49 protein-coding genes (1 of these 49 running past the window's edge) are annotated in these 57,671 nt (G+C 72.5%); 30 read left to right on the top strand and 19 right to left on the bottom strand.

What is annotated here, in order from left to right; translation table 11 throughout:
• The 7 genes in view from D7044_RS18645 to D7044_RS18615 are tightly spaced (at most 56 nt apart) and all read left to right on the top strand, a layout consistent with a single transcriptional unit that may run on beyond the window.
• Positions 1 to 360: the 3' end of a sugar ABC transporter substrate-binding protein gene (locus D7044_RS18645; RefSeq protein ID WP_120674823.1), read on the top strand. Its footprint begins 690 nt before the window's first position; 360 of the gene's 1,050 nt are visible here — the last part of the coding sequence; its start codon lies off the left edge, out of view; it ends in the stop codon at positions 358 to 360.
• A complete protein-coding gene (locus D7044_RS18640; protein ID WP_120689676.1) occupies positions 360 to 1,889 on the top strand; it encodes a sugar ABC transporter ATP-binding protein in 1,530 nt (509 codons plus the stop codon). Before D7044_RS18645 ends, D7044_RS18640 begins: the two co-directional genes overlap by 1 nt.
• Positions 1,886 to 2,911: an ABC transporter permease gene (locus D7044_RS18635; RefSeq protein WP_187398628.1), complete on the top strand. Its 1,026-nt coding sequence runs from the start codon at positions 1,886 to 1,888 to the stop codon at positions 2,909 to 2,911. The genes D7044_RS18640 and D7044_RS18635 overlap by 4 nt, the downstream gene beginning before the upstream one ends.
• 56 nt (positions 2,912 to 2,967) lie before the next feature.
• A complete protein-coding gene (locus tag D7044_RS18630; RefSeq protein WP_120689675.1) occupies positions 2,968 to 3,303 on the top strand; it encodes an L-rhamnose mutarotase in 336 nt (111 codons plus the stop codon).
• On the top strand, positions 3,300 to 4,310 hold the full coding sequence (locus D7044_RS18625) for an aldo/keto reductase (RefSeq protein ID WP_120674817.1): 1,011 nt from the start codon (positions 3,300 to 3,302) through the stop codon (positions 4,308 to 4,310). The genes D7044_RS18630 and D7044_RS18625 overlap by 4 nt, the downstream gene beginning before the upstream one ends.
• Complete coding sequence (locus D7044_RS18620) at positions 4,307 to 5,158, top strand: amidohydrolase family protein (protein WP_120674815.1); 852 nt, start codon at positions 4,307 to 4,309, stop codon at positions 5,156 to 5,158. The genes D7044_RS18625 and D7044_RS18620 overlap by 4 nt, the downstream gene beginning before the upstream one ends.
• A 41-nt stretch (positions 5,159 to 5,199) precedes the next feature.
• Positions 5,200 to 5,871: a FadR/GntR family transcriptional regulator gene (locus D7044_RS18615; RefSeq protein WP_120689674.1), complete on the top strand. Its 672-nt coding sequence runs from the start codon at positions 5,200 to 5,202 to the stop codon at positions 5,869 to 5,871.
• 23 nt (positions 5,872 to 5,894) lie between these two features.
• Here the strand turns inward: D7044_RS18615 and D7044_RS18610 are convergent, their stop codons facing one another.
• The 9 genes from D7044_RS18610 to D7044_RS18570 all read right to left on the bottom strand — a co-directional run bounded on the left by D7044_RS18610 (position 5,895) and on the right by D7044_RS18570 (position 16,142).
• Positions 5,895 to 7,322 (bottom strand): rhamnulokinase, encoded by a 1,428-nt coding sequence (locus tag D7044_RS18610; protein WP_233565033.1) that lies wholly within the window; start codon positions 7,320 to 7,322, stop codon positions 5,895 to 5,897.
• The gene (locus tag D7044_RS18605) at positions 7,319 to 7,534 is read right to left on the bottom strand and encodes a helix-turn-helix domain-containing protein (protein ID WP_120674811.1); all 216 of its coding nucleotides are present in this window, start codon (positions 7,532 to 7,534) and stop codon (positions 7,319 to 7,321) included. Before D7044_RS18605 ends, D7044_RS18610 begins: the two co-directional genes overlap by 4 nt.
• Positions 7,535 to 7,550: 16 nt before the next feature.
• Positions 7,551 to 9,602 carry a bifunctional aldolase/short-chain dehydrogenase gene (locus D7044_RS18600; protein WP_120689673.1) on the bottom strand — a complete coding sequence of 684 codons (2,052 nt, stop codon included), beginning with the start codon at positions 9,600 to 9,602 and terminating at the stop codon, positions 7,551 to 7,553.
• 31 nt (positions 9,603 to 9,633) lie between these two features.
• The gene (gene rhaI / locus D7044_RS18595; RefSeq protein WP_120689672.1) at positions 9,634 to 10,815 is read right to left on the bottom strand and encodes an L-rhamnose isomerase; all 1,182 of its coding nucleotides are present in this window, start codon (positions 10,813 to 10,815) and stop codon (positions 9,634 to 9,636) included.
• Entirely contained in the window at positions 10,812 to 11,165 is a 354-nt protein-coding gene (locus D7044_RS18590) for an L-rhamnose mutarotase (protein WP_120689838.1), read from the bottom strand. The genes rhaI and D7044_RS18590 overlap by 4 nt, the downstream gene beginning before the upstream one ends.
• Before the next feature lie 64 nt (positions 11,166 to 11,229).
• The gene (gene rhaS / locus D7044_RS18585) at positions 11,230 to 12,315 is read right to left on the bottom strand and encodes a rhamnose ABC transporter substrate-binding protein (protein WP_120689671.1); all 1,086 of its coding nucleotides are present in this window, start codon (positions 12,313 to 12,315) and stop codon (positions 11,230 to 11,232) included.
• A gap of 31 nt (positions 12,316 to 12,346) precedes the next feature.
• A complete protein-coding gene (locus tag D7044_RS18580) occupies positions 12,347 to 13,411 on the bottom strand; it encodes an ABC transporter permease (RefSeq protein ID WP_233565032.1) in 1,065 nt (354 codons plus the stop codon).
• A complete protein-coding gene (locus D7044_RS18575) occupies positions 13,401 to 14,462 on the bottom strand; it encodes an ABC transporter permease (RefSeq protein ID WP_120689670.1) in 1,062 nt (353 codons plus the stop codon). Before D7044_RS18575 ends, D7044_RS18580 begins: the two co-directional genes overlap by 11 nt.
• A gap of 156 nt (positions 14,463 to 14,618) precedes the next feature.
• Positions 14,619 to 16,142, bottom strand: a complete 1,524-nt coding sequence (locus D7044_RS18570) for a sugar ABC transporter ATP-binding protein (protein WP_120689669.1) — start codon at positions 16,140 to 16,142, stop codon at positions 14,619 to 14,621.
• Between the two features lie 317 nt (positions 16,143 to 16,459).
• On the opposite strand from D7044_RS18570, the gene D7044_RS18565 reads away from it, so the two are divergent.
• A complete protein-coding gene (locus D7044_RS18565; RefSeq protein WP_120674797.1) occupies positions 16,460 to 17,491 on the top strand; it encodes a LacI family DNA-binding transcriptional regulator in 1,032 nt (343 codons plus the stop codon).
• A gap of 158 nt (positions 17,492 to 17,649) precedes the next feature.
• Here D7044_RS18565 and D7044_RS18560 read toward each other — a convergent pair whose 3' ends face one another.
• From D7044_RS18560 to D7044_RS18550, 3 genes are all read right to left on the bottom strand, one after another.
• Positions 17,650 to 20,877: an alpha-L-rhamnosidase gene (locus D7044_RS18560; RefSeq protein ID WP_233565031.1), complete on the bottom strand. Its 3,228-nt coding sequence runs from the start codon at positions 20,875 to 20,877 to the stop codon at positions 17,650 to 17,652.
• Positions 20,878 to 21,021: 144 nt separating this feature from the next.
• Entirely contained in the window at positions 21,022 to 24,870 is a 3,849-nt protein-coding gene (locus tag D7044_RS18555; RefSeq protein WP_199716681.1) for a family 78 glycoside hydrolase catalytic domain, read from the bottom strand.
• Between the two features lie 113 nt (positions 24,871 to 24,983).
• On the bottom strand, positions 24,984 to 27,785 hold the full coding sequence (locus D7044_RS18550; RefSeq protein WP_199716680.1) for a family 78 glycoside hydrolase catalytic domain: 2,802 nt from the start codon (positions 27,783 to 27,785) through the stop codon (positions 24,984 to 24,986).
• A 196-nt stretch (positions 27,786 to 27,981) separates the two neighbouring features.
• On the opposite strand from D7044_RS18550, the gene D7044_RS18545 reads away from it, so the two are divergent.
• Positions 27,982 to 29,574, top strand: a complete 1,593-nt coding sequence (locus D7044_RS18545) for a GMC family oxidoreductase (protein WP_120689667.1) — start codon at positions 27,982 to 27,984, stop codon at positions 29,572 to 29,574.
• A 58-nt stretch (positions 29,575 to 29,632) separates the two neighbouring features.
• Here the strand turns inward: D7044_RS18545 and D7044_RS18540 are convergent, their stop codons facing one another.
• Together D7044_RS18540 and D7044_RS18535 are read right to left on the bottom strand one after the other, a co-directional pair.
• Positions 29,633 to 30,730 (bottom strand): SRPBCC family protein, encoded by a 1,098-nt coding sequence (locus D7044_RS18540; protein ID WP_120689666.1) that lies wholly within the window; start codon positions 30,728 to 30,730, stop codon positions 29,633 to 29,635.
• A 78-nt stretch (positions 30,731 to 30,808) separates the two neighbouring features.
• The gene (locus tag D7044_RS18535; RefSeq protein WP_120689665.1) at positions 30,809 to 32,080 is read right to left on the bottom strand and encodes an MFS transporter; all 1,272 of its coding nucleotides are present in this window, start codon (positions 32,078 to 32,080) and stop codon (positions 30,809 to 30,811) included.
• 251 nt (positions 32,081 to 32,331) lie between these two features.
• Between D7044_RS18535 and D7044_RS18530 the strand changes: the two genes are divergently transcribed.
• Genes D7044_RS18530 through D7044_RS18520 form a run of 3 tightly spaced genes read left to right on the top strand, consistent with a single transcriptional unit; the run spans position 32,332 to position 35,572 of the window.
• On the top strand, positions 32,332 to 33,294 hold the full coding sequence (locus D7044_RS18530) for a carbohydrate ABC transporter permease (RefSeq protein ID WP_199716679.1): 963 nt from the start codon (positions 32,332 to 32,334) through the stop codon (positions 33,292 to 33,294).
• Complete coding sequence (locus tag D7044_RS18525; RefSeq protein WP_120674785.1) at positions 33,291 to 34,136, top strand: carbohydrate ABC transporter permease; 846 nt, start codon at positions 33,291 to 33,293, stop codon at positions 34,134 to 34,136. Before D7044_RS18530 ends, D7044_RS18525 begins: the two co-directional genes overlap by 4 nt.
• 29 nt (positions 34,137 to 34,165) lie before the next feature.
• Positions 34,166 to 35,572 carry an ABC transporter substrate-binding protein gene (locus tag D7044_RS18520; RefSeq protein WP_199716678.1) on the top strand — a complete coding sequence of 469 codons (1,407 nt, stop codon included), beginning with the start codon at positions 34,166 to 34,168 and terminating at the stop codon, positions 35,570 to 35,572.
• Between the two features lie 105 nt (positions 35,573 to 35,677).
• Here D7044_RS18520 and D7044_RS18515 read toward each other — a convergent pair whose 3' ends face one another.
• Genes D7044_RS18515 through D7044_RS18505 form a run of 3 tightly spaced genes read right to left on the bottom strand, consistent with a single transcriptional unit; the run spans position 35,678 to position 38,264 of the window.
• Positions 35,678 to 36,241, bottom strand: a complete 564-nt coding sequence (locus D7044_RS18515) for a GerMN domain-containing protein (RefSeq protein ID WP_120674783.1) — start codon at positions 36,239 to 36,241, stop codon at positions 35,678 to 35,680.
• A complete protein-coding gene (locus D7044_RS18510) occupies positions 36,238 to 37,593 on the bottom strand; it encodes a sensor histidine kinase (RefSeq protein ID WP_120689664.1) in 1,356 nt (451 codons plus the stop codon). The genes D7044_RS18515 and D7044_RS18510 overlap by 4 nt, the downstream gene beginning before the upstream one ends.
• Positions 37,590 to 38,264, bottom strand: coding sequence for a response regulator transcription factor (locus D7044_RS18505; RefSeq protein WP_120674779.1), 675 nt, complete (start codon positions 38,262 to 38,264; stop codon positions 37,590 to 37,592). The genes D7044_RS18510 and D7044_RS18505 overlap by 4 nt, the downstream gene beginning before the upstream one ends.
• A gap of 170 nt (positions 38,265 to 38,434) precedes the next feature.
• Here D7044_RS18505 and D7044_RS18500 point away from each other — a divergent pair, with 170 nt between their 5' ends.
• The 10 genes from D7044_RS18500 (at position 38,435) to bla (ending at position 47,461) form a co-directional block, all read left to right on the top strand.
• Positions 38,435 to 38,821, top strand: coding sequence for a hypothetical protein (locus D7044_RS18500; protein WP_120689663.1), 387 nt, complete (start codon positions 38,435 to 38,437; stop codon positions 38,819 to 38,821).
• Positions 38,818 to 39,381, top strand: a complete 564-nt coding sequence (locus D7044_RS18495) for an STAS domain-containing protein (protein WP_120689662.1) — start codon at positions 38,818 to 38,820, stop codon at positions 39,379 to 39,381. Before D7044_RS18500 ends, D7044_RS18495 begins: the two co-directional genes overlap by 4 nt.
• Before the next feature lie 57 nt (positions 39,382 to 39,438).
• Positions 39,439 to 39,729, top strand: coding sequence for a BON domain-containing protein (locus D7044_RS18490; RefSeq protein ID WP_407663320.1), 291 nt, complete (start codon positions 39,439 to 39,441; stop codon positions 39,727 to 39,729).
• Positions 39,730 to 39,734: 5 nt separating this feature from the next.
• A complete protein-coding gene (locus tag D7044_RS18485; protein ID WP_147434687.1) occupies positions 39,735 to 40,037 on the top strand; it encodes an STAS domain-containing protein in 303 nt (100 codons plus the stop codon).
• Between the two features lie 50 nt (positions 40,038 to 40,087).
• Positions 40,088 to 40,468 (top strand): YccF domain-containing protein, encoded by a 381-nt coding sequence (locus D7044_RS18480; protein ID WP_120675296.1) that lies wholly within the window; start codon positions 40,088 to 40,090, stop codon positions 40,466 to 40,468.
• Between the two features lie 433 nt (positions 40,469 to 40,901).
• A complete protein-coding gene (gene mmsA, locus D7044_RS18475; protein WP_120674769.1) occupies positions 40,902 to 42,449 on the top strand; it encodes a multiple monosaccharide ABC transporter ATP-binding protein in 1,548 nt (515 codons plus the stop codon).
• Positions 42,446 to 43,744, top strand: coding sequence for a multiple monosaccharide ABC transporter permease (gene mmsB / locus D7044_RS18470; protein ID WP_120674767.1), 1,299 nt, complete (start codon positions 42,446 to 42,448; stop codon positions 43,742 to 43,744). Before mmsA ends, mmsB begins: the two co-directional genes overlap by 4 nt.
• 53 nt (positions 43,745 to 43,797) lie before the next feature.
• On the top strand, positions 43,798 to 44,901 hold the full coding sequence (locus D7044_RS18465; RefSeq protein ID WP_120674765.1) for a substrate-binding domain-containing protein: 1,104 nt from the start codon (positions 43,798 to 43,800) through the stop codon (positions 44,899 to 44,901).
• Positions 44,902 to 45,010: 109 nt separating this feature from the next.
• Entirely contained in the window at positions 45,011 to 46,237 is a 1,227-nt protein-coding gene (locus D7044_RS18460; protein WP_120689834.1) for an ROK family protein, read from the top strand.
• A 285-nt stretch (positions 46,238 to 46,522) separates the two neighbouring features.
• Positions 46,523 to 47,461: a class A beta-lactamase gene (gene bla, locus D7044_RS18455; RefSeq protein ID WP_120689833.1), complete on the top strand. Its 939-nt coding sequence runs from the start codon at positions 46,523 to 46,525 to the stop codon at positions 47,459 to 47,461.
• Between the two features lie 217 nt (positions 47,462 to 47,678).
• On the opposite strand, the gene D7044_RS18450 is transcribed toward bla, so the two are convergent.
• Positions 47,679 to 49,265, bottom strand: coding sequence for a DHA2 family efflux MFS transporter permease subunit (locus D7044_RS18450; protein ID WP_120674763.1), 1,587 nt, complete (start codon positions 49,263 to 49,265; stop codon positions 47,679 to 47,681).
• A 302-nt stretch (positions 49,266 to 49,567) separates the two neighbouring features.
• On the opposite strand from D7044_RS18450, the gene D7044_RS18445 reads away from it, so the two are divergent.
• Both D7044_RS18445 and D7044_RS18440 read left to right on the top strand, forming a co-directional pair.
• Positions 49,568 to 50,332, top strand: a complete 765-nt coding sequence (locus D7044_RS18445; RefSeq protein ID WP_120689661.1) for a hypothetical protein — start codon at positions 49,568 to 49,570, stop codon at positions 50,330 to 50,332.
• A 78-nt stretch (positions 50,333 to 50,410) separates the two neighbouring features.
• A complete protein-coding gene (locus D7044_RS18440) occupies positions 50,411 to 50,872 on the top strand; it encodes a DUF5709 domain-containing protein (RefSeq protein ID WP_120689660.1) in 462 nt (153 codons plus the stop codon).
• 125 nt (positions 50,873 to 50,997) lie between these two features.
• Here D7044_RS18440 and D7044_RS18435 read toward each other — a convergent pair whose 3' ends face one another.
• Positions 50,998 to 51,816 carry a DUF3152 domain-containing protein gene (locus D7044_RS18435; RefSeq protein WP_120674757.1) on the bottom strand — a complete coding sequence of 273 codons (819 nt, stop codon included), beginning with the start codon at positions 51,814 to 51,816 and terminating at the stop codon, positions 50,998 to 51,000.
• A 143-nt stretch (positions 51,817 to 51,959) separates the two neighbouring features.
• Between D7044_RS18435 and D7044_RS18430 the strand changes: the two genes are divergently transcribed.
• From D7044_RS18430 to D7044_RS18405, 6 genes are all read left to right on the top strand, one after another.
• Complete coding sequence (locus D7044_RS18430) at positions 51,960 to 52,463, top strand: SigE family RNA polymerase sigma factor (RefSeq protein WP_120689659.1); 504 nt, start codon at positions 51,960 to 51,962, stop codon at positions 52,461 to 52,463.
• Positions 52,460 to 53,212, top strand: a complete 753-nt coding sequence (locus tag D7044_RS18425) for a hypothetical protein (protein ID WP_120689658.1) — start codon at positions 52,460 to 52,462, stop codon at positions 53,210 to 53,212. Before D7044_RS18430 ends, D7044_RS18425 begins: the two co-directional genes overlap by 4 nt.
• Before the next feature lie 61 nt (positions 53,213 to 53,273).
• The gene (locus tag D7044_RS18420) at positions 53,274 to 53,696 is read left to right on the top strand and encodes an acyl-CoA thioesterase (RefSeq protein WP_120689657.1); all 423 of its coding nucleotides are present in this window, start codon (positions 53,274 to 53,276) and stop codon (positions 53,694 to 53,696) included.
• Between the two features lie 103 nt (positions 53,697 to 53,799).
• Complete coding sequence (locus D7044_RS18415; protein WP_407663319.1) at positions 53,800 to 54,468, top strand: spermine/spermidine synthase domain-containing protein; 669 nt, start codon at positions 53,800 to 53,802, stop codon at positions 54,466 to 54,468.
• A 139-nt stretch (positions 54,469 to 54,607) separates the two neighbouring features.
• Positions 54,608 to 55,096: a DUF2231 domain-containing protein gene (locus D7044_RS18410; RefSeq protein ID WP_120674749.1), complete on the top strand. Its 489-nt coding sequence runs from the start codon at positions 54,608 to 54,610 to the stop codon at positions 55,094 to 55,096.
• 155 nt (positions 55,097 to 55,251) lie between these two features.
• On the top strand, positions 55,252 to 57,267 hold the full coding sequence (locus D7044_RS18405) for an LVIVD repeat-containing protein (RefSeq protein WP_120674747.1): 2,016 nt from the start codon (positions 55,252 to 55,254) through the stop codon (positions 57,265 to 57,267).
• Positions 57,268 to 57,671: the final 404 nt, after the last annotated feature.

Raw genomic sequence — 57,671 nt, 5'->3', positions numbered from 1 at the left:
GGCGGGGTCTTCCTGGCGCCGACGCTGCAGGTGCTGCGGTCGAAGAACCTGCTGGTCCCGCCGACCGACCCGAAGCACATCTTCATCGTCTCCAACGACGGCATCCCGCAGGAGTTCGAGGCGATCCGCAAGGGCGAGATCGACGCCACGGTCTCCCAGCCCGCCGACCTCTACGCCAAGTGGGCGCTCTACTACGCCAAGGCGGCGGCCGAGGGGAAGACCTTCCAGGCCGGTCCGACCGACCACGACAGCACGATCATCGACATCGGCAACGGCCTGGAGGACCAGCTCGCCGCGCCGCTGGTCACCAAGGAGAACGTCGACGACCCGGCGCTCTGGGGAAACCAGATCGGCAAGTGATGACCAGCCAGGAACAGAACGCGGGCTCCGCGGCCGGGATCCCGGCCGCGGAGGCACGCGACGTGTCGAAGCGGTACGGGGCCACCGTGGCGCTGCACTCCGCCGGCATCGCCGTACGCGCCGGGGAGACCCACGCGCTGGTCGGACGCAACGGCGCCGGGAAGTCCACGCTGGTGTCGATCCTGACCGGGCTCCAGCGGCCGGACGGCGGCGAGATCCGGTTCGACGGCGCACCGGCGCCGGCGCTCGCGGACCGGGACGCCTGGCGGCAGCGGGTCGCCTGCGTCTACCAGAAGTCCACGATCATCCCCACGCTGACCGTCGCGGAGAACCTCTTCCTCAACCGGCAGTCCGGCCGTGGCCTCATCGACTGGCGCGGTCTGCGCCGCCGCGCCGCCGACCTGCTCGCCGGGTACGGCGTCGACGTCGACCCGGCCGCGCTCGCCGGTTCGCTCACCGTGGAGCAGCGGCAGCTCGTCGAGATCGCCCGAGCGCTCTCGTTCGGCGCCCGGTTCATCATCCTCGACGAGCCGACCGCGCAGCTCGACGCCGCCGCCATCGACCGGCTCTTCGACCGGATGCGCGAACTCCAGTCGAGCGGCGTCACCTTCCTGTTCATCTCGCACCACCTCCAGGAGGTGTACGAGGTCTGCCAGCGGGTCACCGTGCTGCGCGACGCGCGGCACATCCTCACCGAACCCGTCGAGGCGCTCTCCCGCGACGAGCTGGTCGCCGCGATGACCGGCGAGACGGGCCGAGCGCTCGCCGAGGGCGTCTCCCGCCCACCGGTCCCGGCCACCGCGCCGGTGGTCCTCGACGTACGCGGCCTGCGCCTCGCCGGCTACTACGACGGGGTGGACCTGACGGTGCGCGCCGGCGAGCTGGTCGGGCTCATCGGCTCGGGCAGCAGCGGCAAGGTGGCCCTCGCCGAGACGATCGCGGGGCTGCGCCGGGCCGACGCCGGAACGGTGACCATCGCCGGCAGCACCCCGAAGCCGGGCCAGGTGCCCGCGGCGATCGCCGCCGGGCTCGGCTACCTGCCGCAGGACCGGCACCGGGAGGGCCTCGTGCCGCTGCTGTCGGTGGCCGAGAACGCCACCATGCCGATCGCCGGCCGGCTCGGCCCCGCCGGGATCATCGCCCCCGCGCGGCAACAGGCCACCGCCGAGCGGATGATCCGGACGTACGACATCAAGACCGACGGGCCGCGCCAGCCGGTCAGCGACCTCTCCGGCGGCAACGCCCAGAAGGTCGTCCTGGCCCGCGCGCTCGCCAACGACCCGAAGGCGCTGGTGATGGTGAGCCCCACCGCCGGCGTGGACGTCCGGTCCAAGGCGTCCCTGCTCGGCGCGGTCAACGAGGCCGCGGCCGGAGGCGCCGGCGTGCTGGTCGTCTCCGACGAACTGGACGACCTGCGCTCGTGCGACCGGGTGCTGGTGATGTTCCACGGAGAGGTTATCCGGGACGTGCCCCGGGGTTGGACGGACGCCGACCTGGTGTCCGCAGTGGAGGGAGTGGAGCAGCAGTGACCGGCACCGAGACGATCGCCAAGCCACCGACGAGCGGCGGCACCCGGCCCGGTGGCGGTCGGTTACCCCTGGCCCGGCTCCGGGACTTCGCGCTCGTCCCCGCGATCCTCCTGCTCGTCGTGGTGGGCGCGCTCATCGATCCGGTGTTCCTCAGCTCCGCCAACATCACCAACGTGCTGCAACAGCAGACCGAGCTGGCGCTGCTCGTACTGGCCGAGGCGATCATCCTGATCGCCGGGAAGTTCGACCTCTCGCTAGAGTCGACGATCGGTCTGGCTCCGGCGCTCGCCGTCGCGCTGGTCATCCCGGCGGCGAGCAACGGGCTGGGCACCGAGCTTCCGGCCGGCCTCGCCATCGTCCTCTGCCTGCTCACCGGGCTGGCGATCGGGGCGTTCAACGGGCTGCTGATCCTGCGGTTCAAGCTCTCCGCGTTCATCGTGACGCTGGGCATGCTGATCGTGCTGCGTGGCCTCCAGATCGGGATCACCGGTGGGCAGAACCTCTTCGACATCCCACCCTCGGTGCTCTACCTGGGCAGCGCGGTGTGGCTCGGCGTACCGGCCTCCATCTGGATCAGCGGCACCCTCTTCGTTGTCGGCATCGTCGCGCTCGGCTACTTCCGGCACGGCCGCTCCGTCTACGCGATCGGCGGGAACACCGACGCGGCCCGGGCCGCCGGCATCCGTACCGACCGGGTGGTCTGGGTGGTCCTGATGATCGGTGGTCTGCTCGCGGCGCTCGCCGGTCTGCTGATGACCGGGCGGCTCGGCTCGGTCGCCGCGGCGCAGGGCGACGGCATGATCTTCACGGTCTTCGCTGCGGCGGTGATCGGCGGGATCAGCCTCGACGGTGGCAAGGGGACGCTCTTCGGCGCGCTCTGCGGTGTCATCGTCCTCGGCCTGATCAACAACATCCTGACCCTCGCCGGGGTCTCCGCCCAGTGGATCCAGGCCATCTACGGCGCCATCATCCTGGTCGCGCTGATCCTGGCCCGGCTCACCTCCGGCAAGGCCCAGGACTGACGCTCATCGCCCCGGCCGCCGTGGGCGGCCCCGACCGGCAGCGGAAAGGAGCGCCGATGCGACGGATCGCCCTGCACACCCGGCTCAAGCCGGGCCGCGAAGACGAGTACGACGACGTCCACGCGACCGTACCGGCGGAGCTGGCCACCGCGATCCGCGCGGCCGGCGTGCACGGCTGGTGGATCTGGCGGGACGGACTCGACCTGTTCCACCTGGTGGAGGTCGAGGACTACCAGCGGATGCGGCACGAGCTGCGGGACCACCCGGCGAACATCGAGTGGCAGGCCCGGATGGCGACGCTGCTCGACGTGGCCGACGACTACTCGGGCACCGACACGGGGCTGCCCCTGGTCTGGGCGCTGCCCGCCGCGCCGGGCGGAGCGACGGCGTGACCGGGGGCCGGGTGGGGCGGTCCCGGGTGACCGTGAGCCGGGTCGGGCTGGGCTGCGCGCAGCTCGGCAACCTCTACACGCCGATCGGCGAGGCGGAGGCGATCGCCACCGTCCGGGCGGCGTGGGACAGCGGCGTCCGCTACTTCGACACCGCACCCCACTACGGTCTCGGCCTCTCCGAGCGCCGGCTCGGCGACGCGCTGCGCACCTTGCCGCGCGAGGAGTACGCGGTCAGCACGAAGGTGGGTCGGCTGCTCGTACCGGACCGGTCCGGCTCCGAGCGGCGCGACCCCGAGGGCTTCCACGTGCCGGCCGACCACCGGCGGGTGTGGGACTTCACGGCGGACGGGATCCACCGGTCCCTGGAGGCGAGCCTCCTGCGGCTCGGCCTCGACCGGATCGACATCGCGCTGATCCACGACCCGGAGGACCACCAGGCGCCCGCCCTGGAAGAGGCCTATCCGGCGCTGCACGAGCTGCGGACCCAGGGTGTCGTCGGCGCCATCGGCGTCGGGTCGAAGCAGTCCCAGGTGCTGCACCGGTTCGTCACCGAGACCGAGATCGACGCGGTCATGGTCGCCGGCCGGTACACGCTGCTGGAGCAGCCCGCCCTCGACACGCTGCTGCCCGAGTGTGCGCGACGCGGAGTCTCGGTGCTCAACTCGGGTGTGTTCAACAGCGGACTGCTCGCCGTGCCCGATCCGCACCCCGGTCTGCCCTACGAGTACGCCGAGGCGCCGGGCGGGGTGCTCACCCGGGCCCGGGCGATCGCCGCGGTCTGTGCCCGGCACGGAACGACGCTGCCGGCCACCGCGCTCGCCTTCGCCGCCGCGCACCCGGCCGTCGCCGCGGTGGTGGTCGGCGCGCACGACCCGGAGCAGGTCCGGCGCAACGTCGCGCTGGCGGCGGCGGAGCCTCCACCCGGCGAGTTCTGGGCGGAGCTGGTCGCCGAGGGGCTGCTGCGTCCGGACGCCGCTCTGCCCACGGCCCCGGTGGTGGCCGCGTGATCGTCGACGCGCACCACCACCTCTGGCGGGTCGAGGACGGCTACCGCTGGCTGGACGCGCCCGAACTCGCCCCGATCCGGCGCTCGTTCGGTCCGGCGGAGCTGGAGCCGGAACTGGCGGCCGCCGGCGTCGACCGGACGGTGCTCGTGGAGGGCGGCCGCTGCGACACCGACGAAGCAGGCCTCCTGCTCGGGTACGCGCGGCGCTGCACCGTGATCGCCGGGGTGGTGGCCTGGGTGGACCCGGCCGACCCCGGGCTCGCCGAGACGATCGCCGGCTACCGGCGGCTGCCCGGCGGCGACCTGCTCGTCGGCGTACGCCCTCAGCTGCAGGCGGAGACGGATCCGGACTACTTGGACCGGCCGCCGGTCCGGCGTGGCCTGCGCGCCATCGCCGACGCGGGGCTCGCCCTCGACGTGGTGTGCCGCGTCGACCAACTCGCCGCCGTGGCCCGGGCCGCCGGGGACGTTCCCGAGCTGCGGTTCGTCCTCGACCACCTGGGCAAGCCGCGGATCCGCGCCGGCGCCGCCGGGCTGGCCGAGTGGGCGGCACCGATCGCGGCGCTGGCCGCCCGGCCGAACGTCACGGCGAAGCTCTCCGGGCTGGTGACCGAGGCGGACCAGGACCGGTGGCGGGTGGCCGACCTGCGGCCGTTCGTGACCGAGGCGGTCGACCGGTTCGGCCCGGACCGGTTGATGTTCGGGTCCGACTGGCCGGTGTGCCGGCTCGCCGCCGACTACCAGGCTGTGCTCACCGCGCTCTCCGAGGCGTTGCCGCCGCTGACCGAGCGGGAGCGGTCGGCGGTGTTCGGTGACACCGCCACGCGGACCTACCGGCTCCGACGCTGAGCGGTCCCATACTCTGCGGTGCGAAGAGGGCGGAGGAGAACGTGGCTGTCACGGACGAGGCGATCGACAAGATCAAACAGATGATCATCGCCGGTGAGTTGCGCCCCGGGGACCGGCTGCCCCGCGAACCCGACCTGGCCGAACGGCTCGGCCTCTCCCGCAACTCGCTGCGCGAGGCCGTCAAGGCCCTGTCGCTCATCCGGGTCCTCGACGTACGCCAGGGCGACGGCACGTACGTGACGAGCCTGGACCCGGCCCTGCTGCTCGACGCGCTGAGCTTCGTCGTCGACTTCCACCGCGACGACACCGTGCTGGAGTTCCTCGAGGTCCGGCGGATCCTCGAACCGGGGGCGACCGCGCTGGCCGCGCAGCGGGCGACCGCTGAGGACATCTCCGCGCTGCGCGCCGTCCTCGACGGGCTCGGCGACGACCCGACCATCGACGAGCTCGTCGCCAACGACCTGGAGTTCCACCGGCTGATCTCCGTCTGCGCGGGCAACAACGTGCTCACGTCGCTGTTGGACAGCCTCTCCGGCCCGACCACCCGCGCCCGGGTGTGGCGGGGCCTCACCCAGGAGGGCGCCGTCGCCAGGACCCGGGAGCAGCACGCCGCCATCCTGGACGCGGTCGCCTCCGGGCAGGCCGACCTGGCCCGCTCCTGGGCCACCGTGCACGTCGCGGGCGTCGAGGAGTGGCTGCGCCGGGTCCTCTGACCGGCCGGCCCGACGCCCGCGCGTCAAACACCCAGCCGCTCCTCGGCGGCCCGCCACGCCGCCTGCGCCCCGCGCGGCTCGTACCGCACCACCTGCTGGGTCTCGCGCAGCAGCGCCCGTAGCGCCGCCAGGTCACCCTCGACGGCCCCGGCGGTCCGCGCCTGCACCAGCACGTTGCCGAACGCGGTCGCCTCCACCGGGCCGGCGAGCACGGGCAGCCCGCAGGCGTCCGCCGTCAGCTGGCAGAGCAGCGCGTTACGAGCGCCGCCCCCGACGACGTGCACGGTCTCCACCTGCCGACCGGAGAGCTGCTGCGCCTGGCGTACCGCGCGGCGGTGCGCCAGCGCCAGGCTGTCGAGGATGCACCGGACGGTGCCGGCCGGTGTGGTGGGCACGGGTTCGCCGGCGCGCCGGCAGGCCTGCGCGAGGCGGGCCGGCATGTCGCCGGGCGGCAGGAACGCCGGGTCGTCGGGGTCCACCACGGACCGGAACGCGGGCTCGTCGGCCGCCCGGCGCAGCAGCTCCGGAAGGTCGGCCGTGCCCCAGGCGCGCATCGACTCCTGCAGCAGCCAGAGACCCATCACGTTACGCAGGTAGCGGATGCTGCCGTCGACGCCGGACTCGTTGGTGAAGTTCGCCCGCCGGCTCGCCTCGGTGAGCACCGGGGCGTCGAGCTCGACCCCCACCAGCGACCAGGTGCCGCAGGAGATGTAGGCGAAGTTCTCCCCCGACGCCGGCACGCCCACCACCGCCGACGCGGTGTCGTGCGAGCCGACCGCCACGACCTCGGGCTCACCCGGCAGCCCCAGCGCGGGTAGCACCGGGGCGATCCGGCTGCCCGGCTCGCGCAGCGGCGGGAAGAGCTCCGGCCGGATCCCGGCGTCGACCATCAGGTCGGTGGCCCAGGCCCGCCGGCGCACGTCGTAGAGCTGGGTCGTCGAGGCGTTGGTGACCTCGGCGCCGACCTCCCCGGTGAGCCAGTACGTCACCAGGTCCGGGATCAGCAGCAGCCACCGGGCGACGTCGAGCTGGGGTGTGCCGCGGGCGGCGGCGAGCTGGTAGATCGTGTTGAACGGCAGCTGCTGCAGCCCGGTCGTCGCGTACAGCCGCTCGGGCCCGAGCCGCGTCGCCAGCCGCTCGGCGACGCCGTCGGTGCGCGAGTCCCGGTAGTGCACCGGATTCCCGAGCAGCGCGCCGGAGGCGTCGAGGAGTCCGTAGTCGACGGCCCAGGAGTCGACACCGACGCTCGTCACCGGGCCGGCGGCGCGCAGTCCGTCGAGGACCCCTCGGGCGAGGGCGAGGATGTCCCAGTGCAGGGTGCCGGCCAGCCGCACCGGCTCGTTGGCGAACCGGTGCACCTCGGTGAGGTCGAGGACGTCGGGGCCGACGCGACCGACCATCACCCGGCCGCTGGACGCGCCGAGGTCCACGGCGGCGACGCGGAGGCTCACAGCAGTCCCCGCCGGGCCGCCCACACCACCGCCTGGATCGGCGCGGCCACGCCGAGCCGGTCACAGACCGCCCGGACCCGGCGGCGTACGGTCCGCTCGGAGAGCCCCATCCGCCGGGCCACGGTCTCCAGCGGCAGCCCGGTCGCCAGCAGGCGCAGCAGCCGCAGGTCCTCCGCGTCGAGCACCGGCTCCACCACCTGTTCCGTCGTCATCCGGCACCGCCCCGGGTCAGCGGAGAAAGGCCGCGGCGACACCGGCGTCGACCGGGACGTGCAATCCGGTCGTGTGCGACAGCTCGCCGGCGGTGAGCACGAAGACCGCGTTGGCGACGTGCTCCGGCAGTACCTCCCGTTTGAGCAGGGTGCGCTGCGCGTAGAACTCGCCGAGCTTCTCCTCCGGCACCCCGTAGACGGCGGCGCGCTTGGCGCCCCACCCGCCGGCGAAGATGCCGGAGCCGCGCACCACCCCGTCGGGGTTGACGCCGTTGACCCGGATGCCGTGCCCGCCGAGCTCGGCCGCGAGCAGGCGTACCTGGTGCGCCTGGTCGGCCTTCGCCGCGCCGTACGCGACGTTGTTCGGGCCGGCGAAGAGCGAGTTCTTGCTGGAGATGTAGACGAGGTCACCGCCCATCCCCTGCTCCGTCATGATCTGCGCGGCCTCCCGCGAGACCAGGAACGAACCCTTGGCCATCACGTCGTGCTGCAGGTCCCAATCCGCCTCGGTCGTCTCCAGCAACGGTTTGGAGATGGAGAGCCCGGCGTTGTTGACGACCAGGTCCACCCCGCCGAAGGCGAGCACCGCCGTGCGCAGCGCGGCGGCCACGGCCGCGCCGTCGGTGACGTCGGCCGTGACGGCGACGGCCGTGTCGGCGTCGCCGATCTCGGCGGCGACGGTGGCCGCCGCCGCGCCGTCGCGGTCAGCGACCACCACGCAGGCGCCCTCGGCGGCGAGCCGCCGAGCGGTCGCCCGGCCGATACCGGAGCCGCCGCCGGTGACGAAGGCGACGCGGGTGGCGAGGGGCTTCGGCTTCGGCAGCCGCTTGAGCTTCGCCTCCTCCAGCGCCCAGTACTCGATGCGGAACTTCTCCGCCTCGTCGATCGGGGCGTACCGCGACACCGACTCCGCGCCGCGCATGACGTTCACGGCGTTGACGTAGAACTCCCCGGCGACCCGGGCGGTCTGCTTGTTCGCGCCGAAGCTGAACATGCCGACCCCCGGCACGAGGACGATCGCCGGGTCGGCGCCGCGCATCGGCGGGCTCTGCGCGGTGGCGTGCCGCTGGTAGTAGGCCCGGTACTCCTCGCGGTAGGCGGCGTGCAGCTCCCGCAGCCGGGCGACCGTCTCGGGCAGCGGCGCGGTGGGCGGCAGGTCGAGCACGAGCGGACGCACCTTGGTACGCAGGAAGTGGTCCGGGCAGGAGGTACCGAGCGCCGCGAGCGCGGGGTGCCGCTCCCGGGCGAGGAAGTCGAGCACGACGTCGCTCTCGGTGAAGTGCCCGACCTGGGGCCGGTCGGTCGAGGCGAGGCCCCGGACGACCGGCGCGAGGGCGGCCGCGCGGGCCCGGCGCTCGTCCGGCGGCAGCGGCGCGTACCCCTCGATCACCGGGCCGAACGGCTCCGCCCGGCCGTGCCCGTCGAGGTACGCCTGCGCGGTTCGGATGATCTCGAAGGAGCGCCGCTCGCACTCCTCGCCGGTCGCCCCCCAGGCGGTGATGCCGTGCCCGCCGAGGATCACGCCGATCGCCTGCGGGTTGGCCCTCGCCACGGCGGCGATGTCGAGCCCGAGCTGGAAGCCGGGTCGGCGCCACGGCACCCAGAGCACCCGGTCGCCGAAGATCTCCTTGGTCAGCTCGGGCCCGTCGGCGGCGGCGGCGATCGCGATGCCGGCGTCCGGATGCAGGTGGTCCACGTGGGCCGCGTCGAGAAGGCCGTGCATCGCCGTGTCGATCGACGGCGCCGCCCCACCGGGTCCGTGCCGGCAGTAATCCAGTAGCGAGACCATCTCGTCCTCCCGCGCGGGATCGACCGGGCCGGCATCGCCCGGGTAGACGTCGGCCAGGGCGCGCAGCCGGTCCAGGCTCAGCACGGCCAGACCGGCCTCGGTGAGCGTCCCGAGGTCGCCGCCGGAGCCCTTGACCCAGAGCAGCTCGACGGGGCCGCCGGTGACCGGGTCGGTGGCCCGGCCCTTGGCCGAGGTGTTGCCCCCGGCGTAGTTCGTCGTGCTCGGGTCGGCGCCGAGCCGGTTGCTCCGCGCGATCAGCGCCTCAACCTCGGAGTGCATCGTCCTCACGTCCCTGTTCGTTCGATGGTGGTCAGGCGCCCCAGCCGGCCTGCTGCCCGCCGGCCCGCTCGGTGCGGATGCGCTCGAAGTAGCCGGAGCGGGCGTACGCGGCGATCGGGTCGGGGTCCAGGCCGGCTTCGGCCCGCAGCTCGGCCAGCAGGGGACGGACGTCGGTGTGGTACGCGTCCATCAGCACCGCGTTCGCGCCGAGCACGTCACCGGCGCGTTGGGCGGCGGCCAGCGCGTCGGCGTCGACCAGCAGCGCCTTGGCGGTGGCCTCCTGCACGTTCAGCACCGAGCGGATGATCGCCGGGATCTTCGGCTCGATGTTGTGGCACTGGTCGAGCATGAACGCGATCCCGGCCTCCGGCCGCAGCGCGTCACCGCCCACGATCTCGCGCATGATCCGGAACAGCTGGAACGGGTCCGCGGCGCCGACCATCAGGTCGTCGTCGGCGTAGAAGCGGGAGTTGAAGTCGAAGCCGCCGAGCTTCCCGGCGCGCAGCAGGAACGCCACGATGAACTCGATGTTGGTGCCGGGCGCGTGGTGGCCGGTGTCGATGACCACCTGCGCCTTCGGCCCGAGCTCCAGGCAGTGCGCGTACGCGGTGCCCCAGTCGGGTACGTCGGTGGCGTAGAAGGCCGGCTCGAAGAGCTTGTACTCCAGCAGCAGGCGCTGGTCGTCACCGAGCCGGTCGTACGCCTCGCGCAGCGCGGCGGCGAGCCGGTCCTGCCGGGCCCGGATGTCGTCCTGCCCCGGATAGTTGGTGCCGTCGGAGAACCAGAGCTTCAGGTCCCGAGAGCCGGTGCGGTCCATGATGTCGACGCACTCGAGCAGGTGGTCGATCGCCTTGCGCCGGACTCCCGGGTCGGGATTGGTGACGCTGCCCAGCCGGTAGTCGTTGTCCTGGAAGACGTTGGCGTTGATCGCGCCCAGCGTCACGCCCTGCTCCGTCGCGTACCGGGCCAGGTCCGCGTAGTCGTCGACGCGGTCCCACGGGATGTGCAGCGCGACGGTGGGAGCCACCCCGGTGAGCCGGTGCACCATCGCCGCGTCGGCGATCTTCTCGTACGGGTCACGCGGCACGCCCTCCTGTGGGAACACCTTGAAACGGGTGCCGGAGTTGGCGTACGCCCAGGACGGGGTCTCGATGCGCTGGGCGCGCAGGGCCTGCGTGACCCGTGCACGGGTCGGCGCGTCGGGGTGGGTCATGGCGTTTCTCCCGTCTGCGCGGCGAGCTGAGCCGCAAGGTTGAAGACCTCGTCCAGCGGCCGCATGGCGCGGTCGGGGGTGTCCTGGTCGAGGTCGAGAAAGAACGACGCCATCTCCGCCTGCCAGCGGGCGTTGACGTCGCGGGCCTGCATGGCGGCCTGGGCCGCCGCGAAGTCGTCGGTCACCAGGAACCCGACGAGCAGGCCGTCCTCGCGGAGGAAGAGCGAGTAGTCGTGCCAGCCGCACTCCGCCAGCGCGGTGAGCATCTCGGGCCAGACCCGTTCGTGGCGGGCGCGGTACTCGGCCAGCCGTTCCGGGTCGACCTGGAGGGTGAAGCAGACGCGCGGCATGGTTCTCCCGTCGGCGCGCGGGTGGTGGTGCCGGCGCCGGGGCACCGGCACCACCACCGGGCGCTCAGAAGTCGAACTGGTCGATGTTGTTCTTGTCGAAGACGGTGGGTGGGCCGAGGACCACCACGCCGTCCGTGCCGACGGTGTACTCGCCGAGCTTGCCGGCGGTGAACTTCTCCCCCTCGGCGCCGGTGATCTGCCCGGAGGCCAGCGCGGCGCCCGCGTACGCCGCGAGGTAGCCCAGGTCGGCGGGGTTCCAGAGGGCGAAGGCGTCGACGGTGCCGTCCTTGACGTACTGGCGCATCTGGTTCGGCGTGCCCAGACCGGTCAGCTTGACCTTGCCCTTGTACTGGGAGCCGCTCAGGTAGCGGGCGGCGGCCGCGACGCCGACGGTGGTCGGCGAGATGATGCCCTTGAGGTTGGGGTACGACTGCAGCAGACCCTGGGTCTCCTGGAACGACTTCTGGTCGTCGTCGTTGCCGTATGCGACGGTGACCAGCTTGATCTTGCTGTACTCGGGCTTCGCCAGCTCCTTCTTCATCAGCTCGATCCAGGCGTTCTGGTTGGTCGCGTTGGCGGTGGCCGAGAGGATGGCGATCTCGCCCGCGCCGCCGATCTGCGTCGAGATGAGCTTGACCTGGTTCTCGGCGATGCCCTCGGCGGTCACCTGGTTGACGAAGATCTGCCGGCACTCGGGCTTGGTGTCCGAGTCGAAGGTCACGATCTTGGCGCCGGCCGCCTTCGCCTGGTTGAGCGCGCCGCAGATCGCGTTCGGGTCGTTCGCCGAGGTGACGATCACGTCCATGCCCTGCTGGGACAGCGTGTTGATGTAGCTGACCTGGGAGGAGGCGCTCGCCTCGGAGGGGCCGACCTCCTTGAACTCGCCCTTGATCTCGGTGACCGCCGTCTTGCCGCCGTTGTCGGAGACGGTGAAGTACGGGTTGTTCACCTGCTTCGGCAGGAAGGCGATCTTGAGGCCCTCCTTGAGCTGCGCGTCGGGATTGGCGGCGCCGTTGGCCTGGTTGCCGGCGCCGGAGTCGTCGCCGGAGTTCTCCCGGGTGGTGCCGCCGCAGGCCGTGGCGCTGAGCAGCAGGGCGGCGAGGGCGAGGCCGGTGGCCCCGAATCGGAAACCTCTGCGGTGCGCGGACATCGATATCCTTCCGGGGTTGGTGGTGGGGGAATCAGGGCGCGACGGGGTTCGCGCGCTGTCGTCGACGGTGCAGCCGCGCACGGAGGTCCGCGACCGCGTTGGGCAGCACGACCGAGGCGATGAGCAGGGCGCCCGTGACGATCGTCAACGCGTTCGCGTCGACGTCGGCGAGCTGCAGCGCGTTGCGCAGGACGCCGAGCAGCAGGACGCCGGCGACCACGCCGAGCAGCGCGCCCCGGCCGCCGAAGATCGAGACGCCGCCGAGCAGCACGGCGGTCACCACGGTGAGTTCGAGCCCGGTCGCGTTGTCACCGCGGGCGCTGGCGTAGCGCAGCGTCCAGAAGACGCCGACCAGGCCGCACACCGCGCCGGAGGCCACGAAGAGCCAGAACTTCGTCCGCGCCACGGAGACCCCGGCGAAGGTGGCCGCCTGGTCGTTGTTGCCCATCGCGTAGAGTGCCCGCCCCGTCGTCGTCGCGTGCAGCACGACGCCGAAGACCAGCGCCAGCAGCAGCACCGGCAGGACGGCGGCGGGGATCGGGGTACCGGGGATGTTCCGCACCGCGGCGGCGGTCCAGCTCGCCGGGAAGTCGGCCACCGCCTGGTCGCCGAGCACGACGAACGACAGCCCTCGGTAGAGGGCGAGGGTGCCGATGGTCACCGCCAGCGAGGGCAGGCCGAAACCGGTGACGAAAAGGCCGTTGACCGCGCCGAGCACGCCGCCGAGCAGCACCACCAGCACACAGATCAGCTCCAGCGACAGCCCGCTGGAGAGCCAGAGCTGCCCCATCAGGGTGCTGCACAGACCCACCGTGCTCGCCACCGACAGGTCGATCTCGCCGGTGACGACGATCAACGTCATGGGCAGGGCCAGCAGGGCGAGCGGCACCAGGTCCAGCAGCAGGAACTGGACGTTGCGGCCGGTCGCGAAGTTCTGCACCGACACACCGGCCACCAGCACGGCGAGCACCAGCGCCGCCACGACGGCCGCGTCCCAGGAACCGAACGCGGCACGCAGCCCGGTCAGGCGGCCCGCCGTCTGCTCGGTGTCGGTGCCGGCCGACGGCGGTGCGGCGTACAGGCTGTCATGCGCCACGTGCGCTTCTCCCTCTGAGCCGGGCCGCCGTCCGCAGGGCCAGGAGCCGGTCCAGGCCGATGGCGGCGAGGATGAGCGCGCCGACCACGGCCTGCTGCCAGAACGGGTCGATGCGCAGGACGGCCAGCGAACTGCCGATCGTGGTGAGCAGGACGGCGCCGAGCGCCGCCCCGTACGCGCTGCCGCTGCCGCCGAAGATGGCCACCCCACCCACCACGGCCGCCGCCACGACCTGAAGCTCCAGGCCCGTTCCGGCGGCCGCGTCGAGGGTGCCGAAGCGGGCCGCGTAGAGCACGCCGGCGAGGCCGGCGAGCGCCCCGCTGGCCACGAAGACGGCGAAGACGCGCCGACCGACGGGGATGCCGGAGAGCCGGGCGGCGGCCGGCTCCGAACCGATGGCGTAGAGCTCCCGTCCGCCGCGGTAGGCGCGCAGGTAGTAGCCCACCACGGCGACGACGACCACCGCGATCAGGAAGAGCACGGGCACACCGAGCACCGTCTGGTTGCCCAGGCGCAGGAACGACCGGGGCATGTCGGCGGCGTTGATCTGCCGGCCGGCGGCCCAGTAGTAGTCGATGCCGCGGAACGCGTAGAGGGTGCCGAGCGTGATGACGAGCGCGGGGACCTTCGCCACCGCGATCAGCCCGCCGTTCACCGCCCCGCAGAGAGCGCCGAGCGCCACCCCGAGCAGCAACGCGACCGGCCACGGCAGGCCCGGAGCGGCGAGGAAGAGGGACCCGGTGCAGAAGGCGACCAGACCCAGGATCGAACCGACGGAGAGGTCGACGTTGCGGGTGACGATCACCAGGGTCTGGCCGACCGCGAGGATGACCAGGATCGCGCAGCCCAGCAGCAGGTCCTTGACGCTCTGCCCACTCAGGAAGCGGTCGTTGCGCAGCGTGGTGACTAGGACCAGCGCACCGAGCGCGAGCAGCAGACTCAGCTCGCGTACGGCGAGCAGCCGCTCGGTGAATCCCGGGCGCCGGCGGTCGTCCCCGGACGAGCGCCTACCGGCGAGGTCGTCCGGCGTACCGGTGTCCGTGAGGCTCATGCCGCCGCCTCGCTCCGCTCGGCACCGCCATGAGGCACCACGACACTGCACCGATGATTCGCTCGCTGCCGCTCGCTCATGCCGCCGCCTCGCTCCGCTCGGCACCGCCATGAGGCACCACGACACTGCACCGATGATTCGCTCGCTGCCGCTCGCTCATGCCGCCGCTCCTTGGCCGGTGGCGGCGAACATCACCGAGGTCTCGTCCGCCTCGGCCCGGGACAACTCGCGGACCATCCGTCCCTCGTGCATGACGAGGACCCGGTCCGCCATGCCGAGCACCTCGGGCAGCTCGCTACTGATCATCAGGATGGCCAGCCCTTCGTTCGCCAGCTGGGAGAGGAGCCGGTGGACCTCGGCCTTCGTGCCGACGTCGATGCCGCGGGTGGGCTCGTCGATGATCAGGATCCGCGGCTCGGTGGCGAGCCACTTGGCGAGCACCACCTTCTGCTGGTTGCCGCCGGAGAGGGTCGCCACCGCCGCGCTGAGCCGGGACGTCTTCACCTGCAACCGGCGGGTCCACCGCTGGGCCTCCACCCGCTCGGCTCCCCCGACGAGCAGGCCCAGCCGGCTCAGCGCCCGGCGGCGGGCCAGGGTGGCGTTGCGCTCGACCGACAGCTCCATCACGAGGCCCTGCTGGCGGCGGTCCTCGGGGACCAGCGCCAGGCCGGCGGCGATCGCCCGCCGCGGGCTGCCGGCCGGCAGGGGTTCACCGGCGACGCGTACCTCGCCGGCGTCGTAGCGGTCGACGCCGAAGACGGCGCGGGCGACCTCGCTGCGGCCGGCGCCGACCAGCCCGGCGAGGGCGACGATCTCACCACCCCGGACGGTGAACGACACGTCGGAGAAGACGCCGGCGCGGCCGAGGCCACGGACCTCCAGCAGGGTGTCCCGCAGCGGGGCGTCCTGCTTCGGGTAGAGCGACGAGACGTCGCGACCCACCATCCGGCGCACCACCGCGTCGACGGTGAGGTCGCTGGTGCGGTCGGTGGAGACCCACGCGCCGTCGCGCAGCACCGTGATCCGCTGGCATAGGTCGAAGACCTCGTCGAAGCGGTGCGAGATGAACAGCACGGCCGCGCCACGCTCGCAGAGCGACCGGGCGACCCCGAAGAGCCGCTCCACCTCGACCCCCGAGAGCGCGGCGGTCGGCTCGTCCATCACCAGGATCCGGGCGTCGAAGGAGAGCGCCTTCGCGATCTCGACGAGTTGCTGGTCCGCGATGGAGAGGCCACGGGCGGGGCGGGTGGGATCGATCCTGACGCCGAGGCGCGCGAAGAGCCGCGCGGCGTCGCGGTTCATCGCGGCGGTGTCGATCCGGCGCAGGCCACGCAGCGGTTGGCGGCCCATGAAGATGTTCTCGGCGACGGAGAGGTCGGGAAAGAGCGTCGGCTCCTGGTAGATGACCGCGATGCCGGCGGCCCGGGCGTCGGCGGGCCCGCGCAGTTCGAGCGGGCGGCCGTCGAGGGCCAGCCGGCCGGCGTCCGGGGCGTGAGCGCCGGCGAGGATCTTCACCAGCGTGGACTTCCCGGCCCCGTTCTCCCCCACCAGGGCGTGCGCCTCGCCGGGGTGCAGCGCCAGGTGCACCCCGCGCAGTGCGGCGACGGCGCCGAAGGACTTCGTCACGCCTTCCAAGACCAGCAGCGGCGCGCGGTCCGCGCCCGGTGAGTCGGGGCTCAATCCGATCCCCTCCTGAATCGTTTCATGCGTCGTGCATGGACGGTAGGGGGAGACATTCGTAAGCGTCAAGACTTCGATGCGATTTCGTTCCCGCCGTCGACCGGCCCCGAGGCCGTCGCCCTGCTCCGTCCGGAGTGAACGGCGAACAGCTCCGCCACCAGCCGGGTCAACTGGATGAAACGTTTTAGCCGCTATAGACTCCCCGACGATCGCCCGGCGGGGCCGCCCCGCGCGGCTGCCGGGGCACGAACCGGGGATCAGCGCGCCGCGGCCCGCACGGTCGCCGGACCCATCACGTACGGATCGTCGAGGTAGCGATGGCAGGGGCAAGCATCAAGGAGGTGGCCCGGCACGCCGGGGTGTCCCTCGGCACGGTGAGCAACGTGCTCAACCGGCCCGACATGGTCTCCCCCACCACCCGGCAGCGGGTTCTCGACGCCATCGCCGAACTCGGCTACGTCCGCAACGACTCCGCCCGCCAGCTCCGCGCGGGCCAGAGCCGCACGATCGCCATCGTCGTGCTGGACGTGGCCAACCCCTTCTTCACCGACATGGTCCGCGGGGCCGAGCAGGTCGTCGAGGAGACCGGCGCCATGCTCATCGTCTGCAACAGCGGTGAGGACAGCGCCCGCGAGCGCCGCCACCTCGAACTGCTGGAGGAGCAACGCGTCCGCGGTGTGCTCATCACCCCCGTCGGCGACGGCCCCCAACCCCACCTGGAGAAGCTCATCGACCGGGACATCCCCGTCGTGCTCGTCGATCGCGGCACCGGCCGGGCCAGCCGCTGCTCGGTGGCGGTCGACGACGTCCTCGGCGGTCGGCTCGCCATGGACCACCTGCTCGACCAGGGGCACCGGCGCATCGCCTACGTCGGCGGACCGCTCTCCATCGCCCAGGTCGCGGAGCGGCACGCCGGCGCGGCCGCCGCGCTGGAGGACCGGGGCGCGGGCGCCGAACTGCGCGTCGCCGCCACCACCAGCCTGACCGTCGCCGCCGGGCGGCGGGCCGCCCAGGACCTGCTCGCCCTGCCCGCCCGGCAACGGCCCACCGCCGTCTTCTGCGCCAACGACCTCCTCGCCCTCGGCGTGCTCCAGGAACTCACCGCGCGCGGTCTGCGGGTGCCCGCCGACATCGCGATCGTCGGCTACGACGACATCGAGTTCGCCGCTGCGGCCGCCGTGCCGCTGTCGTCCGTCCGCCAACCCCGCGAGCAGCTCGGACGCACCGCGGCGGAGCTGCTCCTTGAAGAGGCCGAGCACGGCGTGGCCCACCAGCACCGGCACGTCGTCTTCCAACCCGAGCTCGTCGTCCGCCGCTCCAGCGACCAGGTCCGGCGGGCCCGGCGGTGACGAGCCCGACGCATTCATCGCCGAGGCGGGGACGTGACCCGAGGGAGCGGGCCGGATCTCGTTGATCAGCCGGAGTGGCCCGGACACCGCTTGCGAAGAACGGATCGGATCGGGCCGGGCCCGGCGTCCGGCTGTGGACGCCGCACCCGGCCCGCCGTCTATCGCGTGACGGCCGTGAAGGTGTACGACCCGGACCCGACGCGATAGACGGCATGGTCATCGTCGATCCGTACGAACTCGGCCCGCTCCGGCTTCGCGACCACCTGTCCGCCGTTCAGCGGCACCCGGACCTCCGCCGTGGTGTTGGTGGGCACGGTGACCGCGAGCCGGAACCGGCCGTCGGTCCTGGACCACTCGGAACGGGCCAGTCCGGCCGGCGTCCGGTAGCTGCCCTTGACGAAGCTCAGGTCGCCGACAACCTTCGGCTGGATGACCAGCTCCCGGTAGGCGACGCTACCGTCCGCCGCCCGGATTCCTGCGAGCCCGCTGTGGAACCACTCCTCGATCTGGGCGAGGATCATGTGGTTCTTGGAGTCGCCCCGGTTCCACCGCTCCCCGATGGTGGTCATGCCGCCGGGGTTCGCGGTGGTGGACGCCATGAAGTAGCCGTAGCTGGGCTGCTCGTCCTCCTGCAACAGGTCCCACAGCACGTCGTCGCGGCCACCGGCGGCGAGGGCGCGGACGGTGGGGGCCATGCCGATGGTGCCGCCGCTGAAGTGTGGGCCGTCGCCTTCGGGGTGGAACGCGTAGACCAACTCGACGAGAGCGTCCAGGACGGCGTCGCGTTCCCCGTCGGGAACGAGCCCGCCGTCCAACGCCAGTGCCTGGGCCGTCTGCGTGGCACCCGTGGCGCCACCGTTGCCGTCGGCGGTGTAGCGGCGCAGCTGGGTGTTGTAGAAGTGCGCGTTGAACGCCGTCCTGATGTCGGCGGCCAGGGTGCGGTACTTCTCGGCGTCTGCCTGGTGACCGGTCAGCTCCGCCATCATGGCCAGCTTGCTGATCATCACGTGGTAGCCCCAGGTGCCGGTGATCCGGCCGGAGGTCTGGTCGGCCGACACCCAGTCGGCGAGAGCGGCGTCGACGATGTGCGCGTCGGCGCCGGTGCCGACCTTCTCCCGCTGGATGTAGTCGGCGAAGTCGACCATCCGGTCGTAGTAGCGGGCCATGGTCTGGGTGTCGCCGTAGAGCTCGTAGAGCATCGCCGGCACGAGGATGATCGCGTTACCCCAGTTGATCTCGTCACCGAAGCGGCCGCTGTAGCCCCAGTCGTAGACGGGGGTCTTCAGGGCCACGTTGCCGAACATCGGCGTGCCGGCTACGGACTGCCCCTCCACCAGGTGGTGCATGGTCGTGCGCAGGTACGCCGCAAGCTGCTCGTTGCGGTGGATGGCGCCCATGGGCATGGTGTAGTCCGCCGGGTACGAAAGCTTCTCCCGGCCGGGACAGTCGGTGAAGACCGACATGATGTTGCTCATGAAGGAGTACCGGGACATCGTGTGGATGCGGTTGACCCGCGCGTTGGAAGTGGTCACCTCACCGGCCGTGGGGGTGGCGGCCTGCACGCGCAGGCCACGGATCGTGTCCGTCGTGGGGACGTACCCTTCCGGCAGGCCGGTGACCTGAACCCACTGCATCCCGAAGTAGTTGAAGTCCGGGTGCCAGGTCTCGCCGCCGGGGAGCCCGGCGGTCGTGTAGGTGTTGAACAGGTCCCGGCCGCGGCTGCCACCACCCCCCATCAGCGAGGCCTGGTCGACTGTGCCGTCGGCGGCGAGCGACTCGGCGGGTGACATGCGGACGGTCGCGCCCGCGGGCACCCCGCCGGGCAGGCGCAGCTCCGGCCACCCGACGATGTTCTGCCCGAAGTCGAAGACCCAGGTGCCCGGCGCGGGGTTGGTCACGGAGACCGGGGTGAACGTCTCGACGACCTTGACCGGCTCGGCCGCGCGGGCGACGAGCTTCGTGGCCAGGTTGGGCGGCGGGGCGATGCCGGCGTTGGTCCAACCGGTGGCCGTGCCGTCGCGGCGCTTCGCGGTGGCGGACAGGTCGGCGCCGGGGCTGTCCCAGCCGGGCTGTTCGCGGCGGGCGTCGTAGTCCGCGCCGGAGTACCACGCGTCGGTGACGAGCGGTCCCAGCGCGGTGCGCCAACTGCGGTCGGAGACGATGACGTCGCCGGGTCCGCTCGCGTACGAGATCTCGAGCCGGGCGATCAGACGTGGGGTGACGGCAGCGCCGGCGCTCGCGTCGCTCGCGGCGATGTTGTTACCGGACCCGGTGACCAGCGCCCCGGCGGTGTGCGGTCCGGCCAGTGCCGGCGTGAACGTGATGCCGGTGCCGTCGGCGCCGGCGGTGCCGATCGTGGTGATCGTGCGGGACTCGAGGCGGTCGCCGCCGTCGCCGGTGTCGATGTTGATGCTGCCCCCGACGTGGTAGTTCGTCACGTCGGTGAGCTTGACCGTCGTGGCGCCGGCCGCGGCGTCCGCGCCCAGGGCACCGCTGCCCTTGAGCTGGCTCTGCCACCAGGAGTACGGCGCGGTACGGCCGACGGCCGGGTTGGTGACGCTGCGGCGCACGTACGCCGGGCCGTTGCCGAGCTGCACCCCGAGGGTGTTGCCGCCGGTACGCAACTCCTTCGTGACGTCGTAGGTGCGGTACTCGCTGGAGAGCTGGTAGTTCGAGTTGCCGGGGGCGAGCACCTCGTCGGTGAGGGTCCGGCCGTTGAGGGTCGGCTTGTGCAGCCCGACGCCGGAGAGGTACAGGCGGGCTGAGCTGACCCGCTTGCGGCGATCGATCGAGAACTGGCGGGCGAAGATCGGCATGGCCTGGTTCTCCGTGCGGCCCGGGTACTCGATCCAGCGGGCCGGTGCCCAGTCGCTCTGCAGCAGCAGACCCATTTCCCAGGAGGACGTCCTGCTCCAGTCCGAGGCACGCTTGTCGGCGTCCCAGACGCGTACCCGCCACACGACCCGCTCGCCGGAGGCGAGGGGTGCGCCCGCATAGCGGACGCCCGACTGCACGCCGGATGCGACCCTGCCCGAGTCCCAGATCAGCCGCCCGCGCCTGAGGTCCGACTCGTCGGCCGCCGCCTGGATCTGATAGGCGGTCTGCCGATCGCCCGGGCACGCCTGACGCGCTCGGGGCCGGTGACACGGGTGCGCTGCGGCCTGGTGGGTCTCGCCGATCTGCCAACCGAGCGTCGGAGCCGTGTTGTCGATGCCCAGCGGTTCGTCGTACCTGCCGTCGACCTGCAGATCGACGACCCGGACGTTGGGGGTGCTGCCGCCGCGACCGGCAGCAGCCGGTGCGGCGGTCAATGCCTGCGACGCGAGCACGATGAGGCAGAGGCCCGCCCCCATGAGTGCGCGCTTGCGATGGTTCACTCTCGACACTGGTGCCCTCCTTCCCGTCGGCGCCCAGGCGCCGGCGTTGGCGTCTCGCCCTGGAGGACTCGCGACAGCATCCGGGCTCCGGATGACACGAATCCTCTGATCACCGGGGTTGGCCAGGGCCGGGCGGCCCGGCCGATGCTGCCGTCAGGCGGTCGGCGCCGAGCTGCTGACGAAGCGCCAGCTGCCCGAGCCCACCGTGTGCACCAGGTAGCCGGACTCCATCCGCCGGGCCGCCACCAGCCCACCGGGCGACGCCTCGACGTCGCCGGCCCGCGCGGTGGGCACGTGGACCTCGGCGGTGGCCCCCACCGGCACCTGCACGGTCAACTCGAACCGGCCGCCGTGCCGCCGCCAGGCGGCGCAGGCCCGGCCGCGTACGGTCCGCACCGCGACCGACGCCGAGGAGAGCTCGGCCCGCGCGTCGGGCCGGACGACGAACCGGGCCCAGCCGTCGGCGACCGGCCGCAGACCAGCGACGTGCTCGTAGAGCCACTGCACCACCGTGCCGTGGAAGTAGTGCTGGCGGGAGCGGGTCGACGTCGGCCACATCTCCCACATCGTGTCCGCGCCGTTCTCCACCCAGTAGCCCCAGCTCGGGTACGTGCGCTGCAACGCCACCCGGGCCGCCACGTCGGCGTGGCCGTGCGCGGTCAACACCGGCAACAGGACGCTGGTGCCGAGGCAGCCGGTGTTCAGGTGCCAGCCCCGGTCCCGGACGTCGGCCACCAGGTTCTCCACCACCGCCTGCACCAGGTCGTCCGGCACCAGACCGAACGCCAACGGCACGGCGTTCGACGTCTGCCGGTACCCCGGATCGCGGTCGGTGCGGTACAGCCCACGCGCCCGGTCCAGGAAGGTCTCGTTGAGCCGGTCCCGCAGGCCGGTCGCCGCCGCACGGAACCGGGCGGCCTGCGCGTCCTGCCCGATCAGCTCACCCAGCTCGGCGGTCGCCAGCAGCGCCCGGTGCAGGTACGCCGTGGCGGTCAGCCGGGTGTCCTCGGGCGGGTTGCCGCCGGTGCCCGGTGACAGGTAGTCCCCGAGCGCCGTCACCGCCAGCCCGTCGGCGAGCCGGCCCAGCTCCCACTCCAGGTAGTCGGTCACCGCCGGCCAGTGCTGCCGCGGCAGCCGGTCGTCGCCGTACCAGCGGTGCATCTCGCGCAGCAGGTACGGGTAGACGGTGGTCCACTCCGGGGCCGGCGCCAACTCCTGGTATCCCCAGCCGCCGCTGGGCACGATCACCGGCACCTGACCGGAGGCGACCTGGGCGTCCCGCAGGTCCCCGAGCCACTTCGTGAAGAACCGCGACAGGTCGAGCTGACCGGCCATCGTGGGGGCGGCGACCTGGGCGTCCCCGGTCCAGCCGTTCTTCTCGTACATCGGGGTGTCGGTGGGGATGCCGTGCAGGTTGTTGCGCACCGTACGGCGCATCATCCGCTCGAACTGCTCGAACAGCGGCTCACTGCACCGGAACTCACCCACGTCGCGGACGTCGGAGTGCACCACGCGCATGGTCACCGTGCCGGTGCGGGCGGCCCCCGGCAGCCCGTCGAGCTGGACGAAGCGGAACCCCTTGTACGAGAAGCGCGGCTCCCACACCTCCTCGCCGCCGCCCCGGGCCACGTACTCGTCCACCTGGAACCGGCCGCCCTGCACGTGCCCGGTGGACGCCTCCACCGTTCCGTCGTCGCGCAGCTTCTCGCCGTACTGGAGGCGGACGACGGTGCCCGACGGGGCGGTCACCCGCAGCCGCACCCAGCCGGCGGTCGTTCGGCCGAAGTCCGCCACCCAGACGCCCGCGCGCGGGGAGGTGAGCCGGGCCGGGGCGACGGACTCGACGACCCGGACGGGCTCGTGCTCCTGCGCCCGCAGCGCGCCGGCGGGGGCCTCCAGCACGCTCGCCCGAGCCCAGTCGGCGTCGTCGTACCGCGCCGTCGACCAGCCCGGACGTTCCCGGCGGGCGTCGTAGCTCTCCCCCGCGAAGAGCGAGTTCGAGACGGTGGGGCCGGTGGTGACGCGCCAGCCGTCGTCGCTGACCACCTCGGTACGCGACCCGTCGGGGTGCTCGACGACGAGACGGGCCAGCAGTCGCGGCTCACCGTGCCACGGCGGCTGGTGCCAGCGCCACACGTTGCGCGTGGTCATGCCGTAGAAGCCGCGGCCCAGCTCCACGCCGAGCGCGTTGTGCCCCTTCACCAGCAGCCCCGTGACGTCGTGCGTCACGTACAGGACGGTGTCGTCGTAGTCGGTGAAGCCCGGGTCCAGCACGGCAGTTCCGACCGGCTCGCCGTTGAGGTGCAGCACCTGGTAGGCGAGGCCGGTCGCGTAGAGCCGGGCCCGGGTCACCGGCTTGTCGATCCGGAACGCGCGCCGCAGCAGCGGCGCGGGGCGCTCCTCCACCGGGGGCTCGATGCCGCTGCCCCACGGCCCCTGGCCGTACGGCGCGAGGACCACCACCGGCGTCCAGGCCGAGTCGTCGTGGCCCGGCTGCTCCCAGCCGGGCTCGTCCCCGCCGGCCGTCCGCCAGCCGGCGCCCGAGACGAGCACCAGCTCGCCGCCGTCCGCGGTCCGTACGACGAGTTTGGCGATGAGGCCACCGGGGTTGACCGACGCGCCGCCACGGTTGGTGGCGATCGCGGCCAGTACCAGCTCACCGCCGACGGCCGCCCGGGCCAGCTCGGTGACGTCCGCGACCCGGGCGGTACGCCAGCCGTCGGTCTGCTGCGGCGCGGAGAGGACGAGCCGGCCGGAGAGGTGGGCGGTGAAGTCGTCGTCGGCGCTCATGATCAGCCGGGCGGAGCTGACCTCGGTCGCCTGCGGCAGGGCCAGCCGACCCCGGAACCAGCGCGGCCCGACGGGCGCGTTGCCGGTCGTCGCGCCCGGACCCCACACCCAGGACGCGCCGGCCAGGTCGAGGGCGTTCGGCTGCGGGACCTGCACCTGGCTGCCCCACGGCCCCTGGCCGTACGGGGCGAGCACCGCCACCGCCGCCCAGCCGGTGTCGTCGTGCCCGGGCTCCGGCCAGCCGGCCCGCTCGGTGTCGGAGCTGCGCCAGGAGCCGTCGCTCACCAGCACCAGCCGCTCGCCGGCGGTGGTGGTGACGACCAGCTTGGCGATCAGTCCGCCGGGGTTCACCGACGGGCCGGGACGGTTGGTGGCGACCACGGCGAGGGTGAGGGGACGGTCGGCGGCGCGGGCGAGTGCGGTGACGTCGGCGGCCCTGGCGTTCTTCCAGCCGTCGGTCTGCGGCGGGGCGTGCAGCACCTGCCGCCCGTCGAGGTACGCCGTGAAGTCGTCGTCGGCGGTCACCACGAGCTGCGCGACAGCGATGTCGGCGCCGTCGGGGAGCGGGAGCCGGCCCCGGAACCAGCGAACACCGGCCGGGGCGTTCCCGGCGGTGGCGTCCGGCGACCAGATCCACGCGGCGTCGGCCAGGTCGAGCGGTTCGCTCGCGTGGTCGGGCTCGGCGCCGATCCAACGGGCCGCTCCGAAGCCCTCGTCGCGCAGGCCGGTCTCGAACCAGGTCGGGGTGCTCCAGCGCGTCGCGCGACCGGCCCGGTCCCAGAGCCGTAGCCGCCAGTGGTAGCGGGTGCGCGGGTCCAGCGCCGGACCGGCGTACGCCACGCCCACCGAACGCGCCGAGGAGACCCGACCGGAGTTCCAGACGTCGGCGGACTCGGGGGTCAGCCGGTCCGGGCGGCTGGCCACCAGCACCTGGTACGCGCTCTGTCCGGCGTTGTGCCCCGGCGCGGTGACGGTCCAGGAGAACCGGGGCGCACCGACGTCCGTGCCGAGTGGACGGTCGGCGTACTCGGTGCGCAGGTCGTCGACCGCCAGCGGCCCGGCCCCGGCGCCGGGCGGCGGGGCGGCCGACGCGGGCTCGGTCGCGGCGGCCCCGAGCGCCACGGCTCCGGCGCCGGCGACGCCCCACCCCATCAGGGATCGGCGGCTGAGCTCTGATCCCGGGGTCGGGGCCGGTCGTGGTGTCTGCGCCATCGGGTCTCCTCCTGGCTGCGGTGGCGGTGATGGTCAGGGCTGCGCTCCGGCCGGCAGCGGTGCGCGGACCAGGCGTCGGCGACGGACGGGTCGCCGCCGGCCCGGCCGGTGGGTCAGCGGGGTCGGGTGCCCGTCGGGCGGAAGCTGGCGCGACCCGAGCCCACCTCGAACACGGCGCGGCCGTTCTCGATCCCGACGTAGGTGGCCCTGCTCGGTCCGACCGACCGGTAGCCCTTGCCGTCCGTGATCGGCAGGGCGACTCGGGCGGTCACGTTGACCGGCACGTCCAGGTCGACGTGCAGCCCGGAGCCGGTACGCCGCCAGTCGAGCCGCACCGGACCCCGCTGGGTGGGTACGACGCCGGAGGCGCGGTCCAGCCCCACGGCGGGCGGCACGACGTCGATCCGGGCGGCGCCGGGGACGGCGGTACGGACACCGAGCAGGGTCTCCTGCACGTCGACGACGGCCTGGGCGCCCCAGCCGTGCGACTGGCTGAAGTTGCTGCCGGGGTCGAGGGTCCACGCCTCCCAGGTGAACGTGCCGCCCTGGGCGAGGATGTCGGCCCAGCCGAGGTCGTCGGCGTTGGTCAGCAGACGCAGCACCGCGTCCGGACGTTCGGCGTCGGCCAGCGCCCGCAGCAGCCAGTGCGCGGTCATCGGTCCCTGCTTCATGCCCATCGACGCGAGGTGCCCGGCGAGCGCCGGCAGATCGGCCCGCGGGGCGACCCCGTGCGCCACCGCGTACGAGGTGGAGTGTTGACCGGCGTGGGCGCTGGGCTCGCCGGTGGCCGACAGCCCGTCGACGTAGACGCCGTCGGGGCGGCGCAGCTTCGCGTTGATCGCCTCGGTGAGGGCGGCGGCGTGCCCGTCGTAGGCGGCCGTCTCGGCGGCGGGCCGCCCGAGCGCGCGGGCCGCCTCGGCGACGGTGCGCAGCACGTCGACACCCTGGGCGTTGATGGTGGTCCGGGCGGCGGCGCTCATGTCGTACCCGAAGCGGCCGGGCTCGGGCCAGTCCACGATGCCGAAGCGGTACGCGCCGCTGCCGCCGGCCAGTTCGGTGACGAGGCCGGCGGTGGGACCGGTGGCCGGGATGTGGCGCAGCACGTAGTCGGCGGTGTCCCGGATGGCCGGGTACGCCTCGGCGAGCAGGCCCCGGTCGCCGGTCTCCAGCCAGTAGCGCCACACCCAGTCGACGAACATCAGCGAGTAGTCGGGGATGTCCCGCTTGCCGTCGCCGTTGGGGTAGACGGCGTTGTAGCGGCCCCGGTCGTCGCCGGTGTTCCAGTAGCGGGTGGCCGAGCGGAGGAACTCCCGGATGGCCTGCTGGGTGGCGTCGCGCTCGCCGAACGCGCCCATGGTGGCGTAGGAGATGTTCGCCGCGTCGCCCAGGAACTGCCCCTTCTCGCGGGTGGGGGTGTCGACGAACGCCTCCTGGACGGAGTAGAGCGCGGAGCGCGTCATCATCTCCCACACCGCGTCGAGGGTGGGATCCGAGCTGGCGAAGGTGGCCTTCCCGCCGGGCGGCACGTCGGTGTGCACCACGACGGCGGAGACGTCCTGCCGCGCGATGTGCTCGCCGGCGTCGGGGATCTCCAGGTAGCGGAAGCCGAGGTGGGTGAAGGCGCGGAACTCCTGCGCGCCGTCGGTCTGCAGGTACGGGAAGCTCATGTCGGTGCCCTGCGAGAGCAGGGTGGAGGTGGCGACCCGACCGGTCTCGGTGAGGGTGTACCCGGCCCGGATGGGGACCGTGTGCCCGGCCACGCCGGCGTGGAACCGTACCTCGGGGCGAGCGGGGATCACCACGCCGAAGTCGGCGACGACGGTGCCGTCGGCGGCGGTACGCAGCGCGACCGGCGTGACCCGCCGCTCGGTCAGCCGGGTCTCCTGCGCGATGAGGTGCGGTGCCGAGGCGGTGGGGTGCGCGCCGATGACCTCGGCGGCCGCGAACGGGGCGACGTCGTCGTCGAAACCGGGCCGGTTCCAGCCGGTCACCTCGGCCCGGGCGTCCTGCCGTTCGACCCGGTCGCCCTCGCCGTTGCGCCGTTCGGCGCCGGCCACGAACCGGGTGTCCCGGGCGACCCGCCACGACCCGTCGGTGCCGAACACCTCGCGGGTGCCGTCGGCGTGCTCGACGACCAGCTTCAGCAGCGCGCCGCGCGAACCGGCCGGGCGTCCCTGGCCGCTGCCGTACCAGTGGTACCGCAGCCCGATGGCGAGGGGCTTGCCGGCGGTGACCAGGCGCGTGACGTCGGCGACCTGGTAGTAGTCCTCGCCGGCGTACCCGAAGGAGGTGCCGCGGTCGGCGCGGACGCCGTTGAGGTAGAGCTCGTAGGTGTGGTCGGCCGAGGTGTAGGCGCGGGCCCGGACGACGCGGCCGGCGGCGGGCCGGACCTCGGTGCGGGCGAGGGTGTAGTCGTCGGCCTCGGTGGTGGCGCGCCGGATCCAGGCGGCGCCCTCCCACTGGCTGTCGGAGATGCCGGTCTCGAAGGCGCCGGTGGCGGCCGGGGACTGCCGGCCGGTGCGGTCCCAGGTGCGCACGGTCCACCGGTACGCGGCCGCGGCGCGCAGCGGCGGGCCGGCGTAGGGCACGTAGGACTGCTGGTCGGAGGCGATTTTGCCGGAGTCCCAGACGCGCGCGCCGCCGCTGGTGGTGACGGTGATCCGGTAGGCGGTCTGCGCCTCGCCGGGGTCGGCGTCTCGGGGCAGCCAGCCGAACCGGGGGACGCCTTCGACGTCGAGCGGGTGGGCGCGGTCGTCGACCGTGAGGGCGGCCGGCGCAGCCGGCGCGTGTCCCCGGGCGGCGAACGCGGGCGGGGCCCCGGCCAGGACGGTGACGACGACGGTCGCGGCAGCCGCGACGACGATCGTGCGGCGTCTGCCGGACAGCGGCCGGTGGTCGATGGTCCGAGGGGTCACGCCTGCCTCCTCCACCCTATGAATCGTTTCAGGCAGGCTACGTGCTCGTCAGGACCGTGTGAAGGTGTCCTTCGTGGCCGGATCCGGCCACGAAGGAGATCGACGGGCGTGCTCCGCGAACGTGACGCCCCTTCCCGTTGCGTGATCAAGGGCTTACGGTAGGTCCCGGCGGTGCCGGCGAGACGGGGAGAACCTCGTGGAGAAGTACGACTACATCGTGGTCGGTGCGGGCGCGGCTGGCTGCGTGCTGGCCAACCGGTTGACCGAGGACCCGGGCACGACGGTCCTGCTGATCGAGGCGGGCGGGTGGGACCGCAGCCCCTACGTCCGCATCCCCAAGGGGTTCAGCCGGCTGATGGACGACCGGCGCACCGCCTGGCACTACCCCGCCGAGGCCGCGCCGGGACAGCGGGAGATCTGGCAGCGGGGCCGCATCATCGGCGGCTCCAGCGCCATCAACGGCATGGTCTACGGGCGCGGGGACCGGCTCGACTACGACGAGTTGGAGCGTCGCGGCAATCCCGGCTGGGGCTGGGACGCGATGCTGCCGGTCTTCAAGCGGCTGGAGGACAATCCGCTCGGCGCCTCCGAGGTCCGCGGCGCCGGCGGGCCGCTGCGCCTCTCCACCGCCACCGCCACCGACGAGCTCTGCGAGGAGATCATCGCCAGCGGCGAGGAGCTGGGCTGGCGGCGCGTCGACGACCTGAACGCCGACGACGACGAGCGGATCGGCTACGTCACGGCGACCATCCGCGACGGTCGGCGGGTCAGCGCCGCCGCGGCGTTCCTGCACCCGGTACGCGACCGCCCCAACCTCACCGTCGCCGTGCAGACGGTGGTGCTCCGGCTGCTGATCCACGACGGGCGGGCTCTCGGCGTACGCACCGAGCGGCAGGGCCAGGTCGTCGACTGCTACGCCGCGGCCGAGGTGATCCTCGCCGCCGGCGCGCTCGCCTCACCGCAGCTGCTCCAGGTCTCCGGCATCGGCCCGGCCGACGCGCTGCGCGCGGCGGGTATCCCCGTGCTGCTCGACCGCCCCCGGGTGGGCGCCGGGATGCGGGAGCACCGGTCGGCGCCGCTGCAGTTCCGGCTCGCCGCCCCGGGTGGCTACAACGCCACGCTCAGCAGCGGGACGGGCCAGGCGCTGGCCGCGCTGCGCTACCTCTTCACCCGTCGCGGGCCGCTCGCCCTCCCGGTCTCCGACGTCGGGGCGTACATCCGCTCCGGCCCGCAGGTGGACCGCCCGGACGCGCAGGTGCTGCTCGCGCCCTTCTCGCCGGCGCCTCGCCGGCCCGGTAGGGCGCTGGAGCTGGAGCGCGAGCCGGGGCTGATGGGTCTCGTCACGGTGACCAGACCGGAGAGCGAGGGCAGCCTCGCCATCACCTCCGCCGACCCGGGCACCGCCCCGCGCATCGTGGCGAACTACTACCGCCACCCGTACGACCGGCAGGTGGCGGTGGGCGCCTTCCGGCGGTTGCGGGAGCTCTTCGCCACCAACCCGATCGCCAAGCGCGTCTCGGCGGAGACCCTGCCCGGCCCGGCGGTCCAGGACGACGACGAGATCGTCCGGGCGGCGCTGGAGCACGGCTACTGCGGCTACCACGCGGTCGGCACCTGCGCCATGGGCCCGGACGACGACTCGGTGGTCGATGCGCAGCTGCGGGTACGCGGCGTGGAGCGGCTGCGCGTCGTCGACGCCTCGGTGCTGCCGGTGCTGGTCTCCGGCTACCTCAACGCCCCGGTGATGGCCCTGGCCTGGCGGGCCGCCGACCTGATCCGGGCCCGCTGAACACCCGCAGGGCCTTCGTCGATCGGCAGCTCGGCGACGCCTGGAGGATCCGGGCGGGTCAGAGCCCCTCGCAGGGCCTGCCGTCGATCGCGCAGCTCGCGGGCCCCTTGGCGAACGCCGCCGAGTCGCGTACGTCGAACCGGATCGTCTGCGACTGCCCGGCCGCCAGCGGCGGCCCGGTGAAGGTGACGGTCCGCCCCTCCTGCCGCCACTCGGCGCCGTTGACCTTGCCGACCTCGCTGTCGTCGTCGAACGTCACGACGACCGTCCACTCCGCTCCCGCCACGTCGCCCGGGTTGCTGACCGCCACCTCGCCCGTGTAACCGAGCAGGCGGCTGTTGACGTTCGAGTAGCGCGCCGTCATGACCGGGTCGGGCGACTGCTGCTGCGGCGGCGCGGAGCTGGGCGTGCGGGACGGTTTGCCGGTGGGCGTACGGCTCGGCCGCTGGCTCGCGCTCGCCGTCCGGTCGGGCCGGGCGGACGAGGCGCTCGGGGCGGGACGGCTCGAGGTCGCCGCCGATCCGGTGACCGTCGCCGTCGGCGTGGCAGCGGGGTGCGCTCCGGTCTGCTCCGGTGGCTCCGAGCGCAGCGCCCAGACCGCCGCGCCGCCGGCCAGGAGCACACCGACTCCGGCGGCGAGGAGCACCATGCCCCGTCGGCCGCGTGACCGGGCCGCGCCCGCCCACTCCAGCACCGGCAGCTCGGTCGTCATCCCGGCCACCCCGCGTCGCAGGTCGACCTGCTGGAAGGCGAACCAGTCGAGGATCGCGGGCAGCCGGTTGGCCAGCGCCTGCTGGTAACTCTGCTCCCGGGCGGCGCGCAGCGCCGGGCTCCACTCCCCGTCCTGGAGGGTCTCCCGCAGCGACAGCCGGCAGCCCTCGGCCGTGGCGGTGAGCGTGCAGGTGAGCAGGCTCCGCCGGCCCGCCTCCAGGCATCGCATGGTGACCAGCTCCGCCGCCCGCTGCTCGACCACCTCGGCCCCGACGGCGTCGTCGAAGCCGGGCAGGCCCGCCGTGGCGAAGAGCAACCGGCCCGGCTCGTCGACGGCCACCGTCGTCTCGGCGAACCACCGGCCGAGCAGCTCCCGGTCGGTCAATGCGTGCCAGACCCGGTCTGCGGGGTGGAACAGGTCGACCTGGGCACTGATCTCGATCACGGCGAGACTCTACGGTCCAGGGTGGTCGCCCGTACGGCACGGGGTCCTTTCCGGACAGCCCCGACGTCGGGCGCGCCGTCAGATCGCGGCCGGCGCCGGCTCGGCGTGCCCGGTCGCGCGCGGCGATCCGGCGCTCCGGATCGGTGTGCAGAGTCCGCCGAGCGCCACGAGGAGACAGCCGGCCCCCGCCACGACCGTGACGGCCGCGGCACCGTACCGGCCGGCGGCCCACGTCAGCACCGCGGCGCCGGCCGGACCGAGCGAGTAGTGCGTGCTCCAGAAGGCGGAGGTGACCCGGCCGAGCAGGTGGTCCGGGGTGATCTCCTGGCGCAGCGACATGGAGGAGATCCCACCGACGCTGACGCCGCAGAGGTATACCGCGGTCAGCACGGTCACGGCGGGTATCGAGCCCGCCAGACCGACACCCGCCAGGGCGAGACCGCAGACCAGCTGCGCCCCGATCCACGCCGTGCCGAAGCCGCGGCGCCGTCGCAGCGGCGCCACCAGCAGCGCCCCGGCGACGGTGCCCAACGCGGCCAGCCCGAGTACGGTGCCGACCGTGCCATCGGTGCCGCCGAGGTCGTGTTTGACGTGGTAGACCAGTACGTCGGTGAAGCCGTAGGTCAGGAAGATGAAGACCGACAGCAGGACGGTCAACGCGCGCAGCACCGGCTCACGCCAGAGGAACCTGGCCCCGGCGAGGAACTCGGCCAGCGGCTTCTCCCGCCGGACGACGGCGGCCCCGGCGTCGTCGCGGGGCCGGAACCGGATCAGCCACAGGCCGGCGGCCGAGAGGGCGAAGCTCGCCGCGTTGACGGCGAGCGCCGACGAGGGGCCCAGCCGGGCCGAGACCACGCCGGCGAGCAGCGGCCCGCCCACCGCCGCCAGGGCGAAGGTGGCCTGCAACCGCCCGTTCGCCTCGGTGATGCGGTCGCGGTCCACCAGGGTCGGCACCGCGGCGACCGCGGCGATCTGGAAGAGCATCCCGGCCGCCTCGCAGATCGGCAGCACGACGAAGAGCAGCCAGACCTGCGGGCCGGCGAGCCAGGCCAGGGGGATGAGGCCGTAGAGCACGAGGCGGACGAGGTCCACGACGATCATCAGGGTGCGCCGGTCGTACCTGTCGACCAGGACGCCACCGAAGACGCCCGCGCCCACGGCCGCCGCGCCGGCCACGGCGGTCAGCAGGCCCATCTGCGCGACGGAGCCGGTGGCGTGCAGCACCAGCAGGGGTACGGCGAGGAAGGCGAACGCGTCACCGGCGGCGGAGAGCGACTGGGCGAACCAGTAGGTGCCGAAGGCGCGGTCCCGCCACAACGAGCGGTCGGTCGTCCTCGCGTCACGGACCATGCCAGAACGGTACCGGGCCGGGCCGCCGGTGAACGGCCGGTCGCCGCGAGGCGTCCCGGGGCGGCGTTTTCGGTTACGGATGGTCGTCGGTCGTGTCGACAAAGGACGGCCTGAGCACTGCGTCACCACCGATTCACGCTGCGCGGCCGTGACGCTGCGTAGCGCAATGTCACGGCGGCGACAGCGAGTGGTCACCTGCCCGTCCTCCTGCGCACGCCGGCCGGACGTGCGGGCTGGATTAGCTGCCCCGCGTGACAGCTCCGACTCTGACCGCCACCGGCGTGCCCGCCGGTGACGTGCACCGGCCACCCGGGGGCATCCGCCGGACCGCGCGACCGGCGCGGGCCCGTGAGGCGGCCCTCGGCCTGCTCTTCACCCTGCCCGGCCTGGCCGGCCTCGGCGTCTTCGTGATCTTCCCGCTCTTCCAGGCGGTGTACCTGTCGACCCGGGGCAACGACATCCTGGGCAACCCGACCCGCTCGGTCGGGCTGCGGCACTTCCACGAGCTGCTGACGCCGGCCTTCGGCACGGTGCTCTGGCAGACGCTGGTCTTCACGGTCCTGGTCGTGGTGCCCGGGGTGCTGCTCCCCCTGTCGCTCGCGGCGCCGATGACCCAGCGGCTGCCCGGGATGCGGATCTTCCGGACCGCGTTCGCGCTGCCGTTCGCGTACTCGGTCTCGGCGGCCAGCGTCGTCTGGTTGATCATGCTGAATCCGGGTGTGTCGCCGGTGAACTGGGTGCTCGGCCTCGTCGGCCTGCCGGCGCCGAACTGGACCACGGAGCCCGGCTGGGCGATGGCCACGGTCGTCGGGGTGACCGTCTGGATGGTCTCCGGCTTCAACCTCCTGGTGCTCGCCGCCGGCCTGGCCGGCGTCGACGAGGAGGTGTTGGAGGCGGCCCGCATCGACGGCGCCACCGGCCCGCGGCAGTTCGTCAGCATCGTGCTGCCGCTGATCTCGCCGAGCATCTTCTTCGCGGTGGTCACCACGACGCTCACCGCGTTGCAGGCGCTCGGGCAGGTGCAGATCATGACCGACGGCGGCCCGAACGGACACACCCGGACGCTCGTCTATTCGATCTTCGACAACGCGTTCCACAACAACAACAGCAACTTCGGACTGGCCAGCGCGCAGGGCCTGGTGCTGCTGGTGGTCGGCGTACTGATCGCCGTGGTGCAGTTCGGCGTCCTGGAGAGGCGGGTGCACTACCGGTGAGCAGAAGTGTGAACCGGCCCGGTCCGGTGCCGACCGTCCTGACGTACCTCTGGCTCGTGATCGCCGCCGTGGTGCTGCTCTTCCCGGTGCTGCTCACCGTGGTCGGCGGCTTCCTTCCGTCGAACGCGCTGCTGCACCAGCCGCCGCAGCTCTTCGCCGGCCACTGGACGCTGGAGAACTACCGGGCCGCCTGGCGGCAGCCGGTGGTGCCGCTCGCCCCGGCCTTCATGAACTCGCTCTTCGTCGGGGTGAGCATCATGCTCGCCCACCTGGTGACGTCGTGCCTGGCCGCGTACGCCCTGGTCTTCCTGCGCAGCCCGCTGCGCCGACCGGTCTTCTGGCTCTTCCTGGCCACGATCATGGTGCCGTACGAGTCCATCGTGGTGCCGAACGCGCTCTTCATCCGGTCGCTGGGCATCAACGACAACCGGCTCAGCCTGATCCTGCCCTTCCTGGCCAGCGGCTTCGGCGTGTTCATGCTGCGCCAGGCGTTCCGGCAGTTCCCCGCGGAGCTGCGCGAGGCCGCGGTCATCGACGGCTGCGGCCACCTGCGCTTCCTGCTCACCATCCTGCTGCCGGCGACCCGGCCGGCGCTGATCGGCATCGCCGTCTGGTCGTTCCTGCAGGGCTGGAACATGTACTTCTGGCCCTTGATCATCTCGTCCAGCAACAACTCCCTCAACACCCTGCAGACCGCCGTCTTCGCCCTCAAGGACAACGAGGGCGGCAGTCCCGCAGTGCTCCTGGCCGGCATCACCATCACGCTGCTGCCGACGTTGCTGCTGGTCGTCTTCGGCCAGCGCTGGCTCGTCCGCGGCTTCACGGCCGGCGCGGTCAAGTAGTTCCGAGAAAATCCCTAGGAGGAAGCACAGTGCGTACCACCCTGCGCCGGGTGGCGGTCGGGCTCTCGCTCGCCGCCCTCACGGCCACCGCCGCGGCCTGCGGTTCGGCCACGGCGAACGACGACGCCGCGGGCGGCGGCACCGAGGCGCCGGCCGCCAGCGCCCTGGACGGCAAGGGCGAGGTGTCGATCGACTTCTGGCACGCCATGAGCGGCAAGAACGGTGAGGCACTTCAGCAGCTGACCGACCAGTTCAACGCGAAGAACAAGGGCCGGGTCAAGGTCAACCTCCAGTTCAAGAACACGTACGACGACACCCTCTCGGCGTACAAGGCCGCGCTCAACAGCGGTCAGGCGCCGGACGTGGTCCAGGTCTACGACATCGGCACCCGATTCATGATCGATTCGAAGTCGACGGTGCCGGTGCAGTCCTTCGTGGACGTCGACAAGACCGACACCTCGGACATCCAGCCGAACATCGCGGGCTACTACTCGGTCGACGGCAAGCTCTACTCGATGCCGTTCAACACCTCGATGCCGCTGCTCTACATCAACAAGACGGCGTTCACCAAGGCCGGCCTCGACCCGGCCAACCCGCCGAAGACCCTCGACGAGATCACCGAGGCGGCCCGCAAGCTGACCGTCAAGGACGCCGGCGGCCGGGTCACCCAGTACGGCTTCGGCGCCGCGCTCTACGGCTGGTTCCTGGAGCAGTGGACCGCCGCCGGCAACCAGGAGTACTGCGACCAGGGCAACGGCCGCGACGGCCGGGGCACCACCGTCAAGCTCGCCACCGACGACCACGTCAAGCTGCTGACCTGGTGGAAGAAGATGGTCGACGAGGGGCTCGCGCCCAAGCTCGACAGCAACACCACGACCGCCGACAACGCCTTCACCGCCGGCACGGTGGCGATGACGCTGGAGTCGACCGGTTCGGTGGGTGGATTCCTCACCAGCACCCAGGGCAAGTTCGAGATCGCCACCGGCAACTACCCGAAGATCAACGCCACCGACGCGGGCGGCCCGATCATCGGCGGCGCCTCGCTCTGGGTCGTCGGCAAGGGCAAGGACGACGCGCACAAGCGCGCCGCGTGGGAGTTCGTGAAGTTCCTCTCCGACAAGGACGTCCAGGCGACCTGGCACACCTCGACCGGGTACTTCCCGATCAGCAAGGGCGCCCTGGAGACCGAGGTGGACAAGCAGTGGGTCGCGCAACGGCCGCAGTTCCAGACCGCGATCACCCAGCTGCAGAACACCCCGCTGAGCAAGGCCACCCAGGGCTGCCTGCTCGGCGCCATGCCGCAGGCCCGCAAGGCCGCGGAGCAGGCCATGCAGGCGGCGGTGCTCAGCGGCACCGACCCGCGCACGGCGCTGCAGCAGCAGGAGCAGGCCATGGCCGGCCCGATCAAGGAGTACAACCAGTCGGTCGCCGGCTGACCGCCGGAGGCTCGTCGGCCCCGTTCCCGCGCCGCACGGCGGGAGCGGGGCCGAACTCTGTTCGGGGCCCGGCCCGGACCGGAAAGCCGCCTCCCGGACGGGGATTCAGCGCACCGGCATGAGCGGCGCGTAGTCGAGGGCGCCGAGCGGCGCGCGGGAGAGCGAGCCGTCCCCGCGCGGCACGTCCAACGGTCGCCCGTCGCGGCGGAACGAGACCCGGTCCACGTCCCGGCGAGTGGTGAGCGTACAGACGATCTGCCCGAAGGCGAGCACCTCGTCGCTGCGGCCGGTCTCCTCACCGGCCGCCCGGACGTCCACCTCGGCGAGCGTCCCGTTCATCCGTACGCCCGCCACGCTGACCGTACCGGGCAGCGCGCTCGCGAAGCCGGCCTCCCGTTCACCGGCGGTCGGCCCGGCCAGCAGGTGCTGGAGGTGGAGGTCGATGCCGGGCAGGCTGTCCAGCCGTCGTCCGGCGCGGTCGAGCCGGCCCTCCCGGACGAAGCAGAGCGCCTCCGTCACCCGCCCGGACGCGGCCGTCGGGCCGGCGGTCACCGCCGTCGGAAAGGCACCGGCCGGCGGCCGCACGCGACGGGGCGCGTCGTCGACCGGCACCCCGCAGCCACCGAGGAGCACGACGAGCACGGCCCCGCCGAGGAGACGGCGGCTCACGGCACGGCCCCCGGCAGCTCCACCCGGAACCGAGCTCCGCCCTCCGGACGGTCGGTGACGCCGGCGCGTCCGCCGTGCGCGCTGGCGTGCTGGGCGACGAGCGCCAGCCCGAGACCCGTACCGTCGGTGTCGGCGCGGGCGTGCGCGGCCCGGCCACGGACGAAACGGTCGAAGATGGCCTCCCGGTCGGCGGCGGGCACCCCCGGGCCGTCGTCGTCCACCACCAGCACGGCCGTGTCGGGGAGCCGGGTCGAGAGGTGGACGGCGACCGGACCCCCGCCGTAGCGGGCCGCGTTGTCGAGCAGGTTCAGCAGGATCTGCTCGAACCGGCGCCGGTCCACCCGCCACTGCGTCGCGGCACCGGGTTCGGCCCGGACGAGTTCGTCGGGGAGACCGCGGGCCCGGCAGGTCTCCCGGGCCAGCGTCACCACGTCGACCAGCTCCCGCTGCGCGGGCTGCTCGGTCCGGGCCAGCTCGATGAGGTCGTCCACGAGGCGCTGGAACCGGTCCACCTCCTCGGCGACCAACCGGGCCGCCGTCGCCGTCCGCTCGTCCTGGTGTTCGCGCCGCCGGCTCAGGACGCTCGCCGCGGCCGCCAGCGTCTGCAACGGCGAGCGCAGCTCGTGGCTGACGTCGGCGGCGAAGCGCCGGTCCCGGTCGATGCGCTCCACCAACTCGTCGACCATCCGGTTGAACGAGGTGGAGAGTCGGGTCAGGTCGGGGTCGGTGACCACGTCGAGGCGGGTGGTGTAGTCGCCGGCCGCGATCCGCTCGGCGGCGTCGGCCACCGCGGTGAGCGGGCGCACACTGTGCCGGGTGGCGTACCAGCCGAGGGCCGCGCCGGAGCCGGCGGTCATGATGGCCACGGCGGTCAGCGTGAGCGCCACCACCTGGAGCGTCTGCGCGACCTCCCGCAGGGAGGTGAGCTCGTAGTAGCTGGTGGTGCCGGAGATGGGAACGCCGACGAGCAGGGTGGGCTGCCCGGCCACGGTGATCCGCTGCACGGCGGCTTCGCCGGAGCGCACCACGCGCTGCAGCTCCTCCGGGACGGGGCTGCCGTCGGTCTCCGCGGAGCGGCTGTGCCACTGGCCGTCGCGGTGCAGTAGCGGGCGGCGGCCGGCGCCGGTGTCCAGGGACCGCAGCACCGCCACGACGTCGGGGTCCTCCGTGTCGAGTCCGGTCCGCACCACGGCCGCGTCGAAGTACGCCGCGCGCACCGCCGTCCGCTCCCGCTCCTCGAGCAGCGAGTGCCGGGTCAGGTCGTACGAGAAGAGCGCCATCGACGCGGCCAGCAGCAACGCGCCGACGGCGAACGCGGCGGTGACCCGGGCGCGCAGTCCGAGGCGGGTCATCGCTGCAGTTTGTAGCCGAGGCCGCGGAGCGTGACCAGGTGCCGGGGGTTGGCCGGGTCGTCCTCGATCTTCTGCCGCAGCCGGCCGACGTGCACGTCGACCAGGCGCTCGTCGCCCGTGTCGTACCCCCACACGCGCTGCAGCAGCTGCCGGCGGGAGAGCACCCGTCCGACGTGCTCGGCCAGCTCGCAGAGCAGCCGGAACTCGGTACGGGTCACCGGCACGGCCTGACCCGCCCGGCGCACCTCCCCCGCCTCCGGGCTGACCTCAAGGTCGCCGAAGACGTGGCTGCTGACCGGTGCGGCTCCGGTGCGGCCCCGCCGTCGCAGCGCCCGCAGCCGCGCCGACAGCTCCTTGATCGCCACCGGCTTCACCACGTAGTCGTCGGCCCCCGCCTCGAGCGCGGCGACGATGTCATGCGTGTCGTCCCGGGCGCTGACCACCACGATCGGCACGTCGTCGTCGCGGCGCAGCTGCCGGATGCACTCGAAACCGTCCATGCCCGGAAGCATCAGGTCGACGAGCACGTTCTCCGCCGGGTCGGTGCGCTGCCGGCGCAGCCCCTCCTCCGCGGTGGCCGCCCCGTACGCCCGGTAACCCTCCTCTTCCAGTGCGAGCAGGAGCGCCAGCCGGATACGGTCGTCGTCCTCGATCACCAGCACGGCCGTCATATCGGCATCATCCTCGGCCCGCCTCTCCCCGCCCAACCGTGGCCGCCGTTCCCCTGATTTGTCACGGAACTGTCATGGAACCGAGCGGGCGCCTCCACGGTCGCCACCGAGGGTGGTTATCGGACGCCACGCGGTCGCCCGCCGGGGCGACTGCGACGAGGGAGGGGCACGTGAGCGGCAGCGCGCTGGTGAGCGCAGTGCTCGTCGGGCTCGCCGTCGGCGTGCTCGGCCGGTGGGCGGTGCCCGGGCGGCGCGCGGCGCCGCTCTGGCTGACTCTCGCCCTCGGGGTGGCGGCCGCGCTGCTCGGCTCCACCGTCGCGCGGCTGGCGGGCGCCGACCTCGACAGCTTCCCGGGCCTGCGGCTGACCGTCCAGGTTGGCTGCGCCGGTGGCGCGGTGCTGCTCGCGCTCCTGACCACCGGCGCGACGGTGGCCGCCCCGCCGTCGCGAGCGCACCCGGCGGCGGCCGACGCCCCGGACGAGCCTGGTCCCGCGGGCCACCGGCCACCGCCGGATCCCCGTTCCCGGCCGACGAACGAACAAGAGGAGTTGCGATGACCGTCGTGCCCACGGATCACCTGATGACCCTGATCTGCGACGGCTGCGGCGACACGATCACCGGTACGGCCCCCGTCCTGCCCGACGCCGAGGTCGTCTGGACGCTGGTCTTCTCCAACGACTGGGTCGGCTCTCCCTTCGCCGCCGGCCCGCACCACTGCCCCCGGTGCAGCCTGACCCTCTTCGCAGACGGCTCGACCGCCGGGTCCGCGGCGCAGGAGCGGGCACTCGGGATCGACTACCTGGACGAGGTCGGCAGGGAGCCCGCGGCCGTCGAACGGGATCCGCAGGAGGCGCTGCGGCGGGCGTTGCGGGAGGCGGTCGACCACGACGACCTCGTCCTCGTCGATCTCAGCGAGGTGCAGGTCATCGACTCGACGGGGCTCGGCCTCCTCGTCCGCGCCCGCCAGGAGGCCCGACGACGGGACGCGACGCTCTGCCTGGTCGCGCCCTCCAGGTTCGTCCTGACCGTGCTGCACACGATGCGCCTCGACGGGGTCTTCCCCGTCGCGGAGAGCCGTGAGGCGGCCCTTCGGGTGCCGGCCGACACCTCGCCCTGACCCAGCTCGGCCGGTCCGTGCCGGCAACCCCGCGACCGCGCCCATCCTCGGAGGAACCTGATGCCGCCCTGGCCCGACGACGCCCTGTACCGCTACCTGAAGGCACCGGGGCCGATGAACGACGACGCCCGGTTGGCCGCGCTCGTCACCCAACGGCTGGGCATCGACTGGACCACCCGCCACCAGCAGATCGAGGTCACGGTGCAGAACGCAGTGGTGATCCTCTCCGGCAGGGTGGCGAGTCCGGAGGTCCGCCGGGTCGCCGGCGACCTGGCGTGGGACGTGCCGGGCGTCTTCGACGTCTGCAACACCCTCCGCCCGCCGAGGCGTCGGCGCCGACGGGGATGAGCGGGTTGTCGATCACGTCGGTGATCCGCTCGACGGGCGTCGTCGTACTGGTGCTGCGCGGTTCGGTGGGGCACGCCGACCTGGCCGGCTTCCGTGATGTGCTCTCCGACACACTGCGGGCCCGGCGCCCCGGGAGGTTGGAGGTGGACTTCGCCGGCGTCCTCGACGTCGACCCGGCTGCGGCCGGGCCGCTCGCGGCGGCGATCTGCGCGGCGTCCTCCGCCGCCACCCTGGTCACCGTCGCACACGCACCGACCGTGGTCGGTCGGGAGCTGCGGCTGCACGGCGGTGGGGGCCTGCTGGTCTGACCCGCGACGCCGAACGCGTGCCTTGGCGTCGGACGGTCATGCTGGACAGCATGATCCGTTTCGTGTTGAACGTGCTGTGGTTGATCTTCGGTGGCGGGATCGTGCTGGCGGTCGGCTACGGCATCGCCGCGCTGATCTGCTTCCTGCTCGTGGTGACGATCCCGTTCGGTGTCGCCGCGCTGCGGCTGGCGAACTACTCGCTCTGGCCCTTCGGCCGCACCCTCGTGCCGAAGCCGGGCGCGGGCGCCGGTTCGGGGTTGGCGAACGTCCTGTGGGTGGTGCTCGCGGGCTGGTGGCTGGCGCTCTCCCACATCGTCGCCGGGGTCGCGCTCTGCGTCACGCTCATCGGGATCCCGTTCGGCATCGCCAACTTCAAGCTCGTGCCGGCGGCGTTCTGGCCGCTGGGCCGCGAGGTCGCCGACCTGCCCTGAGCCGCTGAGCGACCGGGACGGGAACCGGCCAACCGGTCGCCAGGGGCCGAAACACGTCATGGGGGCGTTCGCGTGCAACCGGGCACGGACCGTACCCGGACGAGAGGGCGGTGTCGAGCCTCCAGGAACGCCTGCCATGATCATGCCTGCCCTGCGGCCGACACCGGTGGAGACCGGTGCCGAAACCGGGCCCGGAGAGGTGATGACGAGCGTATGCCCGCCGTCACTATCCGCTACGGGTGTGGCACGGATCGCACCGTCCCACATGGTGACCAGGGCAGACGCGGGGTCATTATTACCGGGTTGTTACGGAATTGATGGGCCCCCAGCTTGCGAACGGTCCTCTGGTCCGAATACGTTGCCGACGGCAACAAAACCAGTAGGGCCAGACGCTTCCGGAGGCATCCATGATGTTGGCGAGGTGGTGCGAACAATGAGCGACGTACCGATCCTCCTGGAGATGCGCTCCATCACCAAGGAGTTCCCCGGGGTCAAGGCCCTGTCCGACGTGAACCTGGTGGTGCGCGCCGGCGAGATCCACGCGATCGTCGGGGAGAACGGCGCGGGCAAGTCCACGCTGATGAAGGTCCTCAGCGGGGTCTATCCGTACGGCAGCTACGACGGCGACATCGTCTACAAGGGCGAGGTCTCCCGCTTCTCGGACATCCGGGCCAGCGAGCGGGCCGGGATCGTGATCATCCATCAGGAGCTCGCCCTCATCCCGCACATGTCGATCACCGAGAACATCTTCCTGGGCAACGAGCCCCGCAAGAACGGCGCGATCGACTGGAAGGCCGCGAACCGGCAGGCGCTGGAGCTGATGGCCCGGGTCGGCCTGCGGGAGGACCCGGACACCCTGATCAAGGACATCGGTGTCGGCAAGCAGCAGCTGGTGGAGATCGCCAAGGCGTTCGCCAAGAACGTCAAGCTGCTCATCCTCGACGAGCCGACCGCCGCGCTGAACGAGGACGACTCGCAGCACCTGCTGGACCTGCTGCGCGGCTTCCGCGAGCGGGGCATCACCTCGATCATCATCTCGCACAAGCTCAACGAGATCGAGGCCATCGCCGACCGGATCACCATCATCCGTGACGGTCACACCATCGAGACGCTGGACGTCAAGGGCGACGGCGTCGACGAGGACCGGATCGTGCGGGGCATGGTCGGCCGGGAGCTGCACAGCCGCTTCCCGGACCACACGCCCAAGATCGGCGAGGTCTTCTTCGAGGTCCGCGACTGGACCGTCCGGCACCCGATCTCCGCCGAGCGGCTGGTCGCCAAGCACTCGAACTTCGCCGTACGCCGCGGCGAGATCGTCGGCTTCGCCGGCCTCATGGGTGCGGGCCGCACGGAGCTGGCGATGAGCATCTTCGGCCGCTCCTACGGCCTCTACCAGGGCGGCACGATCACCAAGGACGGCAAGCAGATCGTCCTCAAGAGCGTGGCGGACGCGATCGCCAACGGGCTCGCGTACGTCAGCGAGGACCGCAAGGCGATCGGGCTCAACCTGCTCGACGACATCAAGACGTCCACGGTCGCCGCCAAGCTGTCCAAGATCACGCACCACGGCGTCCTCGACGCGGTCGAGGAGTACAAGGCGGCCGAGGCGTACCGCCAGAGCCTGCGCATCAAGACCCCGACGGTCGACGAGGGGGTCAACAAGCTCTCCGGCGGCAACCAGCAGAAGGTCGTCCTGGCGAAGTGGATGTTCACCGACCCGGACCTGCTGATCCTGGACGAGCCGACCCGCGGCATCGACGTGGGGGCGAAGTACGAGATCTACGGGATCATTCAGCGGCTCGCCGACCAGGGGAAGGGCGTCATCGTCATCTCCTCGGAACTGCCTGAGCTGATCGGGCTCTGCGACCGCATCTACACGGTGTCGGAAGGCACCATCACCGGCGAAGTCGCCCGGCAGGACGCAGACCCGGAAACCCTCCTGAAGCTGATGACCTCGACTAAGAAGATGCAGACACGATGAGCCGACTCAAGGATCTCCAGAAGAACCTCTTCGGAGGGACCACCTCCAACGCCCGTCAGTTCGGGATGATCTTCACGCTCGTGGTGATCGTCCTGATCTTCCAGATCTGGACAAACGGGCTGACGCTGCGGTCGGACAACCTGATCGCGCTGTTCCAGCAGAACTCCTACATCCTGATCCTGGCCATCGGCATGCTGATGGTGATCGTCGCCGGGCACATCGACCTCTCGGTCGGCTCGGTCGCCGCGTTCACCGGCATCCTGGTGGCCAAGGCGATGGCCGAGTGGGACCTGCCCTGGCCGGTCGGGATCCTCTTCGGCCTCGCGATCGGCGCCGTCATCGGCGCCTGGCAGGGCTTCTGGGTCGCGTACATCGGGGTGCCGGCGTTCATCGTGACCCTGGCGGGCATGCTGCTCTTCCGCGGCGGCAACCAGTTCATCGGTAACGCGAACACGATCCCGGTCCCGGAGGGCTTCCGGGTGATCGGTTCCGGCTTCCTGCCCGAGACCGGGCCGAACACCGGCTACAACAACCTGACGCTGCTGCTCGGCCTGGCCGGCTGCATCGCGGTGGTGTGGCGGGAGCTGGCCGCGCGTCGGACCCGCAAGGAGATGAACGCCGAGCCGATCCCCATGTGGATCTCGATCCTGCGCATGGCCGTGATGGTCGGCGTGCTGGTCTTCGTCTCGCTGCGCTTCGCGAGCGGTCGGGTGGGCACCAGCTTCCCGGTCTCCGGCATCATCCTGGTGGCGCTCGTGCTGGTCTACTCCTTCTTCACCCGCAACACGGCGGGCGGTCGGCACATCTACGCGGTGGGCGGCAACGCCCGCGCCGCGGAGCTGTCCGGCGTGAAGCTCAAGCGCGTCAACTTCTTCGTCATGATGAACATGTCGGTCCTGGCCGCGCTCGCGGGCATGATCTTCGTGGCCCGCTCGGCGGCCTCCGGTCCGCAGGACGGTAACGGCTGGGAGCTCGACGCGATCGCCGCGGTCTTCATCGGTGGCGCGGCCGTCGCCGGCGGCATCGGCACCATCAGCGGCTCGATCGTCGGTGGTCTGGTCATGGCCGTGCTCAACAACGGCCTCCAGCTCGAGGGCGTGGGCACCGACAAGGTGCAGATCATCAAGGGCCTCGTCCTGCTGCTGGCCGTCGCGGTCGACGTCTACAACAAGAGCCAGGGACGCTTCTCGATCATCGGAAGCCTCACGCGCTCCTTCCGCCGGGATACGCCGGCCGCACCTACGCCATCGTCCGGCGCGGAGCATGAGCCCGCCAAGACGACGGTCGCCGGCTGACGCCCGCCGGCCGCAACTCACCGCACCATCCCTCAAGAAAGGCAACCACCCCAATGCGCAAGTTCATTGGCAAGACGGTGGCCGTCGGCGCCATCGCGATGCTTGCCCTCACTGCCTGCGGCTCCGGCCGCGACGAGGGCACCAGCGGCGGCTCGGGCAGCGAGGCCAAGGGCTTCGCGGCCAACTCGCTGATCGGTGTCGCCCTCCCGGCCAAGACCTCGGAGAACTGGGTCCTCGCCGGTGACCTCTTCACCAACGGCCTCAAGGAGGCCGGCTTCCAGGCGGACGTGCAGTACGCGGGCGCGTCGACCACGGTCGCCGACCAGCAGGCCCAGATCACCGCCATGGTCACCAAGGGCGCGAAGGTCATCGTCATCGGCGCGACCGACGCCGCGCAGCTGTCGACCCAGGTCGCCGCGGCGCACCAGGCCGGCGCGAAGGTCATCGCGTACGACCGGCTGATCGTGAACAGCCCGGACGTCGACTACTACGTCGCGTTCGACAACTTCAAGGTCGGCCAGCTCCAGGGCCAGGCCCTGCTGGACGGCATGAAGGCCAAGAAGCCGAACGGCCCGTACAACATCGAGCTCTTCTCCGGCTCGCCGGACGACAACAACTCGAAGGTCTTCTTCGACGGCGCGATGAGCGTGCTCCAGCCGGAGATCGACAAGGGCAACCTGGTCGTGGCCTCGGGTCAGAAGGAGATCAAGCAGACCGCCATCCAGGGCTGGAAGGCCGAGGGTGCGCAGGCCCGCATGGACCAGCTGCTGACCTCGACCTACGGCAGCAAGGAGCTGGACGGCGTCCTCTCCCCGAACGACACGCTGGCCCGCGCGATCATCACCTCGGTGAAGGGCGCCGGCAAGCCGGTCCCGGTCGTCAGCGGCCAGGACTCGGAGGTCGAGTCGGTCAAGTCGATCGTCGCCGGTGAGCAGTACATGACGATCAACAAGGACACCCGCACGCTGGTCAAGCAGACCATCGACATGGTGAAGGCCCTGCAGGCCGGCAACGCCCCGCAGGTGAACGACACCAAGACCTACAACAACGGCTCGAAGGTCGTCGACACCTTCCTGCTCCCGCCGGTCGCCGTCACCAAGGCGAACGCGGCTGAGGCGTACGCGAACGACCCGAAGCTCGCGCCGCTGACCAAGTAAGTAGCACCACAGGTAGACGTCGGGTCCCGGAGATATTTCCGGGACCCTTCGTCTTTCCCGGACCGAACGGCCCTGACAGACGGAAGGAGGTGCGGCTGTGCGCCCCCCGCTGTCCGCTCTCCACCGACCCGGTCGTACCCCGGCCGTCCCGGCGTCCCCCTCGCCCGGTGCCAGCCAGGAGGAGATCCGCCGGCAGAACCTCGGCGCCGTGCTCCGCCACGTGCACGTCCACGGTCCGACCTCCCGCGCCGAACTGACCACCCGGCTCGGCCTCAACCGCAGCACCATCGGGGCGCTCGCCGCCGACCTCGCCGCCGCCGGCCTCGTCACCGAGGGCGCGCCCGTCACGACCCGCCGCGGCCGCCCCTCCCTGGTGGTGAGCCCCCGCTCCAACCGGGTCTACGCCCAGGCGCTCAGCATCGAGCCGGACCGGTTGCGCGTCGCCCGCATCGGCCTCGGCGGACGGGTCCTCGACCTACGCGACACCCCCCGACCCGCCGGGACGTCCGCCGTCGACGCGGTGGTCCCGCTGGCCGCCCTGGCCCACGAGATGGACCGGGACGTGGCCGCGGACTCGATCCGGGTGGGCGTCGCGGTCGCCGTGACCGACACGACCCGCGACCGCGACGGCCGGATCCGCATCGGCGGCCCCGACGAGACGCTGCGCGCCGACATCGAGGCCGCGTTCGGCGACGGCCGGCCCGGGCCGACCGTCCTCGCGGGCGACCTCGCCGACATCGCCGCCCTCGCCGAACACGTCCGGGGCGTGGCCGCCGGCGTGGACGACCTCATCTACCTGCACGGATCGCACGGCGTCAGCGCCGGCATCATCATCGAGGGCCGGCTCGTGGTCGGCCACGGCGGCCGCAGCGGCAAGGTCGGCCACATGGTGGTCAACCCGGGCGGCCTGCCCTGTGAGTGCGGCTCACGCGGCTGCTGGCAGACCGAGATCGGCGAGGCCGCGCTGCTGCGCCACGCCGGTCGGAACGCCACGCCCGGCGCGGTGCAGGAGGTGCTGCGGGCCGCCGCCGACGGGGAGCCGGAGGCCGCGGCCGCGGTCGCGCGGGTCGCCGACTGGCTCGGCTTCGGGGTGGCCAACCTGGTCAACGTGGTCAACCCGGACACCGTGGTCTTCGGCGGGTCGTTGCGCGAGATCTACCTCTCCGGCGCGGACGTCGTCCGCCAGCGCCTGGACGAGCTGGCACTGCCCGCCTCCCGCGAACACGTGCAGCTACTTCCCGCGGCGCTCGGACCCGACGCCGCCCTGATCGGCGCCGCCGAACTCGCCTTCGCCCACCTGCTGGCCGACCCCCTGCACATCGGTTTCGCCGCCTGACCCGATCCGCGGCCGAGCCCGCCTTCGCGCCCCACCGGCGGACCTGCGGGCCGTCCGTGCCGCACCCCGACCCCCGACGGCGCCGCCGGTAGACCGGGCGGCGAGACGCTCGCGGCGGCGCACGGCCGGCCGCCCCTCCGCCGCCCGGCGCCGGTTAGCCGCCGCCCGGCGTGGGTTCGCCGCCCAGCGTGGGTTCGTCGCCCGGGGAGGCAACCGTGGCCCGGCGTTCGCGCGTGTTCCCCTCGGCAGTTCAGTGGCACGTCCGCGACGTCTGGAGGTATGCCGATGGGTTTTCCGAGCACACGGGGCGGCGCCGCCGTGGCCTGCGCGGCGGCGATCCTCGCCGGCCTCGCGGCCTGTGGCCCGAAGGGGCACCCGGCCACCCCGAGCGGCACCGGAACCGCGGCGGCCCCGGCCACCGGCACGCCGCCCGCGGTACCGGCGCCGGACCGGGAGTTCGGTCGGCTGGAGACCGAGTTCGACGCGCGACTCGGCGTCTTCGCCGTCGACACCGGGACCGGGGCGACGATAGGTCACCGGGCCGACGAGCGCTTCGCGTACGCCTCGACGTTCAAGGCGCTGGCCGCCGCCGTGCTGCTCGACCGGACCTCGGCGGCCGACCTCGACGAGGTCGTCCGTTACTCGCGCAGCGACCTGGTGGCCCACTCCCCCGTCACCGAGAAGCACGTGACGACGGGGATGCGGCTGCGCGACGTCGTCGACGCCGCCGTCCGGTACAGCGACAACACCGCCGCCAACCTGATCCTGCGCCGCCTGGACGGCCCCGAGGGGTTCCAGCGGGAGCTCCGCCGGCTCGGCGACACGACCACGGAGGCCGACCGCTACGAGACGGCGCTCAACGAGGGACGACCCGGCGACCGCCGGGACACCAGCACGCCCCGGGCCTTCGCCACCGACCTACGGGCGTACGCGGTCGACGACGCGCTGAGCCCGGAGGATCGGGACGTCCTCAACGGGTGGCTGCGACGGAACACGACAGGTGACGCACTCATCCGCGCGGGGGTGCCCGCCGGCTGGATGGTCGGCGACAAGACCGGCGGGGGCGGGTACGGCACCCGCAACGACATCGCGGTGCTCTGGCCGCCGGAGGGTGCGCCGATCGTCCTCGCCGTGATGTCGAGCCGCGACACCCGGGACGCCCCGTACGACGACGCGCTCATCGCCCGGGCCACCCGGATCGTCGTCGACGCGCTGCGTCCCTGAGCCGGCGCCGCCGGCCGCTCCCCGATCGATCCCGACGGGTCGGACGCAGCCGGTCGCCCGGCTCAGCGGGGTTCGCGCCCCGGCGGACCAAGGGTTCGCGGCCCGGCGGACCGGGGATTCGCGCCGCGCCGGGCCGGGGTTCGCGCCCCGCCGGGCCGGGGTTCGCGCCGCGCCGGGCCGGGCCGCCGGGAACAGCTCCCCGGCGGCCCGACAAGCGTCAGTGGATGACGACTGGCGTACGGGACTCCTCGCCCTGCCCACCGTCGGGCAGCTCGGTGCGCACCCGCCGGCGGGGCAGGAACGCGGCCGGGATGAAGGTGAGCGCCACCAGCGCGAACGCGACCCAGAACGTGCCGGAGAAGGCGCGGGCCGCGAAGTCGAGCCCTCGGTCGATGAGCCCCTGCGGGACCGGGAACTGGTCGAGCAGCTCCGGCCGCAGCCGGCTGGCGATGGCCAGCCCCGCCTCGGTGAACGGCTTGCTGCCGCCGGGCTCCGTCACCCCCGGGATCGGCCGGGAGCCGTTCAGCTCGTTGGTGAGGATCACCGACATGACGGCGGCGCCGACCGAGCCGCCGATCTGCTGGAGGATGTTGACCAGCGTTGAGCCGCGCGCCACGTCGTGCGCGTTCAACGTCCGCAGCGCCGACGTCATGATCGGCATCATGGTGCCGCCCATGCCCAGCCCCATCACGAAGAGCGAGCCGCAGAGCAGCACGTACGACGTGTTCGGGTCGATCTGGGTGAACGAGAAGAACCCGACGACGATGAGCGCCAGCGCGAAGGGCACCGTACGCCCGACGGGCACCCGGTCGGCGAGCGTGCCGGCGATCGGCATCGTGATCATCGCCCCGATTCCCTGCGGCGCCATGAGCAGACCCGCCGCCAGCGTCGACTCACCGCGAACCTGGAGGAAGTAGCTCGGGAAGAGCAGGCCCGCCCCCATGAACGCGATGATGAAGACGAAGAGCGTCACCGTGGCGACCGTGAGGTTTCGGTTGGCGAAGAGCCGCAGGTCGAGCAGCGGGTGCCGGGGCCGGAACGAGTAGACGACGAACGCCACCACCAGCGCGGCCCCGACGAACATCGGCCCCCACACCTCCGGGTCGGCGAAGGTGCCGGCCTCCGGCAGCGTGGAGATGCCGTAGAGGAAGAGGGCGAGCCCCGGGGAGAGCATCAGCATGCCGATGAAGTCGAAGGACTCCGACGGCTCGGGCGCGTCCTTCGGGAGCGCGAACTGCGCGTAGACGAGGGCGGCGATGCCGATCGGGATGTTGATCAGGAAGATCCAGTGCCAACCGGCCGCGTCGATCAGCCAGCCACCGAGGATCGGCCCGGCGATCGGGCCGAGCAGCATCGGGATGCCGAGGACGGCCATCAGCCGACCGATCCGGTTCGGGCCGGCGGCCCGGGTCATGATCGTCATGCCGAGCGGCATGAGCATGCCACCGCCGAGGCCCTGCAGGACCCGGTAGGCGATCAGCTGCCCGATCGAGTCGGCCGTGGCGCAGAGCGCCGAGCCGATGGTGAAGAGCGCCAACGCGGTCATGTAGAGGCGTTTGGTGCCGAACCGGTCGGCGGCCCACCCGGCGAGTGGGATCACCGTGGCGAGCGCGAGCGTGTAGCCGGTCATCGTCCACGCGACTCGGGCGTACGAGGCGTCGAAGTCGTCCTGGAACGTGGGCAGCGCGACGCTGACCACTGTCACGTCGAGGATCGACATGATCGCGCCGAGGACGACGACACCCGCCACCTTGAGGACCGCGGCGTCCAGTTTCTCCGGTGCCGCGGTGACTTGCTGGGTCACACAAACTCCTGACGTCGGTCTCGCTGACGGATGGTGAGCGGTGGGGGTGGCGCCGTACTGCGGAAGGCACGGCTCGCGGAGGGCGAGTGCTCGCAGGCAGAGTAGCGACCACCTCCGACAGGCCGCCCCTGGATTAGCCCGACCACCCCGGCCCGATCCGGTGACGTTCCGTCGCGGTACGACGGCGTTCGTCCAATTTCCCGCTGGGTCAACCGGGCCACCGCCGGATCGTGACGTCAATCCGATGGTGACTTCGCACACACGATGCGCGACCATGGCCGGACGGCGAACGGGGGGCTCGGATGAAGCGTGCGGGCACTGACGGCAGCGGCTTCGGGGCGGCGACCCTCGACGGGGTGCGTCGCGGCGTCGGCACCGCGCCGCGGCGCTGGCTGATCGCGGTCACCCTGCTGGTCGGCGTACTGGCCGCGATGGGGCTCACGGCGGCCGTCCCACCGGACGAGCTGACCTTCGCCGCGCTCGCGGAGCCGGTGCAGGCCCTCATGTCGGTCGCCGTGCCGTTCCTCGGCACCCTGCTCGCCCACGACCTGCGGCGCCAGCCCGGCACCGTCCGGCTGGGCCCCACGGTGCTGGCCGCGACGCTGCTCGCCGCCGCGGTCGGGCTCATCGGAGTCGTCGCCTGCGCCGCCGCGCTCACCCTCGCCCCGGACGGCGTCGCGCCGGACGCGTGGCGGCACGCCGGGACCATCGTGGCGGGCAGCGTCCTGGTCCAGGTCGTCGCGCAGCTGGTCGGCATCGGGCTGGGGCTGGGGCTGGGCTCCTTCGTGGTCGCGGCCCTCGCCAGCATCGTGCTGCCCCTCGGCCTCTACGGCCTGCTCGGCGCCGCCGACTCGCTGCGGCCCGCGCGGGCGTGGCTCACCCCGTACGCGACGCTCCAGAACCTCCTCTCCGGCGAGACGGACGCGGTGCACTGGGCGCAATGGGTGGTGGTGCTCCTCATCTGGGGGTTCGGCCTGATCGCCGTCGGCGCGGCACGGCTGCGCCGGCGTCCCGCGACCGCGGCCGTGCCGGCCCCCAGCTCCGTTTCGTGGGAGTCCCGCCACTGAACGTGTCCCCTGCTCACGATCGGCCGGGGCAGGTTCTAGGCTTGAGGGCCGCCGCAGGGGCGCTGAGGGGAGACTGACGTGAGCGAGACCGACAACATCGACCGCATCGAGGAGTGGAACGTCGCCGAGGACGACGGGGTTCTGGACGCCTCCGACACCCTCGACGGCGATCGGATCAGTGATCCCCTCGACACCGGCATCGCTGCGGCGGACCACTGGTCCGGGGCGAACCGGTACGGCACGACCCCTGCCGAGGAGCGGGCGGGCGAGTCGCTAGAGCAGCTGCTTGCCGAGGAGGAGCCCGACATCGACCCGTACGCCGAGGTGGCCGACGACGAGGACGAGCTGATCCGGCGGGGCGACGAGCAGGACCCGAGGGCGGGACGCCTCGTCGCCTACGACGAGGGCTTCGGCGACGACGAGGAGCCCGACGCGGTGGCCTGGGACGCCGGGATCGACGCCGGCGCGGCCAGCGCGGAGGAGGCCGCCGTCCACCTGGTGGACGACCCGAACGGCATGGGCGACGGCCCGTTGCGGTAAGGCGCTCCCGCCTCACCGCAACGGCGGCAACCCCGCTGCCTCGGACGCGGGCCTGGCCGGTCGGCCACGCTCATCTGCGCTACGGCAGCGGCTGACGTCGGCGAAGGGTCCCGGTGACGGGCCCTTCAGCCCGCCCGGCCGCGCTCCCGGGGCGGGATGGGGTCGTCGTAGGCGCCGGAGCGCCCGTGGTAACTCTCGCCGTCGAGGTACGGCTTGGCGTTGGCGGTGCAGCCGTGCAGGCCGAGCGTCTGCTGCTGCATGACCGGCGCCGGTTCGCCGCGGCCTGGGCAGCGCTCGTGCCCGTGGCCGAGCCGGTGCCCCACCTCGTGGTTCACCATGTACTCGCGGTAGGTGGCCAGGGGCGCGCCGTAGCGCGGCACGCCCTTCACCCAGCGCGCCACGTTCAGCACCACCCGCGCGCCGTTGCGGCAGGACGTGTAGCCGTCCGGCACGTCGCCGCAGAGCTCGTCGCGGGTACCCGGGGTCGCGAGGTAGATGGTGAAGTCGGCGGGCTGCCCCGGCCCGACCCGGCGCAGGGTCAGCGACCCGTCGGCGGTCCAACCCTCCTCGTCGTTCAGGTACCCGGTGACCTCGGCGGCGAAGGCCGAGGTCTCGATGCCGACGATGTCCCGCTCCACCGACACTCGGTAGCGCATCAGCTCACCCTTGCCGCGCGGGGCGGGTGACTCGGCGGCCGCGGTCCGCCACCGGTTGCCGCCCTCGGCCGGGTAGTTGATCGCGACCGGGGGGCGGGAGGAGGCCGAGGGCGACAGCACGGGGCCGGCGGGGTTGACCAACCGGACCGGCGGCGCGGACGTCGGCCGGCTTCCCGACGCGGGCTGCCCGCCCGACGCCGGCTGGCCGCACCCGGCCGGCAGGAGCCCCAGCAGCCCCGCCACCGGCAGCGCCAGCAGGGCACTGCGGCGCGTAGTCTTCCTCGACATGTGTCTCCCCTCGCCGCACACCGTCCACCGGTGGCGCGTCGGAGAAAGGACGCGCGAGGCGGCCGAAAAGTTGATCACTCGCGGACTCAACCTTTCGCGCTCCCCACTCGTCCTGATCGTCGTGAGGTGCGGAGCGGGCGGACATGGCACGAGATGACACCGAGTTCGTCGAGTTCGCCCGCGCCGCCTCCGGCCGGCTGGTGCACGCGGCCTTCCTGATGACCGGTGACCGCCACGAGGCCGAGGACGCCGCGCAGACCGCGCTGGCCCGGACGTACGCCTCCTGGTCGCGGATCCGCGGCGACGACGCCTACCGCTACGCCCGGTCGGTGCTCGTCAACCACCTCGTCGACCGCTGGCGGCGGCCGATCCGGGAGTACCCGACCGAGGAGCTGCCCGAGCAGCGTGACGACGATGTCGCCGACGCGGTGGCCACCCGGCGCTGGCTCTTCGCGATCCTCGGCACGCTGAGCCCGCGCGAACGCGCCATCGTCGTCCTGCGCTACTACTTCGACCTTCCGGAGGCCCAGGTGGCCCACGAACTCGGCGTCTCGGTGGGAACGGTGAAGAGCACCAGCTCCCGAGCCCTCGAGAAGCTGCGCGGCGTCGGCGCCGGGGCGCCGCGGGTGCACGGGACCCGCCGATGAACGAGGCGGACCGGCTCCGCGAGGCCATGCGGGTGACCGAGTCGACCGATCAGGGCATGCTCGACCTGGCCGCGGTCGTACGCGAGGGTCGGCGGCTGCGCAGGCGGCGGCGTCTCGCCGGCGCCGGCGCGGCCGGGCTGGTGCTGGCGGTCGCGGTGGCCGTCCCGGTGGCGCTGCGTCCGGGCGGCCCGCCACCACAGCGACCGGCGGACGCGATGACGACGGCGTCCGTCGCCGCGCCCACGGCGACGCCCACCGCCGGACCCACGACGGGCACCCCGGTCAGCCCCGGCGGCACGGACCGGAAGCCGACCGGCGCGGTGGTCTCCAGCGGTATCCGGTACGGCGCGCAGGAGCGCGTCTTCTACTTCGTACCGGTCGATGTGCCGTCGGTGCCGCGCGTCAAGATCGGGTTGGTCGCCGGGCGCCGCGACACCGACGGGAGGCTGACGCCGGACGTCCTGATCAACGACGTCGCGGGGCGTGACCGCCACGAGGGCTTCCACGAGATCGGCTACGACCAGCAGGGTGAGCGCCAGTTCGTCCCGCCGGTGCCCACCTTCGGATACTTCGTCGGACCGGCCATGCGGATCGTGGGCACCGTCGACGGCCGTCAGGTCAACGCCGAGCTCGCGCGCTGGAGTGCGGACCCGCGCGTGGTGATCTTCTGGTTCGACCCCACCACGCTCGCCCCGGGTGTACGGCTGGACGGCATCCTCGCCTACGACAAGCGCGGCGCACGGCTCTGAGTCGGCCTCCCTCCGGTACCGACCACCGGTGCGTCCGCTACCCACCGGTAGGCTCGGGGCCGTGGAAGATCCTTTCCGGGTACGCGTCACCGTCCGCGGCTACGAGCTGGACACCCAGGGCCACCTGAACCAGGCGGTCTACCTCCAGTACGGCGAGCACGCCCGGTGGGAGTGCCTACGCGCCGCCGGCATCTCGCAGCAGCGGCTCCTCGCCGGCGGCGTGGGTCCGGTCGCGCTGGAGGTCACCCTGCGCTACCTCAGTGAGCTGCGCGGCGGTGACGAGGTCGACGTGTCCTGCGCGTTCCGCTGGGGCGAGGGCAAGACGTTCCGGATCGAGCAGGACTACACCCGGCCGGACGGCAGCCCGGTCGCGACGCTGACCGGGGTCGGTGGCCTGCTCGACCTGTCGGCCCGCCGCCTGGTCCCCGACCCCCGGGCGCGGTTCCGCGAACTCGCCACCGATCCGGCGCCGCTCGGTCTCTGAACCGCCGGTTGACCCGTCGCGGCGGCCCGCCCAATTCGGCACGGCCGTTCCGCTTCGTCGGCCGGTCGGAAAATCCGCCGGCCCGCCCTGCCCGTTGGCATAGATTGGCCGGGTGAACGAGGCGGTTACGGTGGTCGACCGGGTCGTGACCGAGCGGGGCGAGCTGGTGCTCCGGCGGTGTGCCGAACACCTGGAGATCATCAGCAACGGAGTGTTCCTGATGGACACCCGCGCCGGCACGTCGGAACGGCTCCTCGTCCGGGAGTCGTTGCGGTCGATGCCTGCCGGCGGCCGGATCCTGATCGGGGGCCTCGGGGTGGGCTTCTCCCTGGCCGAGGCCGTGGCCTCCCCGGTTCCGGCGGAGATCGTGGTCGTCGAGATCGAGGCGGCGCTGATCGACTGGCACCGGGACAGCCTCGCCCACTTCAGTGAGCACGCCCTCGACGACGCCCGCGTCCGGATCGTCAACGACGACATCGTGCGTTGGCTGGGTACGACCGGCGAGTTGTTCGACGCCATCTGCCTCGACGTCGACAACGGTCCGGAGTGGACGGTCTTCCAGGACAACGCCGCGCTCTACGGCGACGACGGGCTCGAACTGCTGCGCGAACGGCTCACCGACGGCGGTGTGCTGGCCGCCTGGAGCGCCGCCGCCGCACCGGCGTACGCCGCCCGGCTGGCGGCGCTGATCGGGCCGGTCACCACGCACCGCGTCGAGGTGCCGCGCGGCGAGCCGGACGTGGTCTACCTGGCCCGGCGCACCCGCCGCTGAGCCGGCGACGGACCGACCGGGCGCGAACGGGCACGCGGCCGGCGGCCGGCGACGACAGGGGTGACAGGGGCGCCGCCGCACCGATAGCGTTCGCTGCCGGTACGCGGCCGATCCTCCCCCTCATCCACAGGAGAGCCCGATGTTCGAGGAGTTCATGGGCATTCCCGCCCACCCGCTCGTGCTCCACGCAGCCGTCGTCTTCGTGCCGCTGCTGGCGCTGCTCAGCGTCGGCTACGCCTTCGTCCCCGTGATCCGCCCGCACACCCGCTGGGTGTTGGGGTTGCTCGCCGTCGGCGCACCGGCCTCCGCGCTGCTGACGAAGCTCTCCGGGGACGCCTTCCTCGCCCGCCTGCGCGGTGCGAACCAGGTCAGCCCCGAGTACCTGCCGAGGCTGGAGGCCCACCAGGATCTGGGCAACCTGACCCTGTACGCGACGATCGGCGCGGCGGTGGTGGCGCTGGCCCTGGTCCGGCTCGTCGCCCCCACGGGGAGCCCGGCCGCTGCGTCGAATCGACCGGCGCTGACCTGGTCGTTGCGGGGGTTGGCACTGCTGACCGCCGCGGCGGCCCTGTACTACGTGATCCGCACCGGCGACTCGGGGGCGAAGGCGGTCTGGGAGGGACTGTGATCCCACGGTCCGGGAATTATGGCGAATTCGCGTCCTCCGCAAATATTTACATGATCCAAACTGACCGGCAGGCGGTACGGTCCTTACTTACCGCGGTGTAAACGCGTGTCGATGCGCATCGTGACCAGGAGGGACACCGCGGCTGGAGGAGACGCATGACCCAGATCCATCGCACCCCAGGCAGGAGACGTCGCCTTCTCGGCGCCGCGGCAACCGCCGCTCTCCTCGTAGCCCTGTTGCCCGGCACCGCGTCGGGCCAGGAGTCCGAACCGGACCCGCGGATCGGGCTCGGCGCGGGCTGGCTGGACGCGCAGAGCGCGATCAGCGACCTCGAACTGCTGGCCCACCGCGACAAGCCGGCGGGCTTCGTGAACCCCGCGAACCCCGGCGACTTCGGCTTCGTCGCCTCGGACCTCGCCTTCGGCGGCAATCACGCCTTCCAGGGCAACTACAACGGCTTCAACGTCTACGACGTCTCGCAGCCGGCCAACCCGACGCTGGTCAGCAGCGTGGTGTGTCCGGGCGGGCAGGGTGACGTGTCGGTCCACGGGAACCTGCTCTTCATGTCGGTCGAGGAGACCCGGGGCCGGCTGGACTGCGGCACCGACCCCGCCGCCGGCACCCGCTTCCAGGGCGTACGCGTCTTCGACGTCAGCGACGTGACCAACCCGGTCCAGGTCGCCGCCGTGCAGACCTGCCGCGGCTCGCACACCCACACGCTGGTGACCGACCCGGACGACAGCGCGAACGTCTATGTCTACGTCTCCGGCACGGCGGGTGTCCGTCCGGCGACCACCATGGCCGGCTGCAACAACACGCCCGCCGCGGGCACCGACCCGGCACGCTGGCGCATCGACGTCATCAAGGTCCCGGTCGCCGCGCCGGAGCAGGCCGCCGTCGTCAACAACCCGCGCCTCTTCGCCGACCCGCAGACCGGCGCGGTCGACGGCCTGCAGAACACCCCGCCCACCACGACCCACCCGTCGGGCAGCCCGTGGGGACCGTCGCCGGTCACCGACGCCTGCCACGACATCACGGCGTACCCGGCGATCGGGCTCGCCGCCGGTGCCTGTGAGGGCAACGGCATCCTGATCGACATCTCCGACCCGGCGAACCCGGTGCGGATCGACGAGGTGTCCGACCCGAACTTCGCGTACTGGCACTCGGCGACGATCAGCAACGACGGCAAGAAGGTCGTCTTCACCGACGAGTGGGGCGGCGGCACCGGCGCGCGGTGCCGCGACACCGACCAGCCGCAGTGGGGCGCGAACGCCATCTTCGACATCGTGGACCGGAAGCTGAAGTTCGCCAGCTACTACAAGCTGCCCGTTCCGCAGACGCTCCAGGAGAACTGTGTCGCCCACAACGGCTCGCTGATCCCGGTGCCGGGTCGGGACATCCTCGTCCAGGCGTGGTACCAGGGCGGCATCTCGCTGATGGACTTCACCGACTCGGCCCACCCGCGGGAGATCGCCTACTTCGACCGCGGCCCGATCAGCCCCACCACCAACGTGCTGGGCGGCTTCTGGTCGGCGTACTGGTACAACGGTGAGATCTACGGCAGCGAGATCGCCCGTGGCTTCGACGTGCTCGGGCTGCGGCCGAGCGAGCACCTGACCGCGGCGGAGATCGCCGCGGCCCGCGAGGTGCAGATGCCGCAGTTCAACGCCCAGCACCAGACGAAGGTCAGCTGGGCGCCGAGCTTCGCCGTGGCTCGGGCCCGCTTCGACCAGTTGGCCCGGACCTGCACCACCACGATCGACAAGCGGCACAACGGGCCGCTGACGGTCTCGGGGGTCACCTGCCTGAACGGCGCGACGGTCAACGGGCCGGTCACCGTACGTCCGGGCGCCTCGCTGCTCGCGTTCGACTCGTCGATCTCCGGGCCGGTGTCGGCGGCGAACGCGGCCGCCGTGCACCTCTACGAGAGCACGGTCCGCGGCCCGGTCAGCATCACCGGCACGCGCGGCAGCACCGCGATCGTGGCGAGCGAGATCCACGGTCCGGCCGTGCTGACCGGCAACCGTACCGGGTCGGTCGAGCCGATCATCGCCGACAGCACGGTGCGCGGCCCGCTCGCGTGCACCGGCAACGCGCCGGCGCCGATCAACCTCGACGCCGCCAACCGGGTGTCGGGGCCGACCAGCGGACAGTGCGCCAGCCTCGACTGACGTACGCCGCAACGGTTCGATGAGGGCCGCGTCCTGCCTCGGCAGGGCGCGGCCCTCGCGTCGTCCCGACCTCGGCGCGCTCCCCACCGGTGGCGGGCCAGGAGATGATGGGCGTCGGCGTGCTCGGCGCTACCGGATCGCCGTCAGGGAACGGCGCTACCAGATCGCCGTGAGGGAGCGGCGGCGAGCGTGACGGCACCTCGGGCGAGCCTGGTGGGAACGGGCCGTAGGGCGGGTGTCGAAGTCCTCGGTCGAGCCGAGGACTTCGACACCCGCCCTAGGCGGTGTCTTCAAAGGTTCACAACCACTGCAGTAGCGCGGCGATGGTTACCGTGGCCTGGTACGACGTCGCGGTCTTGTCGTAGCGGGTCGCGACGCTGCGGCACTGCTTGAGCCGGTTGAAG

It is taken from the genome of Micromonospora musae, from assembly GCF_003626635.1.
GTDB lineage: Bacteria > Actinomycetota > Actinomycetes > Mycobacteriales > Micromonosporaceae > Micromonospora > Micromonospora musae.
The sequence above is the reverse complement of the archived record's forward strand: the minus strand, read 5'-3'. Positions and strand labels throughout refer to the sequence as shown.

Coding starts and splice junctions, on each gene's coding strand:
- D7044_RS18640 (WP_120689676.1), top strand. CDS start 360: ATGACCAGCCAGGAACAGAACGCGGGCTCCGCGGCCGGGATCCCGGCC.
- D7044_RS18630 (WP_120689675.1), top strand. CDS start 2,968: ATGCGACGGATCGCCCTGCACACCCGGCTCAAGCCGGGCCGCGAAGAC.
- D7044_RS18605 (WP_120674811.1), bottom strand. CDS start 7,534: ATGACGACGGAACAGGTGGTGGAGCCGGTGCTCGACGCGGAGGACCTG.
- D7044_RS18600 (WP_120689673.1), bottom strand. CDS start 9,602: ATGCACTCCGAGGTTGAGGCGCTGATCGCGCGGAGCAACCGGCTCGGC.
- rhaI (WP_120689672.1), bottom strand. CDS start 10,815: ATGACCCACCCCGACGCGCCGACCCGTGCACGGGTCACGCAGGCCCTG.
- D7044_RS18590 (WP_120689838.1), bottom strand. CDS start 11,165: ATGCCGCGCGTCTGCTTCACCCTCCAGGTCGACCCGGAACGGCTGGCC.
- rhaS (WP_120689671.1), bottom strand. CDS start 12,315: ATGTCCGCGCACCGCAGAGGTTTCCGATTCGGGGCCACCGGCCTCGCC.
- D7044_RS18575 (WP_120689670.1), bottom strand. CDS start 14,462: ATGAGCCTCACGGACACCGGTACGCCGGACGACCTCGCCGGTAGGCGC.
- D7044_RS18565 (WP_120674797.1), top strand. CDS start 16,460: ATGGCAGGGGCAAGCATCAAGGAGGTGGCCCGGCACGCCGGGGTGTCC.
- D7044_RS18555 (WP_199716681.1), bottom strand. CDS start 24,870: ATGGCGCAGACACCACGACCGGCCCCGACCCCGGGATCAGAGCTCAGC.
- D7044_RS18535 (WP_120689665.1), bottom strand. CDS start 32,080: ATGGTCCGTGACGCGAGGACGACCGACCGCTCGTTGTGGCGGGACCGC.
- D7044_RS18510 (WP_120689664.1), bottom strand. CDS start 37,593: ATGACCCGCCTCGGACTGCGCGCCCGGGTCACCGCCGCGTTCGCCGTC.
- D7044_RS18505 (WP_120674779.1), bottom strand. CDS start 38,264: ATGACGGCCGTGCTGGTGATCGAGGACGACGACCGTATCCGGCTGGCG.
- D7044_RS18495 (WP_120689662.1), top strand. CDS start 38,818: ATGACCGTCGTGCCCACGGATCACCTGATGACCCTGATCTGCGACGGC.
- D7044_RS18480 (WP_120675296.1), top strand. CDS start 40,088: ATGATCCGTTTCGTGTTGAACGTGCTGTGGTTGATCTTCGGTGGCGGG.
- mmsA (WP_120674769.1), top strand. CDS start 40,902: ATGAGCGACGTACCGATCCTCCTGGAGATGCGCTCCATCACCAAGGAG.
- mmsB (WP_120674767.1), top strand. CDS start 42,446: ATGAGCCGACTCAAGGATCTCCAGAAGAACCTCTTCGGAGGGACCACC.
- D7044_RS18465 (WP_120674765.1), top strand. CDS start 43,798: ATGCGCAAGTTCATTGGCAAGACGGTGGCCGTCGGCGCCATCGCGATG.
- bla (WP_120689833.1), top strand. CDS start 46,523: ATGGGTTTTCCGAGCACACGGGGCGGCGCCGCCGTGGCCTGCGCGGCG.
- D7044_RS18445 (WP_120689661.1), top strand. CDS start 49,568: ATGAAGCGTGCGGGCACTGACGGCAGCGGCTTCGGGGCGGCGACCCTC.
- D7044_RS18435 (WP_120674757.1), bottom strand. CDS start 51,816: ATGTCGAGGAAGACTACGCGCCGCAGTGCCCTGCTGGCGCTGCCGGTG.
- D7044_RS18430 (WP_120689659.1), top strand. CDS start 51,960: ATGGCACGAGATGACACCGAGTTCGTCGAGTTCGCCCGCGCCGCCTCC.
- D7044_RS18425 (WP_120689658.1), top strand. CDS start 52,460: ATGAACGAGGCGGACCGGCTCCGCGAGGCCATGCGGGTGACCGAGTCG.
- D7044_RS18410 (WP_120674749.1), top strand. CDS start 54,608: ATGTTCGAGGAGTTCATGGGCATTCCCGCCCACCCGCTCGTGCTCCAC.
- D7044_RS18405 (WP_120674747.1), top strand. CDS start 55,252: ATGACCCAGATCCATCGCACCCCAGGCAGGAGACGTCGCCTTCTCGGC.